General features: G+C 73.3%; 50 protein-coding genes and 2 pseudogenes (1 of these 52 only partly in view). 23 read left to right on the forward strand and 29 right to left on the reverse strand.

All coding sequences use genetic code 11. The annotated features are described in order from the left end of the window. The 3 genes from ACIA6B_RS09305 to ACIA6B_RS09315 form a co-directional block, all read left to right on the forward strand. Positions 1–343, forward strand: the 3' end of a protein-coding gene (locus tag ACIA6B_RS09305) for an acyl-CoA dehydrogenase family protein (protein WP_396772270.1). Its footprint begins 872 nt before the window's first position; only the last 343 of its 1,215 coding nucleotides appear in the window; its start codon lies off the left edge, out of view; it ends in the stop codon at positions 341–343. A gap of 166 nt (positions 344–509) precedes the next feature. Continuing rightward, positions 510–2,075 carry an AMP-binding protein gene (locus ACIA6B_RS09310; RefSeq protein ID WP_396772271.1) on the forward strand — a complete coding sequence of 522 codons (1,566 nt, stop codon included), beginning with the start codon at positions 510–512 and terminating at the stop codon, positions 2,073–2,075. Positions 2,076–2,148: 73 nt separating this feature from the next. Then, positions 2,149–3,642: a N,N-dimethylformamidase beta subunit family domain-containing protein gene (locus ACIA6B_RS09315; RefSeq protein WP_396772272.1), complete on the forward strand. Its 1,494-nt coding sequence runs from the start codon at positions 2,149–2,151 to the stop codon at positions 3,640–3,642. 114 nt (positions 3,643–3,756) lie between these two features. On the opposite strand, the gene purD is transcribed toward ACIA6B_RS09315, so the two are convergent. The 3 genes from purD to ACIA6B_RS09330 form a co-directional block, all read right to left on the reverse strand. Further along, positions 3,757–5,004, reverse strand: coding sequence for a phosphoribosylamine--glycine ligase (purD, locus tag ACIA6B_RS09320; protein WP_396772273.1), 1,248 nt, complete (start codon positions 5,002–5,004; stop codon positions 3,757–3,759). An 89-nt stretch (positions 5,005–5,093) separates the two neighbouring features. Beyond that, positions 5,094–6,017: a type IV toxin-antitoxin system AbiEi family antitoxin domain-containing protein gene (locus ACIA6B_RS09325; RefSeq protein ID WP_396772274.1), complete on the reverse strand. Its 924-nt coding sequence runs from the start codon at positions 6,015–6,017 to the stop codon at positions 5,094–5,096. 220 nt (positions 6,018–6,237) lie between these two features. After that, complete coding sequence (locus ACIA6B_RS09330) at positions 6,238–7,527, reverse strand: adenylosuccinate synthase (RefSeq protein ID WP_396772275.1); 1,290 nt, start codon at positions 7,525–7,527, stop codon at positions 6,238–6,240. Between the two features lie 122 nt (positions 7,528–7,649). On the opposite strand from ACIA6B_RS09330, the gene ACIA6B_RS09335 reads away from it, so the two are divergent. After that, the gene (locus tag ACIA6B_RS09335) at positions 7,650–8,648 is read left to right on the forward strand and encodes a hypothetical protein (protein WP_396772276.1); all 999 of its coding nucleotides are present in this window, start codon (positions 7,650–7,652) and stop codon (positions 8,646–8,648) included. Between the two features lie 74 nt (positions 8,649–8,722). After that, the gene (locus ACIA6B_RS09340; RefSeq protein ID WP_396772277.1) at positions 8,723–10,858 is read left to right on the forward strand and encodes a chromosome partitioning protein; all 2,136 of its coding nucleotides are present in this window, start codon (positions 8,723–8,725) and stop codon (positions 10,856–10,858) included. Between the two features lie 48 nt (positions 10,859–10,906). Here the strand turns inward: ACIA6B_RS09340 and ACIA6B_RS09345 are convergent, their stop codons facing one another. Beyond that, the gene (locus ACIA6B_RS09345) at positions 10,907–11,335 is read right to left on the reverse strand and encodes a DUF3151 domain-containing protein (RefSeq protein WP_107162633.1); all 429 of its coding nucleotides are present in this window, start codon (positions 11,333–11,335) and stop codon (positions 10,907–10,909) included. Positions 11,336–11,594: 259 nt separating this feature from the next. Between ACIA6B_RS09345 and ACIA6B_RS09350 the strand changes: the two genes are divergently transcribed. Then, on the forward strand, positions 11,595–12,806 hold the full coding sequence (locus tag ACIA6B_RS09350; RefSeq protein WP_396772278.1) for an LOG family protein: 1,212 nt from the start codon (positions 11,595–11,597) through the stop codon (positions 12,804–12,806). 64 nt (positions 12,807–12,870) lie between these two features. On the opposite strand, the gene fbaA is transcribed toward ACIA6B_RS09350, so the two are convergent. Then, entirely contained in the window at positions 12,871–13,893 is a 1,023-nt protein-coding gene (gene fbaA, locus ACIA6B_RS09355) for a class II fructose-bisphosphate aldolase (RefSeq protein WP_281933610.1), read from the reverse strand. 135 nt (positions 13,894–14,028) lie between these two features. Next, on the reverse strand, positions 14,029–14,412 hold the full coding sequence (locus tag ACIA6B_RS09360; protein WP_396772279.1) for a phage holin family protein: 384 nt from the start codon (positions 14,410–14,412) through the stop codon (positions 14,029–14,031). A gap of 136 nt (positions 14,413–14,548) precedes the next feature. On the opposite strand from ACIA6B_RS09360, the gene ACIA6B_RS09365 reads away from it, so the two are divergent. Further along, on the forward strand, positions 14,549–14,761 hold the full coding sequence (locus ACIA6B_RS09365; protein ID WP_281933614.1) for a hypothetical protein: 213 nt from the start codon (positions 14,549–14,551) through the stop codon (positions 14,759–14,761). Between the two features lie 72 nt (positions 14,762–14,833). Here ACIA6B_RS09365 and ACIA6B_RS09370 read toward each other — a convergent pair whose 3' ends face one another. Both ACIA6B_RS09370 and ACIA6B_RS09375 read right to left on the reverse strand, forming a co-directional pair. Continuing rightward, the gene (locus tag ACIA6B_RS09370) at positions 14,834–15,880 is read right to left on the reverse strand and encodes an LCP family protein (RefSeq protein WP_396772280.1); all 1,047 of its coding nucleotides are present in this window, start codon (positions 15,878–15,880) and stop codon (positions 14,834–14,836) included. Next, positions 15,877–16,199, reverse strand: a pseudogene (locus tag ACIA6B_RS09375) (sigma factor-like helix-turn-helix DNA-binding protein). The gene ACIA6B_RS09370 and the pseudogene ACIA6B_RS09375 overlap by 4 nt, the downstream one beginning before the upstream one ends. A 168-nt stretch (positions 16,200–16,367) precedes the next feature. On the opposite strand from ACIA6B_RS09375, the gene ACIA6B_RS09380 reads away from it, so the two are divergent. The 4 genes from ACIA6B_RS09380 to ACIA6B_RS09395 all read left to right on the forward strand — a co-directional run bounded on the left by ACIA6B_RS09380 (position 16,368) and on the right by ACIA6B_RS09395 (position 23,047). Continuing rightward, positions 16,368–17,939 (forward strand): LPXTG cell wall anchor domain-containing protein, encoded by a 1,572-nt coding sequence (locus tag ACIA6B_RS09380; protein WP_396772281.1) that lies wholly within the window; start codon positions 16,368–16,370, stop codon positions 17,937–17,939. A gap of 230 nt (positions 17,940–18,169) precedes the next feature. After that, positions 18,170–19,615 carry a 3' terminal RNA ribose 2'-O-methyltransferase Hen1 gene (locus ACIA6B_RS09385; RefSeq protein WP_396772282.1) on the forward strand — a complete coding sequence of 482 codons (1,446 nt, stop codon included), beginning with the start codon at positions 18,170–18,172 and terminating at the stop codon, positions 19,613–19,615. Next, complete coding sequence (locus ACIA6B_RS09390) at positions 19,612–22,128, forward strand: polynucleotide kinase-phosphatase (RefSeq protein WP_396772283.1); 2,517 nt, start codon at positions 19,612–19,614, stop codon at positions 22,126–22,128. The genes ACIA6B_RS09385 and ACIA6B_RS09390 overlap by 4 nt, the downstream gene beginning before the upstream one ends. A 136-nt stretch (positions 22,129–22,264) precedes the next feature. Continuing rightward, on the forward strand, positions 22,265–23,047 hold the full coding sequence (locus tag ACIA6B_RS09395; RefSeq protein WP_396772564.1) for a DedA family protein: 783 nt from the start codon (positions 22,265–22,267) through the stop codon (positions 23,045–23,047). A 229-nt stretch (positions 23,048–23,276) separates the two neighbouring features. Here ACIA6B_RS09395 and ACIA6B_RS09400 read toward each other — a convergent pair whose 3' ends face one another. From ACIA6B_RS09400 to ACIA6B_RS09470, 15 genes and pseudogenes are all read right to left on the reverse strand, one after another. Then, entirely contained in the window at positions 23,277–23,654 is a 378-nt protein-coding gene (locus ACIA6B_RS09400) for a helix-turn-helix transcriptional regulator (RefSeq protein ID WP_007073957.1), read from the reverse strand. A 57-nt stretch (positions 23,655–23,711) separates the two neighbouring features. Continuing rightward, positions 23,712–24,251, reverse strand: a complete 540-nt coding sequence (gene pyrE, locus ACIA6B_RS09405; protein WP_107162644.1) for an orotate phosphoribosyltransferase — start codon at positions 24,249–24,251, stop codon at positions 23,712–23,714. Between the two features lie 157 nt (positions 24,252–24,408). After that, on the reverse strand, positions 24,409–25,218 hold the full coding sequence (locus tag ACIA6B_RS09410) for an SDR family NAD(P)-dependent oxidoreductase (protein WP_396772285.1): 810 nt from the start codon (positions 25,216–25,218) through the stop codon (positions 24,409–24,411). Between the two features lie 248 nt (positions 25,219–25,466). After that, a pseudogene (locus ACIA6B_RS09415) lies at positions 25,467–26,051 on the reverse strand (hypothetical protein); the annotation flags it as partial. A gap of 72 nt (positions 26,052–26,123) precedes the next feature. Next, positions 26,124–26,903, reverse strand: coding sequence for a hypothetical protein (locus tag ACIA6B_RS09420; protein ID WP_396772286.1), 780 nt, complete (start codon positions 26,901–26,903; stop codon positions 26,124–26,126). Between the two features lie 67 nt (positions 26,904–26,970). Further along, positions 26,971–27,969, reverse strand: a complete 999-nt coding sequence (locus tag ACIA6B_RS09425) for a hypothetical protein (RefSeq protein WP_396772565.1) — start codon at positions 27,967–27,969, stop codon at positions 26,971–26,973. Between the two features lie 40 nt (positions 27,970–28,009). Then, complete coding sequence (locus ACIA6B_RS09430) at positions 28,010–29,578, reverse strand: polyamine aminopropyltransferase (RefSeq protein ID WP_396772287.1); 1,569 nt, start codon at positions 29,576–29,578, stop codon at positions 28,010–28,012. Beyond that, positions 29,575–30,408, reverse strand: a complete 834-nt coding sequence (locus ACIA6B_RS09435) for a hypothetical protein (protein WP_396772288.1) — start codon at positions 30,406–30,408, stop codon at positions 29,575–29,577. The genes ACIA6B_RS09430 and ACIA6B_RS09435 overlap by 4 nt, the downstream gene beginning before the upstream one ends. Continuing rightward, entirely contained in the window at positions 30,408–30,830 is a 423-nt protein-coding gene (locus ACIA6B_RS09440; RefSeq protein ID WP_396772289.1) for a DUF350 domain-containing protein, read from the reverse strand. The genes ACIA6B_RS09435 and ACIA6B_RS09440 overlap by 1 nt, the downstream gene beginning before the upstream one ends. A gap of 33 nt (positions 30,831–30,863) precedes the next feature. Continuing rightward, positions 30,864–31,289 carry a DUF4247 domain-containing protein gene (locus ACIA6B_RS09445; RefSeq protein ID WP_281933638.1) on the reverse strand — a complete coding sequence of 142 codons (426 nt, stop codon included), beginning with the start codon at positions 31,287–31,289 and terminating at the stop codon, positions 30,864–30,866. Then, a complete protein-coding gene (locus tag ACIA6B_RS09450; protein WP_107162655.1) occupies positions 31,286–31,780 on the reverse strand; it encodes a DUF2617 family protein in 495 nt (164 codons plus the stop codon). The genes ACIA6B_RS09445 and ACIA6B_RS09450 overlap by 4 nt, the downstream gene beginning before the upstream one ends. A gap of 2 nt (positions 31,781–31,782) precedes the next feature. Next, positions 31,783–32,415, reverse strand: coding sequence for a DUF4178 domain-containing protein (locus ACIA6B_RS09455; protein ID WP_396772290.1), 633 nt, complete (start codon positions 32,413–32,415; stop codon positions 31,783–31,785). 83 nt (positions 32,416–32,498) lie between these two features. Further along, the gene (locus ACIA6B_RS09460) at positions 32,499–32,873 is read right to left on the reverse strand and encodes a hypothetical protein (RefSeq protein ID WP_396772291.1); all 375 of its coding nucleotides are present in this window, start codon (positions 32,871–32,873) and stop codon (positions 32,499–32,501) included. Positions 32,874–33,075: 202 nt separating this feature from the next. Continuing rightward, on the reverse strand, positions 33,076–35,667 hold the full coding sequence (clpB, locus tag ACIA6B_RS09465; protein ID WP_396772292.1) for an ATP-dependent chaperone ClpB: 2,592 nt from the start codon (positions 35,665–35,667) through the stop codon (positions 33,076–33,078). Positions 35,668–35,753: 86 nt separating this feature from the next. Continuing rightward, entirely contained in the window at positions 35,754–36,398 is a 645-nt protein-coding gene (locus ACIA6B_RS09470) for a TetR/AcrR family transcriptional regulator (RefSeq protein WP_396772293.1), read from the reverse strand. A gap of 82 nt (positions 36,399–36,480) precedes the next feature. Between ACIA6B_RS09470 and ACIA6B_RS09475 the strand changes: the two genes are divergently transcribed. Then, positions 36,481–37,617: an epoxide hydrolase family protein gene (locus tag ACIA6B_RS09475; protein WP_396772294.1), complete on the forward strand. Its 1,137-nt coding sequence runs from the start codon at positions 36,481–36,483 to the stop codon at positions 37,615–37,617. A gap of 60 nt (positions 37,618–37,677) precedes the next feature. Here the strand turns inward: ACIA6B_RS09475 and ACIA6B_RS09480 are convergent, their stop codons facing one another. Beyond that, positions 37,678–37,941 (reverse strand): hypothetical protein, encoded by a 264-nt coding sequence (locus ACIA6B_RS09480; protein ID WP_396772295.1) that lies wholly within the window; start codon positions 37,939–37,941, stop codon positions 37,678–37,680. 208 nt (positions 37,942–38,149) lie between these two features. Here ACIA6B_RS09480 and ACIA6B_RS09485 point away from each other — a divergent pair, with 208 nt between their 5' ends. From ACIA6B_RS09485 to ACIA6B_RS09495, 3 genes are all read left to right on the forward strand, one after another. Next, the gene (locus ACIA6B_RS09485; protein WP_107158231.1) at positions 38,150–38,650 is read left to right on the forward strand and encodes a cation:proton antiporter regulatory subunit; all 501 of its coding nucleotides are present in this window, start codon (positions 38,150–38,152) and stop codon (positions 38,648–38,650) included. A gap of 5 nt (positions 38,651–38,655) precedes the next feature. Continuing rightward, entirely contained in the window at positions 38,656–39,864 is a 1,209-nt protein-coding gene (locus ACIA6B_RS09490) for a cation:proton antiporter (RefSeq protein WP_396772296.1), read from the forward strand. 171 nt (positions 39,865–40,035) lie between these two features. Next, entirely contained in the window at positions 40,036–40,464 is a 429-nt protein-coding gene (locus tag ACIA6B_RS09495) for a hypothetical protein (RefSeq protein ID WP_107158229.1), read from the forward strand. 77 nt (positions 40,465–40,541) lie between these two features. Here ACIA6B_RS09495 and ACIA6B_RS09500 read toward each other — a convergent pair whose 3' ends face one another. The 5 genes from ACIA6B_RS09500 to dnaK form a co-directional block, all read right to left on the reverse strand. After that, a complete protein-coding gene (locus ACIA6B_RS09500; protein WP_107158247.1) occupies positions 40,542–40,748 on the reverse strand; it encodes a hypothetical protein in 207 nt (68 codons plus the stop codon). Between the two features lie 269 nt (positions 40,749–41,017). After that, entirely contained in the window at positions 41,018–41,458 is a 441-nt protein-coding gene (locus ACIA6B_RS09505) for a heat shock protein transcriptional repressor HspR (protein ID WP_107158228.1), read from the reverse strand. A 24-nt stretch (positions 41,459–41,482) separates the two neighbouring features. After that, positions 41,483–42,673: a molecular chaperone DnaJ gene (dnaJ, locus tag ACIA6B_RS09510; protein WP_396772297.1), complete on the reverse strand. Its 1,191-nt coding sequence runs from the start codon at positions 42,671–42,673 to the stop codon at positions 41,483–41,485. 79 nt (positions 42,674–42,752) lie between these two features. Then, positions 42,753–43,499, reverse strand: a complete 747-nt coding sequence (gene grpE, locus ACIA6B_RS09515) for a nucleotide exchange factor GrpE (RefSeq protein WP_281933660.1) — start codon at positions 43,497–43,499, stop codon at positions 42,753–42,755. A gap of 48 nt (positions 43,500–43,547) precedes the next feature. Continuing rightward, positions 43,548–45,416 (reverse strand): molecular chaperone DnaK, encoded by a 1,869-nt coding sequence (dnaK, locus tag ACIA6B_RS09520; RefSeq protein WP_107158225.1) that lies wholly within the window; start codon positions 45,414–45,416, stop codon positions 43,548–43,550. Between the two features lie 212 nt (positions 45,417–45,628). Here dnaK and ACIA6B_RS09525 point away from each other — a divergent pair, with 212 nt between their 5' ends. The 8 genes from ACIA6B_RS09525 (at position 45,629) to ACIA6B_RS09560 (ending at position 55,947) form a co-directional block, all read left to right on the forward strand. Beyond that, positions 45,629–47,476, forward strand: a complete 1,848-nt coding sequence (locus tag ACIA6B_RS09525; RefSeq protein WP_396772298.1) for an ABC transporter — start codon at positions 45,629–45,631, stop codon at positions 47,474–47,476. A gap of 114 nt (positions 47,477–47,590) precedes the next feature. After that, a complete protein-coding gene (locus tag ACIA6B_RS09530; protein ID WP_396772299.1) occupies positions 47,591–49,270 on the forward strand; it encodes a GTPase in 1,680 nt (559 codons plus the stop codon). A 52-nt stretch (positions 49,271–49,322) separates the two neighbouring features. After that, the gene (locus ACIA6B_RS09535; RefSeq protein WP_396772300.1) at positions 49,323–50,549 is read left to right on the forward strand and encodes a hypothetical protein; all 1,227 of its coding nucleotides are present in this window, start codon (positions 49,323–49,325) and stop codon (positions 50,547–50,549) included. Positions 50,550–50,596: 47 nt separating this feature from the next. Beyond that, complete coding sequence (locus ACIA6B_RS09540) at positions 50,597–51,319, forward strand: hypothetical protein (protein WP_396772301.1); 723 nt, start codon at positions 50,597–50,599, stop codon at positions 51,317–51,319. A 609-nt stretch (positions 51,320–51,928) separates the two neighbouring features. Further along, entirely contained in the window at positions 51,929–53,107 is a 1,179-nt protein-coding gene (gene pdhA, locus ACIA6B_RS09545) for a pyruvate dehydrogenase (acetyl-transferring) E1 component subunit alpha (protein WP_396772302.1), read from the forward strand. Next, on the forward strand, positions 53,107–54,096 hold the full coding sequence (locus tag ACIA6B_RS09550) for an alpha-ketoacid dehydrogenase subunit beta (RefSeq protein ID WP_396772303.1): 990 nt from the start codon (positions 53,107–53,109) through the stop codon (positions 54,094–54,096). The genes pdhA and ACIA6B_RS09550 overlap by 1 nt, the downstream gene beginning before the upstream one ends. Further along, positions 54,093–55,589: a dihydrolipoamide acetyltransferase family protein gene (locus ACIA6B_RS09555; RefSeq protein WP_396772304.1), complete on the forward strand. Its 1,497-nt coding sequence runs from the start codon at positions 54,093–54,095 to the stop codon at positions 55,587–55,589. The genes ACIA6B_RS09550 and ACIA6B_RS09555 overlap by 4 nt, the downstream gene beginning before the upstream one ends. Positions 55,590–55,809: 220 nt before the next feature. Beyond that, the gene (locus tag ACIA6B_RS09560) at positions 55,810–55,947 is read left to right on the forward strand and encodes a hypothetical protein (protein WP_199199845.1); all 138 of its coding nucleotides are present in this window, start codon (positions 55,810–55,812) and stop codon (positions 55,945–55,947) included. The last annotated feature ends 1,190 nt before the right edge of the window (positions 55,948–57,137 follow it).

Here is a 57,137-nt window from a genome sequence, read left to right on the forward strand (position 1 = left end):
CGGGCGGCCGATCATCGAGAACCAGGCGGTCGCGTTCGCGCTGGCCGACATGCGGATGGAGATCGACGCCGCCCGGCTGCTGGTCTGGCGGGCGTCCTGGATGGGCCGCAACAACCGGCCGTTCACGGCCGGCGAGGGCTCGATGTCCAAGCTCAAGGCCGGCGAGGTGGCGGTCTCGGTGACCGACAGGGCGGTCCAGCTCCTCGGCGGCGCCGGCTTCCTGCGCGACCACCCGGTCGAGCGGTGGTACCGGGACGCCAAGATCTACACCATCTTCGAGGGCACCTCCGAGATCCAGCGGCTGGTCATCTCCCGGGCCATCTCCGGGATGCAGATCCGCTGATCGCCGCCGGAGGACGGCCCGCGACGGCACGCCGTGCCGGGCGTACCGATGCGCGCGGCCGGGGTCGACCCGGTCGCCGTCGGCGCCGTCGCGGGCCGGGCCCCTCGCGCGACCGACCAGGTCGGATGCATGATCGGGAGACCTCGAACGCGAAGGAGGTTGCGTCGTGGACCTGCCGTTCATCGTCGCCACGCTGACCCGACGCGGACTGCTCACCCCGGGCCGCCCGATCCGGGTGGCCTCGCAACTGAACGCGCTGCGCCGGTGGGGCTGGAGCCTCGCCGGGGAGCTGCGCCAGGCTGCCGCCCGCGACCCCGGCCGGGTCGCCGTGGTGGACGAGCACGGCGCCGCGCTGACCTACCAGGAGCTGCTGGACCGCTCGGAGCGGTTGGCCCGGTCGCTGCGCTCCGGCCTCGGCGTGCAGGCCGGCGACCGGGTGGGGCTGCTCTGCCGCAACCACCACGGGCTGATCGAGGCGATCGTCGCGTCGATGCTGCTCGGCGCGGACGCCGTCCTGGTCAACACCGGGCTCTCCGCGGCCCAACTGGTCACCGTCGCCGACGAGCAGGGCCTGCGCGTGCTGGTGCACGACGCCGAGTTCGCCGACCGGGTGCTCGGCCTCCCGGCCGAACTGCACCGGGTCGACGAGCGACGGCAGGAGGAGCTGATCGCCGGCGCGGTGCCCGGCGACAAACTCCAGCCGCCGGAACGCGACGGCCGGACCATCGTGCTGACCTCCGGCACCACCGGCACGCCCAAGGGCGCCCGCCGGCCCACCCCGCACGGTTTCGGCCCGCTGGTGTCCATCATCGACCGGATTCCGCTGCACGCGCGGGACGTCGTCATGATCGCCGCCCCGATCTTCCACACCTGGGGGTACGCCGCCCTCCAGGTCTCGTTCGCGCTGCGCGCCACGGTCGTGCTGCACCGCCGCTTCGACCCGGCCGCCACGCTGGCCGCGCTGGCCGACCAGCCGTGCGACGCGCTCTTCGCCGTACCGGTGATGCTGCAACGGCTGATGGAGGTCGCGCCGCCGCCGCACCGACCGCCGCTCAAGGTGGTCGCGGTCAGCGGCTCCGCGCTGCCGGGCAACCTGGCCACGGCGTTCATGGACCGCTACGGCGACGTGCTCTACAACCTGTACGGCTCGACCGAGGTCTCCTGGGCATCCATCGCCGGCCCGGCCGAGCTGCGCGCCGCGCCCACCACGGCCGGCCGGCCGCCGCACGGCACCCGGCTGGAGATCGTGGACGAGGCGGGGCGACCGGTCCGTGACGGTCGGGTCGGCCGGATCTTCGTCGGCAACGAGATGCTCTTCGAGGGCTACACGTCGGGCGCCGGCCGGGAGAGCCGCGACGGGCTGCTCGACACCGGCGACCTGGGCCGGCTGAGCCCGGAGGGCCTGCTCTTCGTGGACGGGCGGGCCGACGACATGATCGTCTCCGGTGGCGAGAACGTTTTTCCCTCCGAGGTGGAGGATCTGATCGCCCGGTTGCCGCAGGTCCGCGAGGTGGCCGTGCTCGGCGTGCCGGACCCGGAGTACGGGCAGCGGCTGGCCGCGTTCCTGGCGCTGCGTCCCGGCGAGACGCTCGACCCGGAGGCGGTCCGCGAGTACGTCCGGCGCTACCTGGCCCGCTTCTCGGTGCCCCGCGATGTGATCTTCGTCAAGTACCTGCCCCGCAACGCCACCGGCAAGGTGCTGGGTCGGGAACTACGCCGGTACTTCGGCTGATCGGCTGACCACAGAGGACGGAGCACGGTGCTACCTTTGCCCGCGTTTCAGTGGGTGAACGGGGAAAAACACCATGGTCCGACTCCGCCGACGAACCGCGCTCGGCCTCCTCCTCGGCGGCGCGTCCGCCTCCGCGCTCGGCCCCCTCGAACCGGTGCGCGGCGAGCACCGCGAGAGCCCTCCGGTCCCGCGGCAGCTCCCGCCGGTCGAGATCGAGAACCACGCGGCCGGCGCGCCCTGGTGGCCGGCGGACGGCGGCCGGGCCGCCGACGACCGGCGACGTCAGATCCAGGGGTACGCGTCGACGACGAGCGTCGCCCCCGGCGAGACGATCGACTTCCACGTCGCGGTCGAACCGGCCGGCCCGTTCCGGATCACCGTGCACCGGATCGGCTGGTACGCCGGCGCCGGCGCCCGTACGTTGCTGACCAGCCCCGAGCTGGCCGGCGAGCCGCAGCCGGTGCCGCCCGCCGACCCGGCCACCGGCGCGCTCGACTGCCGGTGGCCGCGCTCCTGGCGCCTGCGCGTGCCCGAGAGCTGGGTCTCCGGCCTCTACCAGGCGGTCTTCACCTCGGCCGCCGGCTGGCGGGCGGCCACCCCCTTCGTGGTACGCGACGACCGGCGGGCCGCCGCGCTCTGCGTGGTGCTGCCGGTGACCACCTGGCAGGCGTACAACCAGTGGCCACGCGACCGGCGGGCCGGCCGGAGCCTCTACAACGGCTACCGCCCGACCGGCCGACGCGATCCCGAGCTGCGGGCCCGGGCGGTCTCCTTCGACCGCCCGTACGCCGGCGCGGGCCTGCCCACCCAGGCCGACCGCGACCAGGACGCGATCCGGTGGCTGGAACGCAACCGCTACGACGTCAGCTACGCGACCAGTTTCGACCTGCACTCCGGCCGCCTCGACCCGGCGCGCCACCGGGGGCTGGTGTTCTGCGGGCACGACGAGTACTGGTCGGCGGAGATGCGCCGGGCCGTGGAGGCCGGGCTGGCCGGCGGCAGCAGCCTCGCCTTCTTCGGCGCGAACAGCGTCTACTGGCACGTACGCGTGGCCGCCGCCGCGGACGGCCGCCCGGAACGCCTGGTCGAGTGCGCCAAGACCCGCCCCGACCCGGGCGAGGACGCCGCCGGCCCGACGGTCACCTGGCGCGACCTCGACCGGCCGGAGCAGGCACTGCTCGGCGTGCAGTACAACGGCATCGTGCTGACCCCGCAGCCGCTCGTGGTGCGCTCGGCCGACCACTGGGTGTGGGCCGGCACCGGCGTGGCCGACGGGGACCGCATCCCCGGCGTGGTGGCCGGTGAGGCGGACGGCCTGAACGCGGGTGTCCCCCGCCCCGGCGGGACGATGCTCAGCTCGTCGCCGTACCCGGCGCAGCAGGGTGGCCGGCGGCTCCAGGGCACCCACGTCCACGAGACGCCGCAGGGCGCGGTCGTGTTCGCCACCGGCACGCTCGGCTGGACCATGGCACTGGACCGGCGCGGCCACCGCGATCCACGCATCGAGCGGGCCACCGCAAACGTGCTCGACCGGATGGTCGGCCGGGACCGGTCCGCGCCCGCCTGACGGCCACCCACGGGACCTCCACCCAGGACCGACCACGGGTGCGGCGCCGGATCGTCCCGGATGTCCGGTCGGTCATCCGCGCGGCGCTCGCCGTGCCGCCGCCCGCGCCCCCGGTCAGCCCGGGATCGTGATCCGGCCGTCCACCGCCGCCGCCGCGATGTCGGCGCGGTGGTGCGCGCCGGCCAGCCCGATGCCGCGTACCAGCGCGTAGGCGGCGTCGCGCGCGGCGGCCAGGTCGGGGCCGGTGGCCGTACCGCAGAGGACCCGGCCGCCCGCGGAGCGCAACGTGCCGTCGGCGTCCCGGCGGGTGCCGGCGTGGATGATCCCGGCGCGGTCCGCGCCGGTGATCACATCACCGGTACGCGGGCCCGCCGGGTAGCCCTCGGCCGCGACCACGACGGTGACCGCCGCGCCGTCGCGCCACCGCAGCGGCGGGTGCGCGCCCAGCGTGCCGGTGGCGGCGGCGTGCAGCAGCCCGGCCAGCGGCGTCTCCAGCAGGGCGAGCACCACCTGCGTCTCCGGGTCGCCGAAGCGCGCGTTGAACTCGATCACGCGAGGACCCTTCGCGGTGATCGCCAGGCCCACGTAGAGCAGGCCGGCGAACGGGGTGCCCCGGCGGCGCAACTCGGCAAGCGTCGGGTGCACCACGTCACGCATCACGTCGTCGACCAGGCCCGCCGGCGCCCACGGCAGCGGCGCGTACGCGCCCATGCCGCCGGTGTTCGGCCCGGTGTCGCCGTCGCCGACGCGCTTGAAGTCCTGCGCCGGCAGCAACGGCAGCGCCGCCTCGCCGTCGGTGACCACGAAGAGCGAGACCTCGGGACCGTCGAGGAACTCCTCGATCACCACCCGGCCGCACTCGGCGGCGTGCCGCTCGGCGACCGCCCGGTCGTCGGTGACCACCACGCCCTTGCCGGCGGCGAGCCCGTCGTCCTTCACCACGTAGGGCGCGCCGAAATCGTCAAGCGCCCGCGCCACCTCGGTCGCGTCGACGCAGGTGTACGCGCGGGCGGTCGGCACGCCGGCGGCGGTCATCACGTCCTTCGCGAACGTCTTCGAGCCCTCCAGTCGGGCCGCGTGCGCGCCGGGGCCGAACACCGCGATGCCCTTGGCGCGTACCGCGTCGGCGACGCCGGCCACCAGCGGCGCCTCCGGACCGATGACCACCAGGTCCGCCGCCAGCTCGACGGCGAGCGCGGACACCGCGGCCGGATCGGTCGGGGTCACCTCCCGCAGCGCGGCGACCTCCGCGATCCCCGGATTCCCGGGCGCCGCGACAAGCGCCTCCACGGCCGGATCACGAACCAGCCCGAGCGCGAGCGCATGCTCCCGCCCCCCACCACCCACAAGAAGAACCCGCACGACCGCATCCTACTGACCCCACCACCCCACCCCGTTGATCAAGGAGTTCGCGTCCCAGAATCACGCACCCGTCGACGCGAACTCCTTGATCAACGGGGTTGGCGCAGGGCTTGCCGGACCGTGGCCGGGATGTAGTCGGGGCGGAGCGTGTCGGCCCAGGTGAAGCGGAGGATGCGCCAGCCGGCGTTGACGAGACGGTTCTGCCGGAACCGGTCGGCGAAGATCGCGTCCGGGGTCAGGTGCGGCACCCGACCGTCCGCCTCGGCGATCACCCGGGCGGCCCGCCAGCCCATGTCCCCGACACCCAACAGGTAGCCGTCGTCGTCCCGGACGTGCAGTTGCAGGGCGTCGGGCGGCACACCGCCGTCGACACATCGGAGCCGGGTGCGGGTCTCCAGCGGTGACTGCGCCCGCCCGTCGGCCTCGGCGAGGTGCCGGCGGGCGGCGACCGCTCCGCGACGCCCGGCGAGCTGCCTGAGCAGCAGGTGCAGATCGGACTCGGCCAGGATCTGCCGGTTGAGTGCCGAGTCGAGGAGACACACGGCCGGGTAGCGGTCCACCCGCAGCACGAGGTCCGCCACCGTACGCAGCGGCGTCGTCGTGGGCACGCCGTCGACCTCGCCGATCTCGGCGGGGCCGAGCGTCAGTTGGTGCACCACCAGCCGTCGCTCCGCCCGACGCTGCACGTGGGGGCGAGGCGGCGGCACGGACACGTGTATCGCCGCAGACGGCCGGAGACCACCGATGCCGTGCAGTTCCGCGGCGGTGTCCAGCACGGCGACCGCGCCCGGGCCGAGGCTCCTGATCACGGCGCGGATGCGGGTCCGTCGTAGTGCCGCCTCCGGTGGAGCGGCCATCGGCAGATAGCAACCACGCGAGACCCGCGTCCATCGGCCGGAGCGGACCAGATGCCGGATCTGGTCCCGGCTGAAACCCAGCCGCAGTGCCTGCTCCGCCGCCACGAACCCACCCTGGCCGGCGGCCAACCGCCTCAGTTCGCCGAACTCACCCACTCACGCACGTTCCCGCGCACCCCCCACCTCCCGAAACCCCTGTGGACAACCCTGTGGACAATTCCCTCCCCACCCACCCGTTCCCTTCAGAGGTGATCAAGGAGTTCGCGTCTGATCCCGTGCCCAAGGCCGACACAAACTCCTTGATCACCGGGGAGAGTGCCCTGGGGGCCGGGGGGCCGGGGGGGTGGGGGGGTGGGTGGGGCGGGGAAGGGTGGGGTTAGGGGAGGAGGGGGTGGCGGAGGACGTTTTCCTCTCGGCCGGGGCCTACGCCTACGACGCTGACCCGGGTGTTGGTGAGTTCCTCGATCCTTGCGATGTAGCGTCGGGCGTTCTCCGGGAGCTCGTCCTCGGTCCGCGCCTTGGTGATGTCCTCCCACCAGCCGTCGAGCTCTTCGTAGATCGGCGTGGCGTGGTGGAAGTCGGTCTGCGTCATCGGCATGTCGTCGAAACGCTCGCCGTTGATGTCGTAGCCGACACAGATCGGCACCTTGGGCAGGCCGGTCAACACGTCCAGCTTGGTCACCACCAGGTCGGTGACACCGTTCAGGCGGCAGGCGTACCGGGCCACCACCGCGTCGAACCAGCCGCACCGGCGCTCCCGACCGGTGGTGGTGCCGTACTCGTGGCCGACCTTGCGCAGGTGCTGCCCGTTGTCGTCGAACAGCTCGGTCGGGAACGGGCCGGAGCCGACCCGGGTGGTGTACGCCTTGCTCACCGCGATGACCTTGGTGATCGCGGTCGGCGGGATGCCGGCGCCCACGCACGCCCCACCGGCGGTCGGGTTCGACGAGGTGACGAACGGATACGTGCCGTGGTCCATGTCGAGCATGGTGGCCTGGGCACCCTCCAGCAGCACGGTCTCGCCGCGGTCGAGCGCGTCCCAGAGCATCACCCGGGTCTCGGCGATGTACGGCCGCAGCCGCTCGGCGTATTCGAGGTACTCCTCGACGGTCTCGTCGACATCGATCGCCTTGCGGTTGTAGACCTTGAACAGCGTCTGGTTCTTCTCCCGGAGCGCCAGCTCCAGCTTCTTGCGCAGGATGCCCGGGTCGAGCAGATCCTGGAGCCGGATGCCCATCCGGGCGACCTTGTCGCCGTACGCCGGGCCGATGCCCCGGCCGGTGGTGCCGATCCGGGAGCTGCCCAGGTAACGCTCGACCACCCGGTCCAACGCCCGGTGGTGCGGCATGATCAGGTGCGCGTCGCCGGAGATGCGCAGCCGGGAGACGTCCACGCCGCGCTCGGCGAGCCCGTCGATCTCCTGGAGCAGCACCTTCGGGTCGACCACCACGCCGTTGCCGATGACGATCATCGCGCTCGGCGAGAGCGCGCCGGACGGCATCAGGTGCAGCGCGTACTTCTGGCCGTCCGGCGTGATCACGGTGTGACCGGCGTTGTTCCCGCCGGAGTAGCGCACGACGTAGTCGACCCGCTCACCCAGCAGGTCGGTAACCTTGCCCTTGCCCTCGTCGCCCCATTGGGCGCCGAGGAGCACGATCGCTGGCATCTTCTCCGCCTCCAGAAGGCTCGGGTGCCAGGTGGCGACCGGTCGGCGAGCCCGGGGTGTCAGGCTAACAAGTAGTGACGGCGGGACCGGCAGGGGTTCGTCGAGAAGCAGGAGGCTCGTTCGTGTACGACGTGGTGCTGCTCACCCTCGGCTCGGAGCGGGACGCTCCCGGTGCGGGCTGCGGCAGTGGCGGGGCCTGCTGCGGTGGCGCGGACGAGACCGTCGAGGCGGCCGGCGAGGAGCGCTGCGAGACGCCGCGCGTACCGGTGCTGGCCTGCGCGGACGCGCTGACCGCCCGGGGTGCGCGGGTGACCACGGTGACCGCCCGGTCGGATGCGGAGATCGACGAGGTGCTGGCCCGCCTCGACGGCCCGCCCCGCCCCGACGGCCTCACCTGGCCGGACCCCGACGGCAAGACCCGGCTGATCGTCGCCACGGCCAGTGACGGTCAGTTGCGCGCCGTGCTGCGCCGGCTGGTCCGCCGGTACGCTCCGCCGCCCAGCCGCCGCCCCGCCGACCTCGCCGAGAATCGCACACTGCCCGACCTGCCCCCGGTCGGCGTACTCCCGCTCGATCCGGCCCGGGCCGGGGCGGCGCGGGACCTGGCCGCGCAGCTCGGGCTGCCGCGTGACCCGGCGGCGGTGGCCACGGCGGTGCTGGACGGCACGGCACGCCGACTGGACCTGCTGCGCAACGACGGCGGCTCGGTGACGCTCGACGGCGCGCTGCTCGGTGCCGCCGACGACGCCGGGCGGCCACTGCACTGGCGGGCCCGTGTCGAGGTCGACGGCGCGGTGCTCAGCGACGGCACCGAGCCGATCACCGCGTGCGCGATCGGCAACGCCGGCGGGTACGCGCGCCTCGGCGAGGTGACACTGCTGGCCGACCCGGATCCGACCGACGGCCGGATCGCGGTGGGCGTGGCCGTGCCCGTGGTCACCCGATCCGCGTTGGGCCGGAAGAGGGTCCGGCTCGAGGTACGCCGGGCCCGGGGCCGGGCCGTGGCGGTCGTGCCCCGGGACGATCGGGTGCCCTTCCTCGACGACGGCGTCGAGGGTGAACTGAGTCGGAAACGGTCCTGGTGGACCGAGCCGGGTGCCTGGGCGGTCTGGACGGGCTGACCCTGATCGATCCGTGCCCGGGCCACGCCGCTGGCCGGACCGCCTATCCTCGGCGGGAGGGATCTGGAGGAACCGTGGTGCACGAGAACGACGACCGGGCCCACGTACCGGGCCGACCGCAGGTGCCGGAGCGGGACATCGAGCCGCTCTGGCCGCCCGAGGAGATCGACGGGGTGGTCACCGCGCCGCCGTGGGCGGCCCCGGCCCAGCCGGCCGTGCCACCCTGGCCCCTCCCCCTGGCCGACGCCCCGGTTCCGTCACCGCAGGCCACCCCGGTCCCGTCACCGCAGGCCACCCCGAGCCCGACGCCACCGGCCACCCCGAGCCCGACGCCACAGGCCACGCCGGTGCCCGTTCCGGGCCGGGGCGGGCCGCCGGCTCCGGCGTGGGCCGCCTCGGCAGCCGACGTCGATCGAGTCGGGCCGGCGGCGCACCCGTACCGGCCGGCGACGCTGCACGACCAGTCCGCTGCCCCGGCGACCGGGACCGGGGCCACCGCCGCGCCCGTGGACGACGCCGGTCCAACCCCAACGCCTGTGAATGGTGGCGGTGACGCCCCGGCGAACGGCCGGACCGCGTCACCGTGGGCGCAGCCACCGCAGCGCGCCACCGCCGAGGCCGCCACCGCTCCGGTCGGTTCGGCACCCGTGGACGGTCCGCAGCCGGTGGCCGGTCCGGGCGAACCGGCCGAGGAGTCCCCGCCCCGGCTCGGCCCGTTCCCGCCGTCGCCGGGCGTGCCCCTGCCGCAGCAGCCACACGGCACCGGCACCGGCACCGGCACCGGCACCGGCACCGGCACCGGCACCGGCACCGGCACCGGCTCGGTCTACCCGTCGGTCACCTACCCGCCGCAGCCCGGCCAGCCGGGTTGGTACCCGCCGGGCTGGCCGCCACCGCAGCCGGGAGCGCCGCAGGAGGCGGGCGGACCGGCCCCGGCCGCCGGACCGCTCCAGGCGGGGGGACCGTCACAAGTCGGCGTACCGCCACAGGCGGCCAGGTCGGCCCAGACCGGGGTGCCGCCGCACGCGGGGCTGCCGCCGCACGCCGGGCGGCCGGAAGCGGGTGTGCCGGCACAGCCGGCACAGCCGCCGGCGGCCGGGCCATCGGCGACCGGGACGGCGTATCCGCCGCTGCCGAGCCAACCGGCAGTCGGGGTGGCGTATCGAGAGGCGTCCGGGCCACCGGCGGCCGGGACGGCGTACCCGCCGCTGCCCGGGCCGGCGCGTCAGCCGGCCGTGCCGCCCGGGGTGTACCCGGAGCAGGGCTGGCCGGCGCCACAGGTGGTGCCGCCGACGGCGGAGGACTTCGCCCGGCGGCGTCAGGTCCGGCCGGTCGACCCGGTGGCCACCATGGGCGTCCGGGCGGTGGTGAACCGGATCGGGCTGGTCCGGCTCGCGCCCGGCCGGCACGAGCAGGAGATGAAGCGCGACATCGAGATGGTCCGCCGCAACTTCGGCGGGCTGCGCCAGGTGACCGTGGTCAACCCGAAGGGCGGCGCCGGCAAGACGGTGGCCATCCTGCTGCTCGCCATGACGTTCGGCCAGAAGCGCGGTGGTTACGTGCTGGCCTGGGACAACAACGAGACCCAGGGCACCCTCGGCATGCGGGCGCAGCAGGACTTCCACGCCCGTACGGTGCGGGACATGCTGCGCGACCTGGGCCAGTTCCAGGGTGCGCAGGGACGCGTCGGCGACCTGTCGCAGTACGTCCGCTCGCAGGGCGAGGGAATGTTCGACGTGCTCGCCTCGGACGAGTCGGCGACCGGCGGCGAGATGCTGACCGCCGCCGCGTTCGCCGAGATCCGGGACGTGGTCAGCCGCTTCTACAAGCTGATCTTCGTGGACACCGGTAACAACGTCCGGGCGCAGAACTGGCAGGCCGCCATGGACGCCACCGACCAGTTGGTGGTCACCATGTCGGCGCGGAACGACTCGGCCGAGACCGCCGCCCGGATGCTGGACCACCTGGAGCAGAGCGGCCGGCAGCGGCTGGTCCGACAGGCGGTCACGGTGGTCTCGATGCCACCGTCGCGCAAGGAGATCGACCTGCCGGCCATCCAGGCGCACTTCGCCGCCCGTACCCGGGCGGTGCTGCTGGCGCCGTACGAGCGGCTCATCGACACCGGCGAGCCGTTGCGCTACGGGCAGCTCTCGGCCGCCACCCGCGACGCCTGGCTGAAGATCGCCGCGTCGGTGGCGGAAGGGCTGTAGGACGGCGCGACGGCCGGCCCGGGTCCGGGCCGGCCGTCGCGGGACGGATCAGTCGCTGGCCAGCGCATCCCCGGCGGCCGGGTCGCAGTCGCGGAGGAACTGGGCGCAGCGGGCCGCCTCGTCCGCCTCGCCGATCTCACCGGCGGCCCGGGAGAGCACGTAGAGGCAGCGGAGGAAGCCCTGGTTGGGCGCGTGCGACCAGGGCACCGGGCCGTGTCCCTTCCAGCCGCTGCGGCGCAGCTGGTCCAGGCCCCGGTGGTAGCCGGTGCGGGCGTACGCGTACGCCGGGACGACCTGGCCCGCGGCGAGCGCGCGGCCGGCCAGCGACGCCCAGGCCGCACTGTAGGTCGGGAAGCGGGCTGCGACCTCGGCGTACGCCTCTTCGGTGCCCTGCTCGACCGCGGCGGCGAGCGCGGCGTCGGCCTCCTCGGAAACCGGGAGCAGCGTGGCCGGTGGCTCTGGCAACAGGTTCTGCATCGCCCCATTCAACCCGCTTCGCCCTGGCGGGCGCGAGGGGGGCCGGCCGGCCGGTCGGCTGAACGGCTGAGGGTTTTGTCACGCCTCGGCGGGACCACACGTACCCGCGGCCCATGCCGCCGCGGTGGTTCTTGCACTACAACTACAGGTCCGGAGCCTCCCCAGGACCGGTTACGCAGGAGCCCGGCGGCGCACCCGCCGGGCTCCTGTCCGTACCGCCCGGGTTTGCGAGGTTGCCCGGCCGGGGCAGGATGATCTGGTGCCGACCCCACCACCCGCGGACGTCATCGAGCCGCACGCGCCCCACGTCGACGAGGTCCAGACCCGGACCGAGTTCGATCACCGGCTGGCCGGGGGGACCCTCGCCGGCCTGACCGTACAGGGTCTCCGCCTCGACCTGGATCCGGTTCCGGACCTGCGCGACGTCGACGTCGCCGGCACGCTCTTCGTGGGCTGCCGGTTCGCCGACCGTGAGGTGGGCGCGGACCTGGTCCGCCGGGGCGCCAACGTCGTGCCGCCGTTCTCCGGGCTGCCCTACCCGACCCAGCCGTCGCACCTCTACACCGCCGACGACCTGGCCGCCGGCTTCGCCGAGGGCGGGTTCGCCGAGATGTACGACACCCGGGTGTACGCGCACTTCCGGGCGCACGGCGGCGCGCTGCCGGACGTCCGCGAGGCGCTCGGTCAGCGGCTGCACGACCACGGCGTGGACAACGCGCTCGCCGACGCGACCCGGGCGTGGCTGGCCGTGCACGGGCCGCAGTCCGTGGTGGGCGTGATGGGTGGGCACGCGGTGCCGCGCGGCGGCGCCGCGTACCGGATGGCGGCGGTGCTGGGTTGGGAGCTGGCGCGGGCCGACCGCCTGGTGGTGACCGGCGGCGGTCCGGGGGTGATGGAGGCGGCGAACCTCGGCGCGTTCCTGGCGGCCTGGCCGGCCGAGGAGCTGTCGGCCGCGATCGACGTGCTGGCCGCCGCGCCGGACTTCACCGACCACGACCGCTACACGGCGGCGGCGCTGGCGGTGCGCAAGCGGTACGCGGACGGCCCGTCGCTGCCCTCGCCCCGGCCGGCCGCGCCGGACACCGAGTGGGCCCGCTCGGGCGGCCTGGCCATCCCCACCTGGCTGTACGGCCACGAACCGGCGAACCTGTTCGCCGGCCGGATCGCCAAGTATTTCTCCAACGCCATCCGGGAGGACACCATTCTGCGCCTGGCCCGGGGCGGCATCGTGTTCGCGCCCGGCCGGGCCGGCACCGTGCAGGAGGTGTTCCAGGCCGCCACCAAGACGTTCTACGGCACCGACGGGGCCAGCGGCGCGTACGTCTTCCTCGACCGCGCGTTCTGGACCACGGAGCTGCCGGTGGAGTCGCTGCTGCGGCCGTTGTTCGCCGCGTCCCCGTTCGGCGACCTGTCCCGCACGATCCACCTCACCGACGACGTCCGCGAGGCGGTCGCGCTGCTGGTGAGGTGAAAGGAGGGGCCCCTTTTCAACAGACGTCTGTCAAAAAGGGGCCCCTCCTTTCACGCGGAGCGCGTTACTTCATCCGGGTGCCGGTGGAGCGCAGGTGCTCGCAGGCCTCGACCACGCGGGCGGCCAGGCCGGCCTCGGCCAGCTTGCCCCACGCCCGCGGGTCGTACTGCTTCTTGTTGCCGACCTCGCCGTCGATCTTCAGCACGCCGTCGTAGTTGCGCAGCATGTGGTCCGCGACCGGGCGGGTGAAGGCGTACTGCGTGTCGGTGTCGATGTTCATCTTCACCACGCCGTAGTCGAGCGCCTCCCGGATCTCCTCCAGCAGCGAGCCGGAACCGCCGTGGAAGACCAGGCTGAGCGGCTTCTCCTTGCCGTACTTGGCGCCGACCGCGTCCTGGATCTGCTTGAGCACCTCGGGACGGAGCTTCACGTTGCCCGGCTTGTAGACGCCGTGCACGTTGCCGAAGGTCAGCGCCGCCATGTAGCGGCCCTTCTCGCCCAGGCCGAGCGCCTCGACCATGGCCAGGCCGTCGTCCACGGTGGTGTAGAGCTTGTCGTTGATGGCGTTCTCGACGCCGTCCTCCTCGCCACCGACGACGCCGACCTCGATCTCCAGGACGATCTTGCCCTTGGCGGCCTCGGCGAGGAGCTGCTCGGCGATCTCCAGGTTCTCCGCCACCGGCACGGCCGAGCCGTCCCACATGTGCGACTGGAACAGCGGCTCCTGGCCGTTCTTGACCCGCTCCTGGGAGATGGCCATCAGCGGTCGGACGAACTTGTCCAGCTTGTCCTTCGGGCAGTGGTCGGTGTGCAGCGCGACCGTCACCGGGTAGTTCTTGGCCACCTCGTGCGCGTAGGCGGCGAACGCGGTCGCGCCGGTCACCATGTCCTTGACCGACGGGCCGGACAGGTATTCCGCGCCGCCGGTGGAGACCTGGATGATGCCGTCGCTCTCCGCGTCGGCGAAGCCCTTGAGCGCCGCGTTCAGCGTCTGGGAGGAGGTCACGTTGATCGCGGGGTACGCGTACCGGCCGGCCTTGGCCCGGTCCAGCATCTCCGCGTAAGCCTCGGGGGAAGCGATGGGCATGTCGAACGCTCCTTACTTACCGCTCTCGGCCGTACAGGCCGTCGTCTTTCCTCGGGTGCGCCGGACCGCGCTGTCCACCGCGGGCAGTATCCCGTAGAAGCGAACGCGGGACACAACCGACCCGGGCACCACCGCTCACCGTTCCTCCAGACGGTCCGGCACGGCGACGCTGATCAGCCAGCTCACCACCGACACCACGATGGCCCCCCAGAAGGCGGCCCAGAAGCCGTCGACGTGGAACGGCAGGCGCAGCACGCCGGCGATCCAGTCGGTCAGCAGGAACAGCAACGCGTTCACCACGAGCGCGAACAGACCGAGCGTGAGCAGGTAGAACACACAGCCGAACACCTTGATGAGCGGCTTGAGCACCGCGTTGACCACGCCGAAGACGAGCGCCACCACGATCAGCGTGAACACCGTGGTGCCGCCGTTGCGGCCGGTGACATGAACCCCGGGCACGATCAGCGTGGCCACCCACAGCGCGACCGCGGTGATCGCCAGCCGGATGAGGAAGCCCACGGGACCATCCTGGCATTCCGGCCACACGCCGGGTAGCACAATCGCCGACTCCGCGCTTCGCCCGGCTCCGAGCGGTGACCCGGACCAGCCCGTACGGTGGTGGGGACACGGTCGGAACGAGACGCAGGGAGGGACGATGGGACAGCCCGACGAGGACTTCGCCCCGAGCGACCACCTCGCTCCGGAGGAACGGGACCCGGAGGCGGAGCCGGCCGACGCGGTCGAGCAGGCGGCCCCGGCCACCCTCGACGACACCGACGGTGAGCCGCACCGGGGCCTGGAGGTCGCCGACTGGGACGCCATGGAGCAGGCCCGCGTGGTGGGCGCCGACGAGGACGACTACCGCTGACGACGGTCAGCGCGGGCTGACGACCGATCGTGCGCGGCGTCAGCGCGGGCTGACGACCGGTCGCGCGCGGCGTCAGCGCAGGCTGACGGCCTGCGCCGGGTGGGCGGCGGTCCAGCCGTCCAGCCGGTCGCCACGCAACGCGGCCAGGAAGTCGTCGACGAGCGTCGGGTCCGGCTCGAAGCCGCGCGCCGTCCACTCCTGGTAGCGGACCGGCAGGCCGAGTGCGACCGGGTCGGCGGTGCCCGCCCGAACGGCCACGGAGAGCAGCGCCGGCAGGGACAGGTCACCGGTGTCCGTGGTCAGGGCCGGTCCGACCTGGCCGACCAGCCGGCCGAGGCGTACCGGGTCGCTCGTGATGCCCTGCTCGCGGATCTGGCGGAGCAGGCCGGCCGCGTACCGGAGCGCGTTGCGTTCCCGGTCCAGCACGGCGTCGCGCAGGCCGTACCGCTGCCGGAGCAGGTCCACCGCCTGCCCGCCGTCGAGGCGCTGACAGCCGGCCGGGAAGCGCCTGTCGGTGTGCACCGACCGCACCGCCGCCGGCAGGCAGACCGGTACGCCGCCGACCGCGTCGGTGAGCGTCCGGGTGGCCTGGTAGGTGAGCACCGCCCCCGCGTCCACCGGCGCCCCGGTCAGCCGGGTGACCGCCTGGCGGGTGGCCCGGTAGCCGGCCGCCAGGTCACCCGACCCGGCACCCAGGGCGAAGGTCGCGCTGAGCTTGCCCGTCCCGCCGTCGGGCATCGGCACGAGCAGGTCGCGCGGGATGGACACGAGGTAGAGCCGGCTCCGGTCGGCCGGCACGTGCACCAGCACGATCGAGTCGGCCCGCCGGCTCGCGTCCGCCTGGTCCAGGCCGAGCAGCAGCACGTTCAGCGCGGTGGCGGGGGGCGGCGACGGCGCGGCGGTGACGAGAGGCGTGGGCTGTGGTGGGCGGGGCGCCGCCACGGTGAAGCCGACGAGCGCGACGGCGGCCACCGCCAGCGCGGTGCCGGCCAGGCGTACCCGCCGACGGCGACGACGTCGCCGGGCCACCGCCCGGTCGATGGCGGCCCGGACCGGGCCGGTGGACGGCGTCAGCGCCTCGTACCGGGCGAACGCGGCCCGCAGCTCGTCCTCGATCATGAGCAGACCTCCACGTGTTCGGCTCGGAGTGTGGCCAGGGCGCGCGAGATGCTGGACCGGACGGTGCCGACGGCGCAGCCGAGCACGTCGGCGATCTCCGCGTCGGACAGTCCTCGTAGTAGCGAAGCACCAGCGCGGCGCGCTGCCGTCGCACGTACCGCTCCGGCGCGTCGGCGCGGGCCACCCGTCGCCAGTGGAGCTGGACCCGGACCATGGTCTCCTGCACCAGGTCCTGGGCCTGGTGCGGGTCGCCGGTCAACATGACCGCGTACCGCAGCAGCGCGCCCAGCCGCGCGTCGACGAACTCCTCGTACGTCACTGCACCTCCCGGTGTCCCGCTCGATAGACGGGCTCGGGGGCACCGAACATTGCGTCGGCGGTGATCAACCGTTCGGTCAATGTTCGCCGTTCGGGGCAACGGACCGGCTTAAGGAATCTTTAAGCTCCACGGGCTCCACCTGATCATCCCCACGGGAGGACCCCCCACATGCTCAGCAACTCCACCCGGCGCTGGCTCGCCGGGTTGGGCGTCGCAGGCGCGTTCGTCGCCGCCTCCGCCATCCCCGCCGTCGCCGCTGCTCCGCAGATCGCGCTGGGCGTCTACTTCGGCGACACGACGGTCGCGACCGGTTCCGACGGCAAGATCGAGTACAGCACCATCCACAGCTCGGCCCCGACCGTGCTGAACGACCTCACCGTCCGCTACGACTTCACCGGCCTGGCCGGCAAGGTGACCGTCGCGGAGGAGGAGGACACCTTCGCCGACTGCGCCTCGCCCTCCGCGAACGTGCTGGTCTGCACCTCGCCCTGGGAGGTCGAGGTGGACGAGTGGGGCCTGGGCGGGATCTTCCCGGTGCAGATCAAGGCCACCGACAAGGCCAAGGACGGCGACTCCGGCACGATCAAGGTGACGTTGTCGGCGAACGGCTTCGACGCCGTCTCGCACGACGCCAAGGTGCGCGTCGGCGAGGGTGTCGACCTGGCGGCCGGTCCGGAGACCGCCGTGTCGGTCGCGCCCGGCAAGAGCTTCACCGCGCCGCTGAAGGTCAGCAACGTGGGCGAGACCACCGCCAAGGGCGCCACCGTCGTCTTCTACAACGACTACGGGCTGAACTCCACCAAGCACTACAGCAACTGCACCTACGTGGATGACGAGCTGCGCACCTGCCGCTTTGACGAGGAACTGCCGGCCGGCAGCACCTTCGGGGCCACGCTGCCGTACGCGCTGGGCGCGGACACCCTGGCACCGGGCTTCAAGTACGGCGAGGTCATCTGGATGACCCCGAGCGAGTTCGAGGACTTCGAGAGCTACCTCGACAACTACGACGTGACCGTCGGCAAGCCGGGCACCGACGGCAAGCTGACCCTGGCCGAGGCCGGCGGCAAGGCCAGCGCGCGTGGTTTCCAGGCCGACCCGCGGCCGGAGAACAACGGCACGAACCTCCAGGTGACGGTGACCGGCAACAACGGCACCGACCTCGAGGCGCTCGGCTCCTCGGTGTCCGGCACGGCGGGCGCGACGGTCAAGGCGACCGTGGGCCTGCGCAACAACGGCCCGGCGACGCTCGACTACAGCCGCTCCGGCAGCTCGGTCACCTACCTGACCTTCGACGTGCCGAAGGGCACGACCGCGGCGGCGGCCCCGGAGAACTGCTTCCCGGTGAAGGGCGACGAGTGGGGTGAGCCCGGCCAGCCGGGTGCGCGTCACTACCGCTGCTACTTCGACTCGTTCCTGAAGGCCGGCCAGACCGTCACGCTCGACTTCGGCCTGAAGATCGACAAGGTGGTCGCCAACGACACCGGGCTCGTGAAGATCAACGTGCCGTGTGAGTGCGACGGCGGCTTCTACCGTGACCAGAAGCCGGCCAACGACAGCGCCAAGGTCGTCGTGAACGCCGCCGCGGGTGGCGACGGCGGCCAGGGTGGCGGGGACGGCGGCACGCTGCCGATCACCGGTTCCTCCACCGGCCTGATCGCCGGCATCGGCGCGCTGCTGCTCGCCGCCGGCTTCGGCGGCTACGTGGTGGCCCGCCGCCGCAAGACCCGCTTCGTCGCCTGACCGAACCACCCCGGTGCCCCGCCGACCACCACATCGGCGGGGCACCGCCACATCCAGAGCACCCCGAAAGACAAGACCCCAGAAGCAGCACGGCCCGACGGAGAACGACCAGGACAGGGTTTCCGGGGGAGCCCGACCCGCGCAGGGATCAAGCCTGACCGCCCCGAGCGGGTCGGGCTCCCCCGGAAACCCCCACGACACCACGGCAAAGATCAAGGAACATCAACCAAGTGCTGCTGACCCTCACCACGACCCACCGCCCCGCCACCGACCTCGGCCACCTCCTCGTCAAGCACCCGGACCGCGTGCAGAGCTTCGACCTGCCCGCCGGCACCGCGCACGTGTTCTACCCGGAGGCGGACGAGGCGCGGTGCACGGCGGCGCTGCTGGTCGAGGTGGACCCGCTGAAGCTGGGCGGGGGCCGGGGCCGCCGGCAGTCGACCTCCCCGGAGGGCTTCACGCTCGGGCAGTACGTCAACGACCGCCCGTACGCCGCCTCCAGCCTGCTCTCCTCGGCGCTGACCAAGGTGTTCCGTTCGGCGCTACGCGGCGAGTCCCGGGACCGCCCCGAGCTGGCCGCCACCGAGCTCCCGCTGACCGTACGGGTGCCGGTGCTGCGCTGCCGGGGCGGTGCCGAGCTGGCGGTACGCGTCTTCGCCCCGCTGGGCTGGACCGTGACGGCCACCCCGGTCCCGCTCGACGAGACGTACCCGGACTGGGGTGACAGCCGCTACGTCGACCTGACGCTGACCGGGACGCTGCGGCTCGCCGACGCCCTCAACCACCTGTACGTGCTGCTGCCGGTGCTGGACGACGCCAAGCACTACTGGGTCGCCCCGGACGAGGTGGACAAGCTGCTGCGGGCCGGCTCCGGCTGGCTGGCCGACCACCCGGAGCGGGGCCTGATCACCCGCCGCTACCTGGCGCACCGCCGGGCCCTGGCCGGCGCGGCGTTGGCCCGCCTGGCCGAGCTGCGCCTGGCCGACGAGCCGTCCGCCGACGACAGCATCGACCCGGAGACGCCCCCGGAGACGCCCCGCGCCACGCTGGCGACGCAACGGCGGGAGGCGGTGCTCGCCGCGTTGCGCGACAGCGGCGCGAGCCGGGTGCTGGACCTGGGCTGCGGTGGTGGCGCGCTGCTCACCGCGCTGGCCGCCGACCGGCGGTTCACCGAGGTGGTGGGCGTCGACGTGGCCGACCGGTCGCTCGCCATGGCGGCCCGTCGGCTGCGGCTGGACCGGCTGCCGGAGCGGCAGCGGGACCGCATCCACCTGCGGCAGTCGGCGCTGACCTACCGGGACGACCGGCTGCGCGGGTACGACGCGGCGGTGCTGATGGAGGTGGTCGAGCATCTCGACCCGCCCCGGCTGCCGGCGCTTCAGGACGCGGTGTTCGGCCACGCCCGGCCGGGCACGGTGGTGGTGACCACTCCGAACGTGGAGTACAACGTCCGCTACGAGGGGCTCGCGCCGGGCCGGTTCCGGCACGCCGACCACCGGTTCGAGTGGACCCGGGCGGAGTTCGCGGCCTGGGTGGCCCGGGTGGCGGCGGCGCACGGCTACACCGCCACGCTCGGCGGCATCGGCGACGACGACCCCGAGGTGGGCAGCCCGACCCAGCTTGCGATCTTCACCCGCGACGACCGCGACGACCGGAAGGAGGAGACGAACCGATGACCGTCCTGGACATTCCCGAGCTGGCGCTGGTGGCGCTGGTCGGCGTCTCCGGCGCCGGCAAGTCCACGTTCGCCCGCCGCCACTTCGCGCCCAGCCAGGTGCTCTCCTCGGACATGTTCCGTGGCCTCGTCGCCGACGACGAGAACGACCAGTCGGCGTCCGCCGACGCGTTCGACGCGCTGCACCACGTGGCCGGCATCCGGCTGCGACGCGGTCGGCTGACCGTGGTGGACGCGACGAACCTCCAGCCGCACGCCCGGGCCGGGCTGATCCGGGTGGCCCGGGAGCACGACGTGCTGCCGGTGGCGATCGTGCTGGACGTGCCGGAGACGGTGGCCTGGGACCGCACCGAGGCGCGCGCCGACCGGACGCACGGCCGGCAGGTCCTCACCCGGATGCGGCGTGACCTGCGGCAGTCGTACGGGCGACTGGCCCGGGAGGGCTTCCGCAAGGTGCACGTGCTGCACGGCGTCGAGGAGATCGACGCGGCCGAGGTCCGCTACGAGAAGCTGTTCAACGACCGCCGCGAGCTGACCGGCCCGTTCGACATCGTCGGGGACGTGCACGGCTGCCGCGCCGAGCTGGAGGCGCTGCTGTCCCGGCTCGGTTACGCGCTGCGCCGCGACGACGCGGGCCGCCCGGTGGACGCGTCGCACCCCGCCGGGCGTACCGCGGTCTTCGTGGGTGACCTGGTGGACCGCGGCCCGGACTCGCCCGGCGTGCTCCGCCTGGTGATGGGCATGGTGGCGGCCGGGCACGCGATCTGCGTGCCCGGCAACCACGAGCAGAAGCTGCTGCGCAAGCTGCGCGGCCGGGACGTGCGGCTCACCCACGGCCTGGCCGAGACGATGGCGCAGCTCGCCGCGGAGCCGGCGGAGTTCGTCGCCGGGGCGGAGGCGTTCATCGACAGCCTGGTCAGCCACTACGTGCTCGACGGCGGCCGGCTGGTGGTGGCGCACGCCGGTCTGAAGGAGGCGTACCACGGTCGGGCGTCCGGCCGGGTGCGGTCGTTCGCGCTCTACGGCGAGACGACCGGTGAGACCGACGAGTACGGCCTGCCGGTGCGTTACCCGTGGGCGCGCGACTACCGGGGCTCGGCCATGGTCGTGTACGGACACACCCCGACGCCGGAGCCGGAGTGGGTCAACAACACGATCTGCCTGGACACCGGCTGCGTGTTCGGCGGCAAGCTGACCGCGCTGCGCTACCCGGAGAAGGAGCTGGTGGCGGTCCCGGCGGAACGGGAGTGGTACGCCCCGGCCCGCCCGCTGGTCCCGCCCGCCCCGGCGCGGCCGGACACCGTGCTGGACGTGGCGGACGTGACCGGCCGCCGGCACCTGACCCACGCGTACGGGTCGCTGACCGTGCCGGCCGAGAACGCCGCCGCCGCGCTGGAGGTGATGAGCCGGTACGCGCTGGACCCGGGTCGGCTGGTCTGGCTGCCGCCGACCATGGCGCCCTGCTCCACGTCGACCGTGGCGGGGTTCCTGGAGCACCCGGCACAGGCGTTCGCCGACTACCGCGCGGCCGGCGTCGACCGGGTGGTGTGCGAGGAGAAGCACATGGGCTCCCGCGCCGTGGTGCTCGTGGAACGGGAGCCGGGCCGGTTCGGCGGCGGGGCGGTGCACACGCGTACCGGTCGGCCGTTCTTCGGGCCGCCGCTCGACGACGAGTTGCTGGCCCGGGTGCGCGCCGCGGTCACCACCGCCGGCCTCTGGGCCGAGCTGGACACCGACTGGCTGCTGCTCGACACGGAGCTGCTGCCCTGGTCGGCGAAGGCGGGCGGCCTGATCCGCGAGCAGTACGCCAGCGTGGGCGCGGCCGGCCGGGCAGCGCTGCCGGCGGTGCTGGCCACGCTGGACGCCGCAGCGGGGCGCGGGCTGCCGGTGGACGGGTTGCGGGCGCGGATGGCCGAGCGGGCCGCCGAGGTGACGGCGTACTCGGCGGCGTACCGGGCGTACGTCGGTCCGACGGACGGGTTGCGCGGCGTCACGCTGGCCCCGTTCGCGGTGCTGGCCGGTGCCGGGGCGAGCTACGCGGCCCGCGACCACGGCTGGCATCTGGCGCTGGCGGACCGGCTCCGCACGGCCGACCCGGAGTTCTTCACGCCGACCCGGCGGCTGGTGGTGGAGCTGGCCGACGAGGCGGCGGTGTCGGCGGCCACCGACTGGTGGCTGGCGCTGACCGCCGCCGGTGGCGAGGGCATGGTGGTCAAGCCGTACGCCGGCCTGGCCGCCCGGTCACCGAAGGGCTCGTTGCTCCAGCCCGGGATCAAGTGCCGGGGTCGGGAGTACCTGCGGATCATCTACGGTCCCGGGTACACCGAGCCGGCGCAGCTCACCGCGCTGCGCAAGCGGTCGCTGGGCCGCAAGCGCGGCCTGGCGTTGCGGGAGCACGGCCTGGGGCTGGCCGCCCTGGACGCGCTCGCCGAGGACGCTCCGCTCTGGCGTCGTCACGAGCTGGTGTTCGCGATCCTCGCCTGCGAGTCCGAGCCGGTCGACCCGCGCCTCTGACCCACCTCGCTGTTTCCCGGAAAGCGGGCCCATCGACGGGCGAGTGGGCCCCTTTCCGGGAAAAAGCGGGGGTGGGCCGGGGGTGGGGGGTGGACGGGTACCCTATGTGGCCGTGGACACAGCAGAGAAGACCCGGATGATCTCCGAGAACGTGGCGTTGAACCCGCTCGACCCGAAGGAGCTCATCCACACCTTCGGGATGATCGGCGTCTGGGCGATCCTGTTCGCCGAGACCGGTCTGCTGGTCGGCTTCTTCTTCCCGGGTGACTCGCTGCTCTTCCTGGCCGGGGTGGCCGCCTCGCCGGTGGCCGACGCCATCTTCGGTGACGGCACCCGGTTGTCGCTGGCCGGGCTGATGATCGGCGGCCCGATCTGCGCGATCGCCGGCGCGCAGCTCGGGCACTGGCTCGGCGCGCGCTACGGCCGACGCATGTTCGACAAGCCCAACTCCCGGCTGTTCAAGCGGGAGTACGTGGCGAAGGCCGAGTACTACTTCCAGAAGTTCGGCCCCGCCAAGGCCGTGGTGCTGGCCCGGTTCATTCCGATCGTGCGGACGTTCCTGAACCCGGTGGCCGGGGTGCTCGGCATGCCGGCCCGGCAGTTCTTCGTGTGGAACGTGGTCGGCGCGGTCCTCTGGGTGGACGGCATCCTGCTGATCGGCTACCTGCTGGCCCGCCAGATCTACGACGCCATCGGCGACAAGATCGACAGGTACATCCTGCCGGTCGTCGCGTTGATCATCCTGATCTCGGTGCTGCCGATCTTCTTCGAGTTCCTCCGCGACCGGAAGGCGCGCAAGCGCGGCGAGGCGGTCGCGGTGATCGCCGCCGCGACCGCGGCCGGTGCCGTGGACGCCGCCCGGGACGCCCTCGACGGCGACGACCACCCGCACGGGCACGGCGGCCAGCACCGCCGCTGACCGGTTCGGACACACCGAAGGCCGGCCCCCGGGCGGGGGCCGGCCTTCGTGTCTGACCTGTCCGGTCGCGGGTGACACGGATGACGGCAGCCGTCACCGTGCGTCGATGGCGCCACCCCTGGCACGCCACCGGTCACCCGCATCCGGGCGGAACGGCCTGCCGGGTTCGACGCGCGTGTCATCGCGCCGGGCCTCGGCCGGCCGACCCGTCCGCAGACGGGCCGTGGTGTCAGCGAGCCTTCTTGGTGGCCCGCTTCCGCGGCGGGGTGAGCAGATCCGCGATCGTGGCGATCGCGGTCGGCACCAGCCGGTAGTACGCCCAGACACCGCGCTTCTCCCGCTCCAGCAAGCCGGCCTCGGTGAGGATACGCAGGTGGTGACTGACCGTCGGCTGCGAGAGGCCGAGCGGCGCGGTGAGGTCACACACGCACGCCTCCCCCTCGGGAGCCGACTGGATCAGGCTGAGCAGCCGCAGCCGGGCGGGGTCGGCGAGGGCCTTGAGGACCCCCGCCAGCCGCTCGGCGTCGGCGCGTTCGATCGGCTCGCCGGCAAGCGGCGAGATCTGAGGCATGGTCATTTCAGCCAACGCAGTTCCCACGTATTCCATCCTTCCACCAGCAGCATCGATCCGCCTGCATATCAGCAGATCCGAATCGGCAAACTTTTAGGCCACAAGGCCGAGGTCAGCCAACGTATAGGCCGCCCGATAAGGCAGTCCGGCGGCTCGCACCGCGTCGCCGGCGCCTCGATCAACAATAACCGCCACGCCCACGACTTCCGCGCCCGCCTCACGCAACGCCTCGATGGCGGTCAACACACTTCCGCCCGTGGTCGAGGTGTCCTCCACCGCCAACACCCGACGCCCGGACACGTCCGGCCCCTCGATCCGGCGTTGGAGACCGTGCGCCTTGCCCGCCTTCCGGACCACGAAGGCGTCCAGCGGGCGGTCGGTGCCGGCCGAGGCGTGCAGCATCGCGACGGCCACCGGGTCGGCGCCCAGGGTCAGGCCACCGACCGCGTCGTATGCCCAGTCCGCGGTGAGGTCGCGCATCACCCGGCCGATCAGGGGGGCGGCCTGGTGATGGAGCGTGACGCGACGCAGATCGACGTACCAGTCCGCCTCACGGCCCGACGAGAGCACCACCCGACCGTGGACCACAGCCAGGTCAGTGATGAATTTACGCAGGTCGTCGTGGTCGCCCATGGCGATAGAGCGTACTTCCCGAGTCTGTACGCCGTCTGTGGGGCCCACTGCCGTCAACCCTCCGGGCGACCGATGAGTGGCAATGCCCGGCTACGCTGTGCGACCGTCCATCCCGGTCCCGCGACGGATCGACCCGATTGCCGGGAGCACCGCCCGGTCACCCACCAGCCCGGTCGACAGCTCCCCGGGTGTCACGCGTGAAGCCGCGCAGCAGCCGTTTCGGCGCGTGCCGCAGCCCGGCCACGGCCAGCTTGTACTTCCAGTCCGGAACGCTCACCAATTTGCCTTTGCCCAGGTCACGCAGCCCTTCATCGACGACGGAGTCGGTCCGCAGCCAGGCCCAGGCGGGCAGTCGGGACATGTCGATGCCGGTTCGCTCGTGAATTCCGGTGCGCGTGTAACCGGGGCAGAGCGCCATCACGCGTACACCCAGCGGAGCCACCGACTGGCCGATCGACTCACTGAAATTGGTCACCCACGCCTTGCTGGCGGAGTATGTCGATCCGGGCATGGGCACCCCGAACCCCGCAACCGAAGAGACATTTATCACTGCCCCATGACCTCGTTCGATCATCGGGCCGAGAGCCGCGTGGGTGAGCCGGAGCACCGCCAGCACGTTGAGTCGGACCAACCGCACCTCGTCCGGGACGGCCGACCTGACGAACGGGGTGTCCAGACTGATCCCGGCGTTGTTCACCAGCAGTTCCACCGGCGAGCCGGCGGTCAGCCGGCGCTCGACCATCGCCCAACCGTCGTCGGTGGACAGGTCGGCCGGGAGTGTCTCCGCCGCGCCGCCGTGCCGGCCGGTCAGCTCGGCCGCCAGCGCGCCGAGCCGGGCGGCGTCCCGGGCCACCAGCACCAGGTCCCACCCGTCGGCAGCGAGCCGGCGGGCGAACGCCTCGCCGATCCCCAGGCTGGCGCCGGTGATGAGGGCCCGGCGACGGACGGGAGCGGCGGCGTCGGTCATGGACGATCCTCCGGAGGGGGCGGGCTGGACGGGGACGACGGCGGCACGAACGGCGGCATCGGCGAGGCGGACGGCGGCGACAACGACGAGGGCGCGGACGGCGGCATCGGTGGCGCGGACGCGGGTGGCGCGGACGGCGGCGACGACAACGGCGGGGGCCCGGTCGGTGCGGTCAGGCCGGGTGGCGGGCCCCAGGGGGTCGGCCCGGAGGCGGGCCCGCCGGACACGGTCGCCCCGTAGCCGGTGGCCGGGCCGGACCGCGCCGGGGCCGGACGGCGCAGGAAAGTGTTCGCCGAGGGCGCCGCGAGCAGCGCGGCGACCACCAGGTACCCGAGGATCTGCGCCACCAGCATGGCCGCGTTCGCCGAGAGCCAGAAGTCCGGGTACGCGTCGCCGACCAGACCCAGCAGGTCGGCGGTGACCCGGTCGTCCGCGCCGAGCCGTAGCGGAGCGGCCCGCTGCCCGACCAGCGTCGCGAACCCGCAGCAGCCGCAGAGCAGCCCCAGCCCGGCGACCGCCCAGGTGGCCACCCGTGCGCCGGGGCGACCGGCGCGCAGCCCCAGCGCGAGCCCGACCAGCAGCAGCGCGGCCAGCACGCCGAGCACGGCGGCCAGCACGGTCGAGCCGCGCAGCAGGCCGGCGACCCGGTCGATGTCGTCACCGCCCGCGTCGGTGCCCGCTGCGGCGGCCCGGAACCGGTCCACCGTGCCGCCGGCGATCACCAGATTCGTCGCCGCGTACGCCACGGCGCCGACCGCCATCAGCAGCAGCACCGCCACCGCCGCGACGACCGTGCCCGGCCGGCGGGGCACGGCCCGATCGGGGTACGACACGACAGGTCCCTCCGGTAGGCGTCGGCTTGCAACCTACTCGGAGGGACCGTCGTCGTCGCTGATATCCCGACGTCAGTTTCCGGAGGGCGGCTCCGGGTCACGACGCTCGCCCGGCTGACCGGTCGGCCCGCCCGGCGGCGTGGTCGGCGGCTGGTCGGGGGTCGACGGGTACGACGGGTACGACGGGTCGCCCGACTGCCCCGGAGCCGACGGGTAACCGGGGTCGGCCGACTGGCCCGGAGTCGACGGGTACGCCGGGTAGGCGCCACCCGGCACCGGCGGCTCCCAGCCCGCCTTCGGCTTGCGGAAGAACTCGTTCGCCTTCGGCAGCGCCAGCAGGATCAGCGCGCCCAGCAGCGCGAGCAGCGCGACGATGCCGAGCAGCGTGCTGACCGGGGCGAACCAGGACGGCAGCGCGTCCTCCAGCCGGCGCTGGATCTCCTGCCCGCTGGGCAGGTCGCCGCTGGTGTTGCCGCCGCCCATGGTGCCGCCGGAGACGCCGTTGAGCAGGCTGCCGCCGGTGCAGCAGAACAGGATGCCGCCCACCACCCAGGTGGTGATGCGGGAGGCGTTCTTGCCCCGGTTGTTCAGCAGCGCCAACACGACGAGACCGGCCGCCAGCAGCAGCGACAGGATCGACGTGCCGATGGTGAAGGCGTACGCGATGTCACCGGCCGACTCGGCCGAGGTACCGGCGTACGCGTCCTTCAGCACGTCCCGGATCTTGCCGATGACGGACAGCGTCACGATCAGGTTCAGCACCTGGATGGCGGCGACGAGAATGAGCAGCCAACTGGAAAGCGTCACCACACTGGGACGCACGCGGGGCGAGGTGCCCGGAGCATCGACCATGATTCTCCCTCCCTGGATGAGATCACCACCGTAGCGATCCCGGGCCAGGTGAGCACGGCAGAAGGGCTCAGCGGTCGGCGGCGCGGCGCAGCCGGCGGTGCTCGGCGGTGACCACGCCGAGCAGAGCCAGGTCGAGCGCGACCGCGGAGACCGCGCCGAACTGGTTGACCGTGAAGTTGAAGACCTGCCCGAACAGCAGGTCGACCAGGATGGCCAGCTTGAACAGGCGGAACGCCTCGGCCCGGTCCCGGCGCAGCAGCCAGGCCGCGCGCAGGCTGAGCACGGCGGTGACAAGCGCGGTGGCGCTCACCCCGAGCACCGCGCCCCACTCCCGTTCCTGGTCCAGCGCGCCGGTCACGCCGTCGACGACCACCGTCACCACGGTCACCACCGGCTCCACCACCAGCCAGAGCACCACCGGCCAGACCAGCCAGCGGCGGCCCACCGCCCAGGCGGCGAGGCGTCGGGCCCACGCCGCCCCGCGTTGCCAGAACCGCACCGGCGGCGGTTCCCGGCGGGGCACCGCGTCCAGCACCTGGGCGAGGGCCGCCTCGGTGGTCGGCCCGGTGCCCTGCACCAGGCGCAGCACCGCGATCCGACGCCTGTCGGTCAGCCCGCCGGGCAGGCCGCTGAGCACCAGGTCCAGCGCGTTCGCGGTGCGTTCGGCCGGGGTCAGCCTGGCCCGTCCGGTGCGCCCGCGTACCGCCTGGGTGAGCAGCACCAGCAGGGCGAACGCCACGTAGATGATGGCCGCGGCGGGCGCGTAGAAGTAGTCGGTGCGGGCGGTGACGAACTTGCCGACCTCGTCGATGAAGAGCCCGAACCCGACGCCGCCGACCACCGCGCCGGCGGTGCGCGGCCCACCACCGAGGAACACCAGCGCGATGCCCAGGCCGACGACGAGCAGCAGGCCACCCCAGAGCACGTGCGCGATGTGCAGCCCACCGCCGCCGAGCTGCGGGTAGTTGGCGGCCTGGAGGTAGGCCCGGACGGCCAGCACGGTGACCACACCGGAGAGCACGAACGCCTGGAGGTACGCGGCGGCGTCGATCGCCCGGGTCGGCAGCCGGCGGACCAGCCGGTGGTGTGCCCGCATGCTCCGAAACCTAGTAGCCGCGCCACTCCTCGCGGGCGTACTCCAGCACCCTGGGCTGCAACAGCGTGGAGGCGGGCACGTCCACCCGGCCACGGTCGGCGGGGAACGTGGCGGCGGCGGCGAGCACGGCCGGGGTGAGGAAACGCAGCGGCGGCGCGTCGGCCGGCAGGGCCAGCTCCGGCGCGACGTCGCCGGGCGCGGCGAGCACGAACCCCCAGTCGCCGAAGCTCGGCACGTCGACGTGGTACGGCACGGTGGCGAACCCCGCCTCCCGCACCGACCGCTCGATCGACCAGTACGACCGGGGCGCGAAGTAGGGCGAGCCGGACTGCACCACCAGCCGCCCGCCCGGGGCCAGCACCGGCCGGACCAGCGCGTAGAACTCGACCGTGTAGAGCTTCGCGGTGGCCGTCTCGTCCGGGTCGGGCAGATCGGCGATCACCACGTCGAAGCGTTGCGTGGCGGTCCGCAGCCAGCCGAACGCGTCCAGGTTGAGCACCCGGACCCGGGGGTCGGTGAGCGAGGCGTGGTTGAGGTCGCGCAGTTGCGGCTCGCTGCGGGCCAGCGTCACCACGGCCGGGTCGAGGTCGACGAGCGTCACCGAGCGCACGTCCGGGTACTTCAGGATCTCCCGCGCGGCCAGCCCGTCGCCGGCGCCGAGCACCAGCACGTCGCCGTGCGGCCCGCGCATCGCCGGGTGCACCAGCGCCTCGTGGTAGCGGTACTCGTCGACGGAGCTGAACTGGAGGTCGCCGTTGAGGAAGAGCCGCAGGTCGGTGTCGGTGTGGCCGACCTCCCGCACCGAGCGGGTCAGCACGATCTCCTGGTAGCGGCTGCGCTCGGCGTGCACCACCGGGTCGCGGTAGAGCTGCTGGCGGGCGGTCACCTCGAAGTCGTGGGCGGTCACCCAGGCGTACCCGAGCAGGAGCGCGACCACGACGGAGCCGGCGCCGAGGCCGACCCGCGCCCGGCGGCTCAGCTCGTCGCGGAACACCGTGAACACCAGCACCACCCCGGCGACGGCGTTCACCGCGCCGACCACCAGCGCGCCCTTGAGCTGCCCGAAGATCGGCATCAGCAGGAACGGGAAGGCCAGCCCGCCGAGCAGCGCGCCCACGTAGTCGGCGGCGAACAGGTCGGCCACCGCGCTGCCCGCCGACTGCTCGCGGATGCGTTGCAGCATCACCATCAGCAGCGGGATCTCCGCGCCGATCAGCAGGCCGAGCACGAACGCGGTGCCGACCAGCGCCGGGCCGTAGAGGTCCAGCCAGGCGAACGCCGCGTAGAGGCCGAGCACGGAGAGGCCGCCGAGCAGCGCGAGCGTCAGCTCGATCGCGGCGAACGCGGGCGCGGCCCGGGACTGCAACGGCTTCGCGACCAGCGCGCCGACGCCCATCGCGAAGACCATCACGCCGAGCACGATCGACGCCTGCCCGACCGCGTCGCCGATCAGGTAGCTGCCGAGCGCGACAAGCGCCAGCTCGTACACCAGGCCGCAGGCCGCGCAGACGAAGACCGCGAGCAGGACCGCCGCGCGGGCCGCGCGCCACCGTGGCCGCGCGGGCACGTCGACGGTCACGCTCCCTCCCGGGTACGCCCGGCGGGTCCCGCCCCGGCGCGCTGCGCGGGCACCGGTCCCCTGCGCTGACGACTATTCCGGCTCGGCGCGTCTGGCGCCACGCCGCGACCCGGAGCAGTCGGCCGGTTCCGCTGTCGCACGCCCACGGTGATGAACAGCGCGGCGACCAGCAGGAGTACGGCGGCGGCGACGAGCCAACCCCAGCGGTCCCGCAGCAGGTCGCTGCCGGCGCTCGGCAACGGGGCCGGCGTGCCGGACGGCGTCGCGGCGGTGGGGGTGGGGGCCGCCTCGGCGAGCCCGACCTCGGCGGCGAGCAGCGGCAGCACGGTCGTCGCCCGGGTGATCGCCCAGCCGGGCTCGTCCACGAAGGCGTCCTCGTCCAGCCCGAAGCGGCCCAGCCCGGAGGCGATCGGGTAGAGGTCGGCCCGGTCGATGTCGTCCGAGCCGTTCACGCCGATGCGCGCCGAGTCCTGCGACTCGCTGCTGGAGGAGGTGTAGTGGACGACGGCGGAGACCTCGATCCAGCGTGGGCAGCGTGGATCGTCGCGCACCGGCGTCCCGTCACCCAGGTTGGAGCCGACGCTGATCTCGTCGCCCCAGTCGGACAGCACCCAGCCGTAGCAGATGCCCTGGCCGTCGAACGCGGACGCCAGCAGCGGCACGGTGGCGGTCCGCTGCTCGGTCGTCGGACCGGGCACGTCGGTGCTCTCGCTGCCGTTGACGATCCCGATGGCGCAGGGCACACCGATGAACAGCAGCACGACGGCGACCCAGATCACCGTCGTGTTGCGGTTGTCCTTCGCCGTCGCGGCGGCGCTCTTTCCGGCCATCAACTGATGGCGGCGGCGATGATCGCGCCGGTGGCGACGTGCACCGTGGCGGAGATCCAGACCGCCGGGTGCGGGTCCGGGTCGACGAGCAGCTCGCCGAGCTTGCCGGGGGTGGCCACGTCGAGCAGCACGAACGCCGCCGCCATGAGCACCAGGCCGAGGAACCCGTACGCGGCGGCGCCGACCAGCCCGAGCGTGAAGTCGTCGTCGCTGGCGACGATCGCGGCGACCACGACGGTGCCGACGCCGACCAGGTTGGAGGCGAGCAGCAGGGTGGCGTTGCGGTTGCGCTCGGCCCAGATCAGTTCGTGGAGCTTGCCGGGGGTGGCCAGGTCGACAAGCAGGTAGCCGACGGCCATCAGAACCACGCCGACCACGCCGTAGGCGAGGGTGGCCAGCAGATCGGTGACGAGATGCTGCACAGGGACTACTCCAGGGTGAGGGGTTCGGACGGGCTACTTGCCGGCGCCGGGGCCGCCGCCCCGGACGGTGCTGCCTCGGCCCCAGCCCCAGCTGTTGCCGACGACGCTGTGGTACCGGGGGTACGCGGTGGACATCCGCTCCAGCAGGATCACCGAGCCGACGGCGAGCGGGAGGATCACCACCGAGTCGTCGTCGTAGCGCAGGTACACGCCGCTGCCGTCGACGTACTGGTCGGCCGGCTGCCAGGTGTCGGTGATCTCCTTCGAGACCTGGCTCGGCGACCGGTTCGAGGTGTACGCGACGGCCTGCGAGCCGATGTCCCGTCCGGACGCCCGGGAGTAGTGGTCCTGCACGTAGCCGCGTGGCGAGAAGTTGCCGTAGAAGATCGCGAAAGCGGCGACCAGGGCGCCGACCACGGCGACCGCCACGCCCACCACGAACCACCGTCGGTACGTCACAGCTCCTCCACCACCGTCTCGGTCAGGACCAGCTCGTTTGTCTGCGGGTAGGCGTGCCAGGTGCGCCAGGCGACCGGGCCGCCCGGCGGGTCGGGTCGGACGGCGAGCGCGGTGACCGCGTCCTCGTCGCCGGGAAACACCCCGACCAGGGCGAACGGGTCGCCGGCCAGTTCGGCGCGGAGCGCCGCGACCCGGGTGCGCAGGCCGTCGCCGGCCGGCCGCAGCACGGTGGCGGTGAACCGGTAGCCGGCGGTCGCGTCGTGCAGCGTGTCCGGCAGGTGCGGCCGGCGGCCGGGCAGGCAGGCGACCGTCTCGGTCAGCCCGCCGAGGACCACCTGGTGGGAGGCCCCGAGCAGGCGCAGCCGCAGTCGGGTCCCGCCGGGCAGGTCCACGTCACGGACGGCCAGCGCCGGCAGCTCCGGGCCACCGAGCGTCAGGCTCAGGTCGGCGGCGCGGCTGTCGACGTACGGGGTCTGAAGGGCGACGAGCACGCTCACTTCACCTGGTCCGGGCCGCCCTGCGGGTAGATCATCACCTCGGCGCGGCGCAGTTCCTCGCCGAGGTTCACCTCCCAGCCGGCCTCGCCGTACGCCTCGAACGACAACCGGGCCCCGCCGGGTGCCTGGTAGTCGTGGTAACGCATGGTGCCGCGCGGGTCGAGGCCGGTGCCCTCGGTCGCGGTGTAGCGCGCCTGGCCGGACTCGTCCCAGTTGTAGCGGCGACCGGCGATCTCCAGCGTCGGGGCGCCCGGCGTCACCGTGGCTCCCGGCTCACTGGCCCAGAGCACCATCTCCAGGTCCGGCTCCGCCTCGACGGAGAGCCAGCGCTTCACGCCGCCGGCGTCGTCGAGCAGGTGTTCCGCCCAGCTCCAACCGCCCTCGACCAGGTGCACCGAGCCGCGCACGGTGTACGGCACCTGGCGGATCTCGACGATGTCGCCGGGCTTGAGCGCACGCGGGTCGCCGCGCAGCGCGTCCGAGTCCCGGTCCCGGAACGGGTCACCGGGTGTCGCCTTCGGGCGTGGCGCCGAGCGGGACCTGCGCAGCGCGATCACGGCGATCACCACGCCGGCCACCCCCAGCAGGCACCCCAGCGTGGCCACCACGTACGCCACCGAACCGTTCATGACCGCCTCCCCCCAACCTGCATTGGCGGAGACGGTAACAACCCCGCGCACCTCGGCCGAAGCGCTGTTCGCTGAGTGTGCGATCAGCTACGGTCCGCCGCCGCGAGCCGCTCGGCCGCGTACTCACGCAGCGTGGTGCGGCCCATCACACAACCGTGGAACGTGGTGAACTCGCCGTCGTCGTCGCGCAGCCGTTCCCAGGCGGTGCGGCCGGCCGCCGGGTCGACCGCTTCCAACAGCGTCGCCGCGTACGCCTTCCCGGCCGGCGAGCCCTTCTTCAGCAGCCGCTCGACCCGCTTCCGGCCCGACTCCGGGTGCTCGCGCAGCTCCTGCTCCAACCGCCGGTACGCGTCGGTCGCGGGCAGCACCTGCCCGGCGAACCCGACCCCGCCGAAGGCCAGCGTGTCCGCCCCGTCAAGCTCCCGCACCGCCTGATCCAGCTCCCGCTTCCCACTCATACCCCACTATGTGCCCACCCCACCCCCTCCCCACCCCTCCCCCACCCCCTCAGGCGTTGATCAAGGAGTTTGCGTCGGCCGAGGGCCCTTCGGGTGACGCAAACTCCTTGATCAACGAAGTGGGGGCGGGGGGCGGGGGGAAGGGAGGGGGTGGGTAGGGGAAAGGCCCGGCCGGAGGCCGGGCCTTTCGGGGTGGGGCGGGTCAGGCTGCGGTTACGGTCAGGGCGTCCTTGGTGTCGGCCAGGTCGACCTGGACCGTGTCGCCGTCGCGGATCTCGCCGGCCAGGAGCGCCTTCGCGAGGCGGTCACCGATGGCCGACTGCACCAACCGGCGCAGCGGGCGCGCGCCGTAGATCGGGTCGTACCCGTGGTCGGCCAGCCAGGTCCGGGCCGCGTCGGTGACGTCCATGCCGAGCCGACGGTCCGCCAGCCGGCGCCGCAGCCGGTCGAGCTGGATGTCGACGATGGCCCGCAGGTCGTCGCCCCGGAGCGCGGCGAACACCACGATGTCGTCGAGGCGGTTGAGGAACTCCGGCTTGAAGTGCGACCGGACCACCGCCAGCACGCCCTCCCGGCGCTCCTCCTCGCTCAGCGTCAGGTCGCTGATCACCGACGACCCCAGGTTCGAGGTGAGGATCAGGATGGCGTTGCGGAAGTCCACCGTACGACCCTGGCCGTCGGTGAGCCGGCCGTCGTCGAGCACCTGGAGCAGGATGTCGAAGACGTCCGGGTGGGCCTTCTCCACCTCGTCCAGCAGGATCACCGAGTACGGCCGGCGGCGCACCGCCTCGGTGAGCTGGCCGCCCTCCTCGTACCCGACGTAACCGGGCGGGGCGCCGACCAGGCGGGCCACCGAGTGCTTCTCGCCGTACTCGCTCATGTCGATGCGGACCATGGCCCGCTCGTCGTCGAAGAGGAACTCGGCGAGCGCCTTGGCCAGCTCGGTCTTGCCGACGCCGGTCGGGCCGAGGAAGAGGAAGCTGCCGGTCGGGCGGTCCGGGTCGGCGACGCCGGCCCGGGCGCGGCGGACCGCGTCGGAGACCGCGCCGACCGCCTCGGCCTGGCCGACCACGCGGGCCCGCAGCGACTCCTCCATCCGGAGCAGCTTGGCGGTCTCGCCCTCCAGCAGCCGGCCGGCCGGGATGCCGGTCCAGGAGGCGACCACCCCGGCGATGTCGTCCGCGCCGACCTCCTCCTTGAGCATCGCGCCGTCGGCCTGGAGCCGGGCCAGCTCCTCCTCGGCCTGCTTCAGCTCACCCTTGAGCGTGGGGATCCGGCCGTAGCGCAGCTCGGCGGCGCGTTCCAGCTCGCCGTCGCGCTCGGCCCGCTCGGCCTCGCCGCCGAGCCGCTCCAACTCCTCCTTGGCGGTGGAGAGCTTGGTGATGTGGCTCTTCTCGGTCTGCCAACGCTCGGAGAGCGCGGTGAGCTGCTCACGCTTGTCGGCCAGCTCCTTGCGCAGCCGCGCCAGGCGCTCGGCAGAGGCGGCGTCGGGCTCCTTGGCCAGCGCCATCTCCTCGATCTCCAGCCGGCGCACCGCCCGCTCGATCTCGTCGACCTCGACCGGGCGGGAGTCGATCTCCATGCGCAGCCGGGACGCGGACTCGTCGACCAGGTCGATCGCCTTGTCCGGCAGGAACCGGTCGGTGATGTAGCGGTCGGAGAGCGCGGCGGCGGCGACCAGCGCGGCGTCGGTGATGCGGACGCCGTGGTGCACCTCGTAGCGCTCCTTGAGCCCGCGCAGGATGCCGATGGTGTCCTCGATGGTCGGCTCGCCGACCAGCACCGGCTGGAAGCGGCGCTCCAGCGCCGGGTCCTTCTCGATGTGCTCGCGGTACTCGTCGAGCGTGGTCGCGCCGACCATCCGCAGCTCGCCGCGGGCCAGCATCGGCTTGAGCATGTTGCCGGCGTCCATCGAGCCCTCGCCCTTGCCGGCGCCGACCACGGTGTGCAGCTCGTCGAGGAACGTGATGACCTGCCCGTCGGAGTTCTTGATCTCCTCCAGGACGGACTTGAGCCGCTCCTCGAACTGGCCGCGGTACTGCGCGCCGGCCACCATCGCGCCCAGGTCCAGCGAGACCAGCTTCTTGTCCCGCAGCGACTCGGGCACGTCGCCGGCGACGATGCGCTGGGCCAGGCCCTCGACGATGGCGGTCTTGCCGACGCCGGGCTCACCGATCAGCACCGGGTTGTTCTTGGTACGCCGGGACAGCACCTGGATCACCCGGCGGATCTCCGAGTCCCGGCCGATCACCGGGTCGATCTTGCCGTCGCGGGCGCTGGCGGTCAGGTCGACGCCGTACTTGGCCAGCGCCTGGTAGGTCTGCTCCGGATCGGCGGTGGTGACCCGACGGTCCCCGCCCCGGACGGTCGGGAACGCGGCGACCAGGTTCTCCTCGGTGGCGCCGGCGTTCTTCAACGCGACCGAGACCGCGCCGCCGACCCGGGCCAGCCCGGCCAGCAGGTGCTCGGTGGAGGTGTACTCGTCGCCGAGCGGCCGGGCGATCTGCTCGGCGGCGCCGATGGCGTTGACGAACTCCCGGGCCAACGTCGGCTCGGCCAGGCTGGAGCCGCGCGCGGCGGGCAGCGCGTCGACCGAGCGCTGGGCGACCCGGCGCAGCTCGGCGGCGTCGGCGCCGACGGCGCGCAGCAGGCCGGCGGCGGTCGAGCCGTCGGTGTCCAGCAGGGCCAGCAGCAGGTGCCAGGGTTCCACGGTGGCGTGACCGCGCTGGTTCGCCAGCGCGACGGCACCGGTGATGGTCTCGCGGCTCTTGGTGGTGAGGCGTTCCGTGTTCATGGGCTCCCCCGGGATCGGCGTGTCCACTGGACATGACACAACCAGAGTTGAGTCTATTCCGCTCAAGTCCGGGTGTGTGACCCGGGTCACTTCCCGACCGACCGCCACCGCCAGTCGAGTTCGCCGGCGGCCGGCGGCGGCCCGGGCAACGTCGGCCCCTCGGCGGTCAGGCCGGCCAACAGAACCGCGAGGTGGCGACGGCGCAGCTGCCGGGTCCGATCCGGATCGGGTACGCGAATCGCCGCGCACCCCTCCAGCAACAGTCCGACGTCCTGCGTCACCACGTCCGGCCGGAGCCGCCCGGCGTCGCGCGCCCGCCCGACCAGCGCGTCGACCAGCTCGTTCGCCCGCACGGCGGCGTGCCCCATCTCCTCCGTCGGGGTGAAGGTGCCGGCCAGGTGCACGGTGAGGGAGTGCACGTCGGCGTCGACCACGTGCTCCAGGAAGCCGGCGAGCGCGGCCCAGTCGTCCGGCTCGGCAGCGGCCTCCTCAGCCGCCGCGACGAACCGGCGCAGCCCGTCGTGGCAGAGCTTGCGCAGCAGGTCCTCCTTGCCGGCGTACCGCCGGTAGAGGGCACTGATGCCGACGCCGGCCCGCTCGGCGACGGCGGCGATGGGGGCCTTCGGATCGTCCAGGAAGACCGCACGTGCGGCAGCCAGGATCGTCTCGTCGTTGCGCGCCGCCTGCGCGCGCCGGCCGGCCAGCGGCGGGCTGTCGATCGGGTTCGGCATGGGTCGAGGATAACAGTGGAACGGATCGTTCCGCTCTGCTACTCTGAAGCGGAACGAAGCATTCCGTTCTGAAGGAGTAGTCATGTCGGACGCCACTCTCCGCCCGTTCCGCGTCGAGATCCCGCAGCACGTCCTCGACGACCTCGCCGACCGTCTGCGCCGGACCATCTGGCCGGGTGAGCTGCCGGGCGTGGGCGCCGCCTACGGCATGCCGACCGAGCGGGTGCGGGCGTTGGCGACGTACTGGCTGGAGAAGTTCGACTGGCGCGCGGTCGAGGCCCGGCTCAACGCCCACCCGCAGTTCGTCACCGAGATCGAGGGAGAGGAGATCCACTTCCTGCACGTGCGGTCGCCCCGGCCGGACGCCACCCCGCTGGTGCTCACCCACGGGTGGCCCGGCTCCGTGGTCGAATACCTGGACGTGATCGGCCCGCTCACCGAGCCGACCGATCCGGCCGCGCCCGCGTTCCACCTGGTGATTCCGTCCTTGCCGGGATTCGGCTTCTCCGGCCCGACCCGCAGTGCCGGCTGGAACCGTTTCCGCACCGCCCGGGCCTGGGCCGAGCTGATGGCCCGCCTCGGCTACCACCGGTACGGCGCGGTCGGCAACGACGCCGGCTCGATGGTCTCGCCCGAACTGGGCCGCCTCGACCCGGACCACGTGCTCGGCGTGCACGTCACCCAGCTCTTCTCGTTCCCGTCCGGCGACCCCGCCGAGTTCGACGGGCTGACCGAGGCCGACCAGGCCGCGTTGCGGCACCTCCAGTGGTTCTACGAGAACAAGTTCTCCTTCAACCAGGTGCAGAGCCAACAGCCGCAGACGCTCGCGTTCGCGCTGGCCGACTCGCCGGTCGGCCTGCTCGCCTGGAACGGGCAACTCCTCGACGAGAGCCTTGACCCGGACTTCGTCCTGGCCAACGTCGCGATCTACTGGCTCACCGGCACCGTCGGCTCGGCGATGCGGTTCTACTGGGAGGACGCGCACGCCACCGAGCAGCCGACCGGGCCGACCACGACGCCGACCGCGCTGGCGATGTTTCCCGGCGACTTCCAGTCGATCCGCCGGTTCGCCGACCGGGACCACGCCAACATCGTCCGCTGGCACGCCTTCGAGGCGGGGCCCGAGCAGCGCGGGAGCGTCGGCGGACACTACGCCGCACACGAGGCGACCGACGTGCTTGTCGGTGACATCCGGCAGTTCTTCGCCGGGCTCCGCTGAGCGGGCCCGAGATTCGGGTGCACTTGTTGTCGCTGGGGCGACAACAAGTGCACCCAGTCGTCAGCGACCGCGGCGGCCGGGGAGACGCGTGGTGCAGGCCGTCACGTGGTCGGCGCGCAGCACGCAGCGCCGGCCGCCGTCGAGCTTGCGGTCGCAGAACACCCAGTGGCGTACGCCCTGGTCGTCTTCGGCCGAGACGGTGATCCCGCCCAACTCCACCGCCGCGAGGAACCCCAGCGACCGGCCAGCCGTGCGGCCGAGCATTTTCGCCCGGGCCAGGTCGGACGCCCGCACCGGCAGATGGATCACAAATCGCCCGGTCATCATGTTCCCCTTCTTCCGGGCCTACGGAGATGAGCGGGAGCCGGCACGACTGGCCGCGCGACCAGCCGTGCCGACCACGGCCGCCACCCGAGAGAGGGCAAGGGCACCTATGTCACCTCCCGCGGCAACGCCTCCTGATTCCATGAGCATCCGGGTGGCGGCTCGGCCCCGGGAGCAGCATGGGCCCGGCAGAGGTAGCCTCACCGGCGTGCGAGTACGTGTCGAACAGACCGCCTTACCGGGAATCGGCGTACGTCATGACCTGATGACGGAATCCGGTCGCCGGCTCGGCGTGGTCTCCCATCGCAATGGCCGCCGCGACCTGGTCCTCTACGACCCGGACGATCCCGACTCCTGTCAGCACGACATACCGCTGACCGACGACGAGGCGGAGGCGCTGGCCGACATCCTCGGCGCGTCGCTGATGCTGGGTCAGCTCTCCGGGCTGCGCGAGCAGGCCGCCGGGCTGCTGACCGAGCAGATCGTGATCCCGGCCGGCTCGAAGTACGTCGGTCGGCGGCTCGGCGACACGAAGGCCCGCACCCGGACCAGCGCGTCCATCGTGGCCGTGCTGCGTCAGGGCGAGGTGAACGTCTCGCCCGACCCCACCTTCCGGTTCGAATCCGGCGACGTGGTCGTCGTGGTCGGCACCCGACAGGGGCTCGACGGCGTCACCTCCATCCTCGCCGAGACCGACCCGGACGGCTGACGCGTATGCACGAAACCCAAATCCTGCTCGTCGAGGTCGGCGCGCTGCTGCTCCTGCTCGGCCTGCTCGGCCGGCTCAGCCGTCGCGTCGGCGTCTCGCCCATCCCGCTCTACCTGCTCGCCGGCCTCGCCTTCGGGCACGGCGGCCTGCTGCCGCTCAACGCCAGCGAGGAGTTCTTCGCCGTCGGCGCGGAGATCGGCGTGATCCTGCTGCTGGTCATGCTCGGGCTGGAGTACAGCGCGAACGAACTGGTCGGCAACCTTCGCTCGGCCGCGCCCGCCGGGCTCATCGACGCGGTGTTCAACGCGCTGCCCGGCTTCGCGTTCGCGCTGCTGCTCGGCTGGGGCTGGGTCGCCGCCGTGGTGCTCGCCGGCGTCACCTGGGTGTCGTCCTCGGGCGTGATCGCCAAGGTGCTCGGCGACCTGGGCCGGGTCGGTAACCGGGAGACGCCGGTGATCCTCTCCGTCCTGGTGATCGAGGACCTGGCGATGGCGCTCTACCTGCCGCTGGTCACCGCGCTGCTCGCCGGGGTCGGCCTGATGAAGGGCGGCCTCGCGCTCGCCATCGCGGTGTTCACCGTGGTCGTCGTGCTGGCCGTGGCGATCCGGTACGGGCACCTGATCTCCGCCGCGCTCTCCGCCAAGGATCCGGAGGCGCTGCTGCTCGGCGTGCTCGGCCTGACCCTGTTGGTCGCCGGCATCGCGGCCAAGCTCCAGGTCTCCGCCGCGGTCGGCGCGTTCCTGGTCGGCATCGCGCTGTCCGGGCCGGTCGCGCACCACGCCACGCAACTGCTGTCACCGCTGCGGGACCTCTTCGCCGCGGTCTTCTTCGTGTTCTTCGGGCTGGTCACCAACCCGCTGGACATGCCGCCGGTGCTGCTGCCCGCGCTGCTGCTGGCCGTGGTGACCATGGCGACGAAGGTGGCCACCGGCTACCTGGCCGCCCGCCGGGCCGGGATCGCCGAGCCCGGACGCTGGCGGGCCGGCCTGGCGCTCACCCCGCGCGGTGAGTTCTCCATCGTCATCGCCGGGCTGGCCGTGTCGGCCGTCTACCCGGTGGAGCCGAAGCTGGCCGCGCTCGCCACCGCGTACGTGCTGATCACGGTGGTGACCGGCCCGCTGCTCGCCCGGCTGCCGGACACCACCTGGTTCAAGCAGTGGCTGCGCCGACGCGCCGCCGCCGCCCGACCGGTCACGGTGCCGGTGGGCGACTGACCCGTGGCCGGGCCTGATCGGCTGCTCAGCCGGTCCGGCCCGGCCAACGGTTGTCAAATTGATTCCGGGAAGGTCTACCACTGCTCCGCCGAAGCGCGTTAACGTGTCGCCCCAGCAGCCAGGGTCCGCGGGTGGCCGGAGCCCCCGCCAGCGTCAGCGGAAGGTCGGCCGGTGAACGTGCGGGAAGAGACGTTCCACGGCTTCGCCAACCCGGTCGACCCCTCGCCCGCCGAGCTGCGGGCCTGGGCGTACCAACCGGACTCGGTGCCACTGGCCTCCATGCCACCGGACTGGGACCTGCTGGTCGCCGGTGACCACCTGGTGCAGACGCTGTTCGACCTGGCCATGGACCGGTCCTGCCCGGCCCGCCGGTTCGCGCTGCACTGCCTCTACATCTACGCCGCCGACGGCATCCGGACGAACTTCCGCGCACACCCGAAACGCCGCTTCCGCAAGCTCGTCGAGCAGGCCGAACGGACCGGCGACGACCTGATGCGGAACTGGGCGCACAACAGCCGGGTGCTGCTCGCCCGCCCGGATCTCTTCGTCTACCGCGACTGGTGCGAGGGCGGCCTGGTGCGCGAGAACCGCCGCCTCTAGCTCGGCTCGCCGGGCGACGGCGTACGCGAACGGGCCGGGACCCCCCGTGGGTCCCGGCCCGCACGTCGACGGATCGGTCAGGTCGATCCGCCCTGCTTCTTGCGCCGTTCGTCGTCCCTGGCCCGGTCCACTCCGTGGTCGGTCTGGTCGGCGAAGCGCCCTTCCTTGACCTTGTCGCTGAAGCGGCCCTCGGTGACCCGGTCGAACCGCTCCTTGACGTTCTCGGCCACCTTCTCGAGGCGTTCCTCCGCGCGTTCCGCCACTTTCTTCGCCGGTTCCGCCATGGCTCCCCCCGCCAGCCCGGATTCCGTTTCAGGGCGTTCATCCCTGATCGGAAGCCTAGTGGAATCCACTCCGCCGCACTCCCACTTCCGCAACCTCCGGCCGGCGCCGGTGGCACGCCATGGATCCGTCCGTGGCCCGGAGACACCCATGGCGTTCCACCCACTTGCTCTGCAGCCATGGGGGCAACGGAAGAGACGACGGAAGGCCGGCCCGGCCCCGGTAACAGCGGGGAGCGGGCCGGCCCTCGGGCGAGCGCGAGCAGCAGGTGTCAGCGATCGGGGGTACGGCGGGGACGCCAGACCACGAGCGCGGTGGAGGTGCGGTTGGTGGGGACCAGGTCGCCGCGGGGGAAGCCACCCAGCGACTCCAGCTCGGCGATCCGCCGATACGCGGCGTCCAGCTCCGCCTCCAGCCGGGCCACCCGCTGCTGCGCCTCCTCCAGCAGCCGCTCCAGCCCGATGATCCGCTTGACCCCGGCCAGGTTGATCCCGTCGTCCTGACTGAGCCGCTGCACCTCGCGCAGCAGCACCACGTCCCGGACGCTGTACCGGCGACCGCCGCCGGCCGCCCGGCCGGGCTGCACCAGGCCCAGCCGGTCGTACTGGCGCAGCGTCTGGGGGTGCATGCCCGCCATCCGCGCCGCCACCGAGATCATCAGAATCTTGGCTTCGTAGGCCGGGTCACCCGAGCCGACGTACTCCTCCGACATGCCCGCTCACCTCCGCTGCCGCCGTCAACTGAATCGACGTACCCGCGCGTCGAGATGTTCCCGCGCGGCGGGCGGGGTCTGTGCCGCGAAGGTCTCCAGCGCCGCCCGCGCCTCGTCCGACACCTTCGCCGGGACCACCACGTCGAGCGTGACCAGCAGGTCACCGGCGCGGCCGTCGTTGCGTACGACGCCCTTGCCACGGGCCCGCAGCACCCGCCCGGCGGGGGTACCCGGTGGCACCCGCAACGTCACCGTGCCGTCCAGGGTCGGGACCCGCAGGTCGGTGCCGAGCACCGCCTCGGCGTACGTGATCGGGACGTTCAGGGTCAGGTCGTCCCCGGTGCGTCCGAACAGCTCGTCCGGGCGCACCTTCACGTGCACGAACAGATCGCCGGCCGGGCCGCCCCGGTCGCCGGGTTCGCCGCGACCGGCCAGCCGGATCCGCTGGCCGTCGGCCACCCCGGCCGGGAAGCGCACGGTCAGCGTGCGGGTCTTGGTGACCCCGCCGGTGCCGTGGCACTCCGGGCACTTCTCCTCGACGATCGTGCCGACGCCCTGGCAGTTGCGGCACGGCTCGGAGAAGCTGAACGACCCCTGGTTACGGGTGGTCACGCCGGCGCCGTGGCAGACCGGGCAGGCCAGCGGCGTGGTGCCCGGCTTCGCGCCGTTGCCGTGGCAGGTGTCGCAGACCCCCGGTGCGCGCAGGGTCAGCGGCAGCGTGACGCCGCGGACGGCGTCGGAGAAGTCCAGCGCCACCTCGGCCTCGACGTCCCGGCCCCGGGCCGGACCGCGCGGGCGTGCCCCGCCGCCGGCGCCGCCACCGGAGAAGATCGTGCTGAACAGGTCGGTGAAGCCGCCGCCGCCGAACCGGGCGTCGCCACCACCGCCGGCACCGCCGCCGCCGAACAGGTCGGAGACGTCGAACGGCGCGCCCCCGGACTGGCCCGCGCCACGGGCGCCGCGCCGGAACGCGCCCGAGCCGAAGAGCGACCGCATCTCGTCGTACTCGCGACGCTTCTTCTCGTCGCCGAGCACCGCGTACGCCTCGGAGACGGTCTTGAACCGCTCCTCGGCCCCGGCATCACCGGGGTTGTGGTCCGGATGCGACTCCCGGGCCAGCTTCCGGTACGACTTCTTGATCTCGTCCGAGGAGGCGGACTTGTCCACGCCCAACGCGGCGTAGTAGTCCTTCTCGATCCAGTCCTTGGAACTCACCGGTCCACCCCCTTCCACGGGTCGAATCCCGGTCGTCCCGCCCGCCCGGTGCGGGCGGGCGGGACGTCACGGGTCGGCACTACTCCGGGTCCGCGACCGCGACCAGGGCCGGCCGCAGCAGGCGCTCGCCGAGTTGGTAACCCCGGCGCATGACCTGCACGCAGGTCGGCTCCGTCACGTCGGCGGAGGTCTGGTGCGCCACCGCCTCGTGCCGGGTCGGGTCGAACGGGTCACCCTGCTCACCGAACGCGGTCAGGCCGAACTTGCCCAGCGCGGCGGTGAGCTGGTCGGCCACACTGCCGAACGGACCCACCAGGTCGCCGTGCTCGCGGGCCCGGTCCAGGTCGTCGAGGATCGGCAGGAGCGCGGTGAGCACCCCGCCGGTCGCCTGCTCCTGGACCAGGTTGCGGTCGCGGTCGACCCGCTTGCGGTAGTTGGCGTACTCCGCCGACACCCGCTGGAGGTCGCGGGTGCGCTCCTCCAGGTCGGAGCGGAGCGACTCCAGCTCGGCGCCGAGCGGCGCCTTGCCGGTCTCGTCGCTCGGCTCGGCCGGCGCGTCGACCACGGGGGGCCCGGCGACGTCGGCGTCGCCGCCGATCTCGTCGACCACGACCTCGGCCTCCTCGACCAGCCCTTCGGCGGGCGCGTCGGCGGCGGCGTCGGCGGCGGACGGGTCGTTCGCCGGCTCCTCGGTCACCTTGCCGAGCTTGCGCTTGTCGCGGATGACGACCCGCGGCTCGTCGCCGGCGTCCTTGCCGGCGCCCGCGGAGCCACCCGGCGCCGACCCGGTGGAACCCGGGTCGGCCGCTCGTGGCGTGTCCGTCATGCGGTCACCTCATCCCTCTGCGGTGCGGATCGTGCCGGGGACCGACTGTCACTTCTTGTCCTCGTCCACAATCTCCGCGTCGACCACGTCGTCGGCGCCGCCGGCCTGCGGACCGCCGGTCGCACCCGCGCCGGCGCCCGGCCCGGCCGCACCCGCACCGGGAGCGCCCGGCTCACCCTCCTGCTGCTGCGCGTAGAGCAGCGAGCCGGCCTGCTGGGAGACCTGCGCCAGCTTCTCGTGCGCGGCCTTGATCTTCTCGATGTCCTGCCCGCCGAGGGCGCTGCGCAGCTCGCCGAGCGCCTCGTTGAGCTGGTCCCGGTTCTCGGCCGGCAGCTTGTCGCCGCTCTCGGCGAGGAACTTCTCGGTCTGCCACTGGAGCGCCTCGGCGACGTTGCGGGTCTCCGCCTCCTCGCGGCGGCGCTTGTCCTCGTCCGCGTGCTCCTCGGCGTCCCGGCGCATGCGCTCGATGTCGTCCTTCGGCAGCGAGGAGCCACCGGTGATCGTCATCTTCTGTTCCTTGCCGGTGCCCAGGTCCTTGGCGTGGACGTTGACGATGCCGTTGGCGTCGATGTCGAACGTGACCTCGATCTGCGGCACGCCGCGCGGCGCCGGCGGGAGGCCGGTCAGCTCGAACGTGCCGAGCTTCTTGTTGTAGGCCGCGATCTCCCGCTCGCCCTGGAACACCTGGATCAGCACCGACGGCTGGTTGTCGTCGGCCGTGGTGAAGACCTCGGAGCGCTTGGTCGGGATGGTGGTGTTGCGCTCGATGAGCTTGGTGAAGATGCCGCCCTTGGTCTCGATGCCGAGGCTCAGCGGCGTCACGTCGAGCAGCAGGACGTCCTTGACCTCGCCCTTGAGCACGCCGGCCTGGAGCGCGGCGCCGACGGCGACGACCTCGTCCGGGTTGACGCCCTTGTTCGGGTCGCGGCCGGTGAGCTGCTTGACCAGGTCGGTGACGGCCGGCATCCGGGTCGAGCCGCCGACCAGGATGACGTGGTCGACGTCGGAGACCTTGATCCCGGCGTCCTTGACGGCCTGCTCGAACGGGCCCTTGCAGCGGTCCAGCAGGTCCTGCGTCATGCGCTGGAACTCGGCGCGGCTCAGCGTCACGTCGAGGTGCAGCGGGCCGGCCGAGCCGGCGGTGATGTACGGCAGGTTGATGTTGCTGGTGGTGGCCGCGGACAGCTCGATCTTGGCCTTCTCGGCCGCCTCCTTGAGCCGCTGCATGGCCATCTTGTCCTGCGAGAGGTCGATGCCGTGCTCGCCGCGGAACGTCTTGACCAGGTGGTCGATGATCCGCTGGTCCCAGTCGTCGCCGCCGAGCTGGTTGTCACCGCTCGTCGACTTCACCTCGACGACGCCCTCGGCCAGCTCCAGCAGGGACACGTCGAACGTGCCGCCACCGAGGTCGAAGACCAGGACGGTCTGCTCCTTGGAGCCCTTGTCCAGGCCGTACGCCAGGGCGGCCGCGGTCGGCTCGTTCACGATCCGCAGCACGTTGAAGCCGGCGATCTCACCGGCCTCCTTGGTGGCCTGGCGCTGCCCGTCGTTGAAGTAGGCCGGGACGGTGATCACCGCGTCGGCGATCTGCTCGCCCAGGTACGCCTCGGCGTCCCGCTTGAGCTTCATCAGCGTCCGCGCGGAGATCTCCTGCGGGGTGTACTTCTTGCCGTCGATGTCGACGGTCCAGTTGGTGCCGATCTCCCGCTTGACCGAGCGGATGGTCCGGTCGGGGTTGGTCACCGCCTGGCGCTTGGCGACCTCACCGACGAGCACCTCGCCGTTGCGGGCGAACGCGACGATCGAGGGAGTCGTACGCGAGCCCTCAGCGTTGGCGATGACGGTGGGCTCACCGCCCTCGAGAACGCTGACGCAGGAGTTCGTCGTGCCGAGGTCGATGCCGACCGCACGTGCCATGTTCGCTTCCTCGCTTCATAACGGGTGAGCAGGTCGGTTGGCCTGCCCGGCGGGGTCGCCCGGAAGGCAGCCGCGCCACAAGTTGAGTGAACTTGACTCAATAGTGCCACGCGATCGGCAAACCGCAAGTCGAGGTTGAGTCGACTCGACGCAACCTGACCGTTATTACCGTCCGGTTGTCTTACCTTGCGTCGGTCGGGCACGCTTTAGCGGTGACGACGCATGGCGATTCCGCCACCCGTGCCGGCGCGCCCGCCGTCGCAGCCCGCACCGGAACCCCCACCGGCGACGACCAGCCCGCCGAGGCCACGGCGGGCCTGTCCGCCGCGCTCACCGAGCTGCGGGCCGCGATCGACGCCGCTCGCTTCCCACTCGCCCTGCCCTCGGCCGAGTCGGCCCGGCACGCCGCCCGGAGCCTCACCGACCAGCTCGACGACTACCTGCTGCCGAGGTTGGCCCGACTCGACGCCCCACTGCTCGTGGTGGTCGGCGGCTCGACCGGCGCCGGCAAGTCGACGCTCGTCAACAGCCTGGTCCAGGCGCGGGTCAGCGCGGCCGGGGTGCTCCGGCCCACCACCCGGTCCCCGGTGCTGGTCTGCAATCCGGCCGACGCCGCCTGGTTCCGCCAGGGCGAGCTGCTGCCCGGCCTGACCCGCACCACCGAGCCGAGCGAGCACCCGGGCACCCTCCAACTGGTCACCGCCCCGGCGCTGCCGGCCGGGCTGGCCTTCCTCGACGCCCCCGACATCGACTCGGTGGTGGACGCCAACCGGGCGCTCGCCGGGCAACTGCTCGCCGCCGCCGACCTGTGGTTGTTCGTCACCACCGCCGCGCGCTACGCCGACGCCGTGCCCTGGGAGCTGCTGCGCAGCGCCCGGGCCCGGGGCACCGCCGTCGCCATGGTGCTCGACCGGGTTCCGCCCGAGGCGGCCGACGAGATCGCCGCCCACCTGTCCGAGATGCTCGCCTCCCAGGATCTGGGCGCCGCGCCGCTGTTCGTGCTGCCGGAGACCTGGGTGGACGGGCAGGGCCTGCTGCCGGACCGGATGACCGCGCCGCTGAGCGGCTGGTTCGCCCGGCTCGCCGGCGACGCGGAGGCCCGCTCGGCGGTGGTCCGGCAGACGCTCGACGGCGCGCTGGCCGCCCTGCATCCGGTGGTCGAGGGGTTGGCCGACGCCGCCGACGAGCAGATGACCGCCGCCGAGGCGCTCGACGAACGGGTCCGGGCCGCCTACCGGGGTGCCGAGCGCACCGTCGACCAGGGGCTGCGGGACGGCCGGCTGCTCCGGGGCGAGGTGCTGGCCCGCTGGCAGGAGTTCGTCGGCACCGGCGAGTTCTTCCGCAGCCTGGAGGCGCGGATCGGCCGGCTGCGGGACCGGATGGTCGCGGCGGTCACCGGTCGGCCCGCCCCGGCGGCGGAGCTGCGGACCGCGATCGAGTCCCAACTGGTCACGCTGCTGCGCGGGGTGGCCGCCGAGGCGGCCGAGAACGCGTACACCGGCTGGAAGGCGCACCCGGCCGGCGCGGCGCTGCTCGAACCGGAGCTGGCGTACGCGTCGGCCGACCTGCCGGCGCGCGGCGAGCAACTGGTCCGCGACTGGCAGCGAGCGGTGCTGGAACTGGTCCGCGTCGAGGGCGGTGACCGGCGGTTCGTGGCCCGCACGGCGGCGTACGCGGTCAACGCCACCGGCCTGGCCGTCATGATCGGCGTCTTCGCCTCCACCGCGTTCATTCCGACCGGCCTGGAGGTCGCCGCCGGCACCGGCACCGCGGTCGCCGGGCAGACCGTGCTCCAGGCCATCTTCGGCGACCAGGCGGTGCGTAACCTGTCCCGCAAGGCGCGGGTGGACCTGCTCGACCGGGTCGGCGCGCTGCTCACCGAGGAGGCCGCCCGCTTCCTGGCCCGCACCGAGGCCGCCCGCCCGGCCACCGACGCCGGTGCGGCGTTGCGCCAGGCGGCGGTGACGGTCGAGCGGGCCCGGCACCGCAGCGGCCTCACCACCGCCGACGGCGCCCCGTCGCCCGCCGCCACCGACCAGGACGGACGCCACCACCCGTGAGCGCGAGGAGTGAGCCGGTGTTGCGAGCCCCGCAGTCGCGACCAAGGACGACCCCGTGAGCGCGAGGAGCGAGCCGGGCCTGCGAGCCCCGCAGTCGCGGACAAGGACGGCATCATGACGAACCTCGTGGGACGGATGCGCGAGGCGTTCCGCACCGACCAGCGGATCGACCCGGACGTCCTGATCGCGCGCCTCCAGGCGGTCCAGCGGTTCCTCGGCGCGGTGGACGGCCAGGTGCCGGACGCCCAACTGGTGGCCGCGCACACCGTGGTCGAGCGGGCCGGCGACCGGCTCGCCCTCTCCGGCCGGCACACCGTGGTCGCGCTCGCCGGCGCCACCGGCAGCGGAAAGTCGAGCCTGTTCAACGCGCTGGCCCGGATGGACCTCTCCCCGGTCGGCGTGCGCCGGCCGACCACCGGAGTGGCCCACGCCTGCGTGTGGGGCCCGCTCGACGGCGCGGTGCGCCTGCTCGACTGGGTCGGGGTGCTGCCCCGGCACCGGTTCGTCCGGGAGAGCCCGCTGGACGGCGACGACGAGTCCAACCTGCACGGCCTGGTCCTGCTGGACCTGCCCGACTTCGACTCGGTGCAGCACCACCACCGGCTGGAGGTCGACCGGCTGCTCGGCCTGGTCGACCTGGTGGTCTGGGTGGTCGACCCGCAGAAGTACGCCGACCGCGTGATCCACACCGGCTACCTGCGCGAGTTCCACCGGCACAAGGACGTGACCGTGGTGGTGCTCAACCAGGCCGACCGGTTGCACCCGACCGCGCTGCCCACCGTCCTCGACGACCTGCGCCGGCTGCTCGACGCCGACGGGCTGGGCGGGGTGCCGGTGCTGCCCACCGTGGCCACGGACCCGGCCGGGCTGGCCGGGCTGCGGGCCGAGCTGGAGAAGACGGTCGCCGAGCGGCAGGCCGCGCTGCGCCGGCTCTCCGGCGACGTGGACGCCGTGGTGACCGACCTCGAACCGTTGGTCGGGCCGGAGCCGCCACGCACCCGGCCGGGTGACGCCTCGGCCCGGGAACTCACCCGGGCACTGGCCGGGGCGGCCGGCGTGCCGACCGTGGCGCAGGCGGTCCAGGGCGCGTACCGGCACCGGGCGGTGAGCAGCACCGGCTGGCCGCTGGTGCGGAGCTGGCGGAAGCTGCGCCCGGATCCGCTGCGCCGGTTGCACCTGCCGGGGCGGGACCCGGACGCGCCGGCCGAGAGCCTGATCTCGGCCACCTCCGTACCCGATCCGACCGCCGCGCAGCGCTCGGCGCTGAACCTGGCCATCCGGGCGGTGGCCGACCGGTCCGGCGCCGACCTGCCGGCGCCGTGGCCGACCGCGGTGACCGCGGCGGCCCGGTCCCGGCTGGCCGAGCTGCCGGGCGCGCTCGACCACGCGGTCGCCGCCACCGACCTCGGCATGAACCGGCGGCCGGCCTGGTGGCGGGTGGTCGGCGGGATCCAGTGGCTGGTCACGCTCGCGGCGGTGGGCGGCCTGGTCTGGCTGCTCCTGGGGTACGCGCTGCGCTTCCTCGGCCTGCCACCGCTGGAACACCCGAAGCTCGGCGAGGTGCCCTGGCCCACCGTGCTGCTGCTCGGCGGCCTGCTGGCCGGGCTGCTGGTGGCGGCGCTGACCCGGCCGGTGGTCGGGTGGGCGGCCCGGCGGGCCCGCGACCGGGCCGAGCAGCGCCTGCTCACCTCGGTCGGCAGCGTCGGCGAGAAGTACGTGCTGGATCCGGTCTGGGCGTTGCTGGCGCGGTACGGCGCGGCACGGGACGCGCTGCACGAGGCCGGCCGGCGCTGAATCGGGTGCGCGGAGCGGTGTGACGGCCGTCGGCGCGGCGTAGGGTCGATGCATGGCCACGCCACAGACCCCCTACGACGCGGTGCTGCACGCCGCGCGCGACGTGACGAGGCTCGACTCCGCCCTGGACGCGGAGATGCTCGGCGCCGCATTGCTGGGCAGCGTCTACGCCGTCGCGGAGCACGACCGACAGCGAGCCGTCCACGAGTTCGTGGCCGGTTTCCTCGCCGCCACGTCACGCCGGCGCAGCGCCGCCGCGACCACCATCCGCGCCGTCTTCGCCGCCCTGGTGCCGGACGCCGAGGGCGCCGCCCGGGTCCGGCCCGGCGCGTACGCCCCGGCGTGGGCCGGCCAGCTCGGCCGGGTGCGCCTCACCGGCACCTGGGCGTACGGCGACGTGTACGGCGACCAGACCTCCTACCTGGCCACGTTCGCGTACGAGGACGAGGAGCACGGCGGGCCGGAGCACGCCCTGGTGGCCCTCGTCGACCACAACATCGGCATCACCAAGGACGTGTTCGTCGGCGGTCCGGCGGCCCGGATCGTCGAGCAGGCCCGGGAGATCTGCACCGAGGACGAGCTGACCTGGTTCCGTGCCGAGGATCCGGCCCGGATGCACGCGGAGGTGGGCCGGCACCTCGCGGTCACCGACGATCTCGGCGAGCTGCCCGCCCAGGGTTCGCTCGCCACCGACCGGGCCCTGGTGGGCGCCCGCCTGGCGGCCCTGCCCGGCCCACGACCGCCGACCGGTCCGGCGGTCGTGCCGCCGGCCACCGACGAGGAGCGGACCAGGCTGGTACGCGCCTTCCTCGACTCGCCCGAGGCGGCCCGTTTCGGCCTGCCCGAGGTGGCCGACGGCGAACTGGCCTCGCTGCACTTCTGCCTGGGTCTGCTGCTGGATCACGCGGCGAGCTTCCCGGACGCCGACCCGATGCGGTGGAGTCCGATGGTCGCCGAACTGTTCCTGCTCGACTGGGTGCACCGTCGTGCCGTGCTGGACATGGACGACGCCGCGATGCTGCCCCGGGTGTTGCGGGCCTGGGCGGCGTACGCGGGCCGACAGCGTGGGCTGGCGCCACCCGCGACCGCCCGGACGGACGAGGCGATCACCGAGATGGTCCCCGAGTTCGCCCGGCTCTACAGCACTGGTGAGCGGCGCAGCGCGGCCACCGCGGCGGTGGCGCAGTTGATGGCGGACGGGGTGGACCCGGACGACCCGGCGGCGCTGGACGCCTGGATCGAGGCGAACCGGCACCGCCTCACCGACGACCCCGCCTGAGCCTTTCCGGCTCGCCACTCGGCAACGGCCCCTGGCTCGGCTCCGTCGTGGGCCCGGAGGTCGGCGCCGAGGTCGGCCCGGACGACGACGGCTCGGTGGTCGGCCCGGACGACGACGGCTCGGCGGTCGGCCCGGACGACGACGGCTCGGCGGTCGGCCCGGACGACGACGGCTCGGCGGTCGGCCCGGACGACGGCTCCGAGGTCGGCCCGGACGACGGCTCCGAGGTCGGCCCGACGGTCGGCCCGGACGACGGCTCCGAGGTCGGCTCGGACGAGGTGCCGGTCGGCTCGGGGGTGGGCGCGGATGAGGTGGTGGTGGTGGGCTCGGGCACCGGGACCGGATCCTGCGCCGGGTCGGACGCCGAGGGCGTGGGCGAGGGCGTGGGCGAGGGCACCGGCGACGGCCGGGGCGGCCGGGCCGGTGTGGACCGGGGCGGTTCGGGCGGGGCCACCGGCGCGGTGGCCGGCCGGGACCGACGCGCGGAGCCGAGATCGCCCGTGTCGGGCGGGATCGGGGCGGCCGGGAACACCGGTCGCGGCGGCGCGGTGGTGGTGACGGCGTCGACCGCGGGCGTGGACGCCGTCAGCACCGGGGCCGGGGTGGTCCGGGGCAGCGGGATGACCACCGGCCCGACCGAGGGAGTCGGGATGAACGGCGTGCCGGCGTCGGGCAGGGCGCTGTTCCCCACGGTCGCCGAGCCGGTGCTGATCGCGGCCAGGATCGGCATCGAGGCGGTGCCGGCGAGCAGCGCGACGGTCAGCAGGTAGCCGCGGCTCGGGCCACCGGCGCCGGGGGCGCGGTGCGCGCCGACCACCCGTCGGTAGCGGGCGGCGGGCAGGGCCCGGTGCCGGCCCAGGAAGGGGGCACCGGGAGGACCCTCTGGTTCGGACACCGGCACACTCCTCGTACGCGTCGACGGAACGGAACAGCACGCCCGAATATCCGGACAAAAGCCGCGTGAGCGCTCATCGTCAGCTTGACCGAGTGACAGTCAGTTCACCAGCCGCAACCGCGTGTCGACACACATTTTGTCCGCCGAGGGCCCGTCACCTGTCGGGACAAAAGCCCTCATCCGTCGCGAAGCCGATGGAAGCTCACCGACGGGGGAGGCCATACTGTGGGCCCGCTCACCTCCTCTGCAATCATTCAGGCACGACGGCAACGCAGCCGCTACCTCCGCGCACCCCGCGGCTGGTGCGGAACGGCGCCGGCGCTCCCGGGCCTGGGTCCCCCGACGGACCCCGGCTCACGCCGCGCGGCAACCCTCACCGGGGCTAGGCGCGGTCGCCAGGGACCGACCCGGCAGCAGCCGGGCGGGCGCACGAGGTGCGCGGCTCGGGTCACCCCCGGCGGCGCAGACAGACAGGGAGAGACCGATGGCAAAGGGCGACCCCGGGGCCGCCACCCGCAGCAAGCGGGCCGCACCCCGTACCAGGCGCGCCGCCGCGACCGGCGAACCGGAACTCGTACAGCTGCTCACGCCGGAAGGCGAGCGGATCGAGACCGCGCTCGGCCCGGACGGGACCGAGTACCGCGTCGACTTCACCGACGAGGAGTACCGCGGGCTCTACCGCGACCTCGTGCTGGTCCGCAAGCTCGACGCCGAGGCGACCGCCCTGCAACGCCAGGGCGAGCTGGGCCTGTGGGCGAGCCTGCTGGGCCAGGAGGCCGCGCAGGTGGGCTCCGGCCGGGCGCTGCGCGCGCAGGACATGGCGTTCCCGACCTATCGGGAGCACGGCGTCCTCTACTGCCGCGGCATCGACCCGATCATGCCGCTCGGCCTGTTCCGCGGCGTCGACCAGGGCGGCTGGGACCCGAACGAGTTCAAGTTCAACATGTACACGATCGTCATCGGGGCGCAGACCCTGCACGCGACCGGGTACGCCATGGGCGTCGCGATGGACGGCAAGACCGGCGGCGAGGACGGCGAGGCGGTGATCGCCTACTTCGGTGACGGCGCCACCAGCCAGGGCGACGTCAACGAGTCGTTCGTCTGGGCCAGCGTGTTCAACGCGCCGTTGGTCTTCTTCTGCCAGAACAACCAGTACGCCATCTCCGAACCACTGGAGCGGCAGACCCGCGTCCCGCTGTACCGGCGGGCGGGCGGTTTCGGCTTCCCCGGCGTCCGGGTGGACGGCAACGACGTGCTCGCCTCGTACGCGGTGACCCGGCACGCGCTGGACACCGCGCGCAGCGGCCAGGGCCCGTCCCTGATCGAGGCGTACACCTACCGGATGGGCGCGCACACCACCTCGGACGACCCGACGCGCTACCGGATCGCCAGCGAGGTCGAGGCCTGGCAGGCCAAGGACCCGATCGCCCGGATGAAGGCGTTCCTGCTCAAGCAGCAGATCGTCGACGAGTCGTTCTTCACCGAGATCGACGAGCAGGCCCGTGCCGAGTCGGTGCACCTGCGGGAGCGGGTGCTCAACATGCCGGACCCGCAGCCGGTCAGCATGTTCGACCACGTCTACCCGCACGGCTCCCCGGAGCTGGACGAGCAGCGGGCCCGGTTCTCGCAGTACATGGAGTCGTTCGAGGGGAGCGCGCACTGATGGCCACGGAGACGCTCACGCTCGGCAAGGCACTCAACACCGGTCTGCGACGGGCCCTGGAGAACGACCAGAAGGTCGTCATCATGGGCGAGGACGTCGGCAAGCTCGGCGGCGTGTTCCGGATCACCGACGGCCTCCAGAAGGACTTCGGCGACCAGCGGGTGATCGACACCCCGCTGGCCGAGTCCGGCATCATCGGCACCGCGGTCGGCCTGGCCATCCGCGGCTTCCGGCCGGTCTGCGAGATCCAGTTCGACGGCTTCGTCTACCCCGCGTACGACCAGATCGTGTCGCAGGTGGCGAAGATGCACTACCGCTCGCAGGGCAAGGTGCGGATCCCGATGGTCATCCGGATCCCCTACGGCGGCGGCATCGGCGCGGTCGAGCACCACTCGGAGTCGCCCGAGGCGTACTTCGCGCACACCGCCGGTCTCAAGGTGGTCACCTGCGCGAACCCGCAGGACGCGTACGTGATGATCCAGCAGGCCATCGCGTCGGACGACCCGATCGTGTTCCTGGAGCCGAAGCGGCGCTACTGGGAGAAGGGTCCGGTCGACCTGGACGCCCCGCTCACCGACGCGTACCCGCTGCACAGCGCGCGGGTCGCCCGGCCGGGCACGGACGCCACCGTGCTGGCGTACGGCCCGATGGTGCGCACCGCGCTGGACGCGGCCACCGCCGCCGCCGAGGACGGCCGGGAGCTGGAGGTCATCGACCTGCGGACGCTGTCGCCGCTGGACCTGACCGCCGCGTACGAGTCGGTGAAGCGCACCGGCCGCTGCGTGGTCGTGCACGAGGCGCCGGGCAACCTGGGCCTCGGGTCGGAGATCGCGGCCCGGATCACCGAGGAGTGCTTCTACTCCCTGGAGTCCCCGGTGCTGCGGGTGACCGGCTTCGACGTCCCCTACCCGGCCGCCCGGGTGGAGGAGGAGTACCTGCCGGACCTCGACCGGGTGCTCGACGCCGTCGACCGCACCTTCGGCTGGTGAGCGGCATGTCCCGGATCAAGGAGTTCAACCTGCCCGACCTGGGCGAGGGCCTGACCGAGGGCGAGATCCTCGCCTGGCTGGTCAAGGTGGGCGACGACATCGAGCTGAACCAGCCGATCGTCGAGGTGGAGACCGCGAAGGCGGCGGTCGAGATCCCGGCGAAGTGGGCCGGCCGGGTGCAGGCGATCTTCCACCCGGAGGGTTCGACGGTCGAGGTCGGCGTGCCGATCATCGCGATCGACACCGACCCGGGCGCCGGGCCGGTGGAGCAGTCGACGACCGGCACGCCCACCGCCGAGCTGCCCACCCCGTCGGCGGCCTCACTGGCCGCCGTCGAGGTGGCGCCCGAGGAGGGCATGGTCGAGCCGGGCCTGATCGGTGGCGTGGCGCCGGGTGGGCGTACCGCCGTGCTGGTCGGCTACGGTCCGCGCAACGCGCCGGCCAAGCGCCGCCCGCGCAAGGGCGCCGCCCCGGTCCAGCCCGCTCCGGCGCAGGCGGTTCCGGCACCGGTCACCCCGGTTCAGGCCGCCCCGGCTCCGGCCCCGGTGGCACCGACGCCCGCGCTGAACAGCAACGGCCGGGCGGGTGGCGGCCCGGTGCTGGCCAAGCCGCCGGTCCGCAAGCTCGCCAAGGACCTCGGGGTCGACCTGGCGGCGCTGACCGGTTCCGGTCCGCTCGGCTCGATCACCCGCGAGGACGTACAGCGGGCGGCGAGTGGGACCCCGGCGGCGGCCGAGCCGCTGACGGTCACCGCGCCGGCGACGTCGGCCGCGTCGGCCGCGAGCTTCGGCGCGGACCGCGAGCAGCGCATCCCGGTCAAGGGGGTACGCAAGCTCACCGCGGAGAACATGGCCCGCTCGGCGTTCACCGCCCCGCACGTGACGGAGTTCCTGACCGTCGACGTGACCCGGGCGATGAAGGCGCTGGACCGGCTCCGCGAGCGGCGCGAGTGGCGCGACGTGCGGGTCTCCCCGCTGCTGCTGGTCGCCAAGGCGGTGCTGCTGGCGGTCAAGCGGTACCCGATGGTCAACTCGACCTGGGCCGGCGACGAGATCGTGGTCAAGGAGTCCGTCAACCTGGGCATCGCGGCGGCCACCGAGCGCGGCCTGATCGTGCCGAACATCAAGGACGCCGGCCGGCTGACACTGCGTGAGCTGGCGGACGCGATGACGGCGCTGGTGCAGACCGCGAAGTCGGGGAAGACGTCCCCGGCGGACATGTCCGGCGGCACGCTCACCATCACCAACGTCGGCGTCTTCGGCGTCGACACCGGTACGCCGATCCTGCCCCCGGGCGAGTCGGCGATCCTCGCCTTCGGCGCGGTACGCGAGCAGCCGTGGGTGCACAAGGGCAAGGTGAAGGCCCGGCTGGTCACCACGCTCGGCCTGTCCTTCGACCACCGGATCATCGACGGTGAGCTGGGGTCCAAGTTCCTGCGCGACATCGGGGACTTCCTGGCCGATCCGGAGGCGGCGCTGCTCGCCTGGACCTGACGTACCACCGCTCCGGCAACGGCCGGTGTGCCACGGGTGAACGCCCGGCACACCGGCCGTTGCCGTTGATGAAGGAATCTTCGGCTCGGCGATGAGGATGCCTACGATCCTTAGGCAGGTGGCTCAGCTCACCTTGTAATCGATGGCGATCATGCGTGCGGTGCGGTTAAATAGAGACATCAAGGGCTGACAACCGAATAGCCAGGAGGAGAGACCCAAGATGAGCATGATCGAGCGAATCCGCACCCGCCGCGACGCCAACCGCCGGGCCCGTGCCATCGAGCACGCCCTGCGTTCCGCCAACTCGCCCGCGGTCCGCGCAGAGCTTCTCGCCATCGCCCAGCGTCACATGAGCTGACGCCACCGACGTTCCGCACTCCTCCAGTGGAGAAGACCCGCCCGGCACCCCGGGCGGGTCTTCGGCGTTTCCATGTCGTCCGGCACCGGGATTCCACCCCGCCGCACCGCCCGGTACGGTTGGCACGGTCGCCAACCGGCTGCTCCGGACCGACGTGGAGAGTGAAACTCATCGACGTCGACCGGTGACTTTCGGTGACGGCCGATGCTCCCCCGAGCGTCCGCGGGCGGCCACCGGATACGGTGCGGGGAGCCCGCACGGCCGGTACCCCGCCGGCGACGCCGGCAGCCATGCCGACGGTCCCCGGCCGGCATCGGCGGTCGACCTGTGATGGAGGAGGAGCACCCATGACGTCCGAGGCTCCGCACCACCCCGGCCAGGAGCCGGGCGAGGTGTCGCCGGGCACCGGCGGACCGGTGCCGTACGGCGACCAGCCGGCGCAGCAGGACAACGGGTACAACGGCACGCCCGACCTCGGTTGGGCCCCGCCCCCGCCGGCCGGTCGGCCCGCCCCGCCGGCTCCGGCCTGGGCCGCGGCCGACGGCCAGCCGCCCGCCTGGGCCCCGCCCGCCGGCCAGCACGTCACCGGTCGCGCCACCGCCCAGGTGCCCCCGCCCGCCGAGTCGGGCGGCCGGGGCGCACAGCCCGCCTGGGCCGCCTCCGAGCAGGGCGCACCGGCCTGGGCCGCCTCCGGCGAGCGTGGCCCCGAGCAGGGCGCACCGGCCTGGGCCGGCTCCGGTCCGGGTGCTCCCGCGTGGGGGCCGGGCGAGTCGGCCCGTCCGGACGCCGCCGGCGAGCCGGCGCCGCCGGCCTGGGCCCCGACGTCGGGCGGTCCCGCCGAGCCGGCGCCGCCCGCCTGGGCCGCCGAGCAGCACCGTCCCGTCCGCGGCACCGCCGGTGAGCAGCCCGCCTGGGCGCAGCCCGAGACGGGCGCGCGGGGCACCGGCTACGTCCCGGCGCCGGCCACCGTGCCGAACGAGTCCTGGGTCACCCCCGCCGGCTCGGACGACCCGCACCGCTCCGGCGGGTTCACCCCTGCCGCGCAGCAGGGTGACGACGCCGGCCACGCCGGAGGCTGGGCCGTCGGCACCGCCGCCCAGCCGGACGACCCGAACCGCTCCGGCGGCTGGAACCGCCGCGACGAGCAGCCCGCCGCCCAGCCGGACGACCCGAGCCGCTCCGGCGGCTGG

Source organism: Micromonospora sp. NPDC051141 (assembly GCF_044455765.1).
In the GTDB taxonomy this organism is placed as follows: domain Bacteria; phylum Actinomycetota; class Actinomycetes; order Mycobacteriales; family Micromonosporaceae; genus Micromonospora.

What these genes read in the sequence shown, in the direction of transcription:
- ACIA6B_RS09410 (WP_396772285.1), bottom strand. Translation starts at nt 25,218, where the DNA reads ATGACCGACGCCGCCGCTCCCGTCCGTCGCCGGGCCCTCATCACCGGC.
- ACIA6B_RS09455 (WP_396772290.1), bottom strand. Translation starts at nt 32,415, where the DNA reads ATGAACGGTTCGGTGGCGTACGTGGTGGCCACGCTGGGGTGCCTGCTG.
- ACIA6B_RS09435 (WP_396772288.1), bottom strand. Translation starts at nt 30,408, where the DNA reads ATGGCCGGAAAGAGCGCCGCCGCGACGGCGAAGGACAACCGCAACACG.
- grpE (WP_281933660.1), bottom strand. Translation starts at nt 43,499, where the DNA reads ATGACGGACACGCCACGAGCGGCCGACCCGGGTTCCACCGGGTCGGCG.
- ACIA6B_RS09500 (WP_107158247.1), bottom strand. Translation starts at nt 40,748, where the DNA reads ATGGCGGAACCGGCGAAGAAAGTGGCGGAACGCGCGGAGGAACGCCTC.
- ACIA6B_RS09505 (WP_107158228.1), bottom strand. Translation starts at nt 41,458, where the DNA reads ATGTCGGAGGAGTACGTCGGCTCGGGTGACCCGGCCTACGAAGCCAAG.
- fbaA (WP_281933610.1), bottom strand. Translation starts at nt 13,893, where the DNA reads ATGCCCATCGCTTCCCCCGAGGCTTACGCGGAGATGCTGGACCGGGCC.
- ACIA6B_RS09560 (WP_199199845.1), top strand. Translation starts at nt 55,810, where the DNA reads ATGAGCATGATCGAGCGAATCCGCACCCGCCGCGACGCCAACCGCCGG.
- ACIA6B_RS09550 (WP_396772303.1), top strand. Translation starts at nt 53,107, where the DNA reads ATGGCCACGGAGACGCTCACGCTCGGCAAGGCACTCAACACCGGTCTG.
- clpB (WP_396772292.1), bottom strand. Translation starts at nt 35,667, where the DNA reads ATGAACACGGAACGCCTCACCACCAAGAGCCGCGAGACCATCACCGGT.
- ACIA6B_RS09370 (WP_396772280.1), bottom strand. Translation starts at nt 15,880, where the DNA reads ATGATCGAGGACGAGCTGCGGGCCGCGTTCGCCCGGTACGAGGCGCTG.
- ACIA6B_RS09420 (WP_396772286.1), bottom strand. Translation starts at nt 26,903, where the DNA reads ATGGTCGATGCTCCGGGCACCTCGCCCCGCGTGCGTCCCAGTGTGGTG.
- ACIA6B_RS09315 (WP_396772272.1), top strand. Translation starts at nt 2,149, where the DNA reads ATGGTCCGACTCCGCCGACGAACCGCGCTCGGCCTCCTCCTCGGCGGC.
- pdhA (WP_396772302.1), top strand. Translation starts at nt 51,929, where the DNA reads ATGGCAAAGGGCGACCCCGGGGCCGCCACCCGCAGCAAGCGGGCCGCA.
- ACIA6B_RS09480 (WP_396772295.1), bottom strand. Translation starts at nt 37,941, where the DNA reads ATGACCGGGCGATTTGTGATCCATCTGCCGGTGCGGGCGTCCGACCTG.
- dnaK (WP_107158225.1), bottom strand. Translation starts at nt 45,416, where the DNA reads ATGGCACGTGCGGTCGGCATCGACCTCGGCACGACGAACTCCTGCGTC.
- ACIA6B_RS09535 (WP_396772300.1), top strand. Translation starts at nt 49,323, where the DNA reads ATGGCCACGCCACAGACCCCCTACGACGCGGTGCTGCACGCCGCGCGC.
- ACIA6B_RS09470 (WP_396772293.1), bottom strand. Translation starts at nt 36,398, where the DNA reads ATGCCGAACCCGATCGACAGCCCGCCGCTGGCCGGCCGGCGCGCGCAG.
- ACIA6B_RS09490 (WP_396772296.1), top strand. Translation starts at nt 38,656, where the DNA reads ATGCACGAAACCCAAATCCTGCTCGTCGAGGTCGGCGCGCTGCTGCTC.
- ACIA6B_RS09400 (WP_007073957.1), bottom strand. Translation starts at nt 23,654, where the DNA reads ATGGAATACGTGGGAACTGCGTTGGCTGAAATGACCATGCCTCAGATC.
- ACIA6B_RS09345 (WP_107162633.1), bottom strand. Translation starts at nt 11,335, where the DNA reads ATGCAGAACCTGTTGCCAGAGCCACCGGCCACGCTGCTCCCGGTTTCC.
- ACIA6B_RS09460 (WP_396772291.1), bottom strand. Translation starts at nt 32,873, where the DNA reads ATGAGTGGGAAGCGGGAGCTGGATCAGGCGGTGCGGGAGCTTGACGGG.
- ACIA6B_RS09395 (WP_396772564.1), top strand. Translation starts at nt 22,265, where the DNA reads ATGATCTCCGAGAACGTGGCGTTGAACCCGCTCGACCCGAAGGAGCTC.
- ACIA6B_RS09530 (WP_396772299.1), top strand. Translation starts at nt 47,591, where the DNA reads ATGACGAACCTCGTGGGACGGATGCGCGAGGCGTTCCGCACCGACCAG.
- ACIA6B_RS09475 (WP_396772294.1), top strand. Translation starts at nt 36,481, where the DNA reads ATGTCGGACGCCACTCTCCGCCCGTTCCGCGTCGAGATCCCGCAGCAC.
- ACIA6B_RS09390 (WP_396772283.1), top strand. Translation starts at nt 19,612, where the DNA reads ATGACCGTCCTGGACATTCCCGAGCTGGCGCTGGTGGCGCTGGTCGGC.
- ACIA6B_RS09365 (WP_281933614.1), top strand. Translation starts at nt 14,549, where the DNA reads ATGGGACAGCCCGACGAGGACTTCGCCCCGAGCGACCACCTCGCTCCG.
- ACIA6B_RS09380 (WP_396772281.1), top strand. Translation starts at nt 16,368, where the DNA reads ATGCTCAGCAACTCCACCCGGCGCTGGCTCGCCGGGTTGGGCGTCGCA.
- pyrE (WP_107162644.1), bottom strand. Translation starts at nt 24,251, where the DNA reads ATGGGCGACCACGACGACCTGCGTAAATTCATCACTGACCTGGCTGTG.
- ACIA6B_RS09330 (WP_396772275.1), bottom strand. Translation starts at nt 7,527, where the DNA reads ATGCCAGCGATCGTGCTCCTCGGCGCCCAATGGGGCGACGAGGGCAAG.